The organism is Parablautia sp. Marseille-Q6255 (assembly GCF_951230155.1).
GTDB lineage: Bacteria > Bacillota > Clostridia > Lachnospirales > Lachnospiraceae > Choladousia.
Genome location: NZ_CATNVD010000019.1, coordinates 57,672 through 103,038, shown reverse-complemented (window position 1 = coordinate 103,038; position 45,367 = coordinate 57,672). Strand labels below are relative to the sequence as shown.

Here is a 45,367-nt window from a genome sequence, read left to right as displayed (position 1 = left end):
TGAACTCATCATACAGACTCCTTATGTTTTTTCTCAGCAATTAAACAATAAGATAAATCTGTATGATTGGGAAGAGGTTTCGATCTCTTCCCTTTATTTTTGCCAATGATAATTATACTCTAAGATTTGCAGTGTTTCATAAATAAAATCAGATTATATATAAAATTATCTGCTGACATTGAAAATCTTCCATAAAACGTTTAAAATCTCTACATTTTATGGAAGATTCATTTTTTGCTTATCCATTGAGTGCGAAATCTTTATAAATTTGTCCAAGCAGCTCCATTCTGACTACTTTTAACGACTGCCTCAATAAAACGTACACCCATTACGCCATCATGAACCCCTGGAAAATCAAGATCCACTGCCGACACCTCTTCTCCATTGGCACGTTTTAAGATAGCATTCATAAAAGCATGATAAATGTTTGCAAATGCATATGTCAATCCCTCTGGATGCCCGGATGGAATATGATTTAGCTGTGCAGCTCTTCCAGAAATATACCCTGTTCCACGATGATATATCTGAACAGGCTCGCCTTTCTTAGTCACTCTCAAATAGTCAGGTTCTTCCTGTACCCATTCAATTGCTCCCTCCGATCCAAAAATTCGGATAACAAGACCATTTGAGTGTCCTGCACACACCTGTGAGCAGCTATATACTCCATGTACCCCATTCTCATATTCTACTAGAATATTGGCATTCAGATCCAAATCCATACCATAATTATCCAGAACTGCTGCAACCTGCTTTGGATGCATACCGGTAATATAACCTACGGTATCTTCAATATGTGTTCCGATATCTCCCACACAGTTGGATATTCCTGACTTTTCAGGATCCGTACGCCACACAGACATTTTTGTTGTCGTCTGATTGCCTGCTCCTATTTCATCAATCAACCAATCCTGAAGATACTCTGCATTTATATTTACGACTGATCCGATTTCTCCCTTCTCGATTAGTTCTTTTGCGAGCTTTACCATATTGTACCCTGTGTACGTGTATGTCACGGCAAAAAACAGATCTTTTTCTTTTGTCAGCCGCTCCAGCTCTTCTGCCTGTTCTGTTGTAAAACACAACGGTTTCTCACATGCTACATGAATCCCTGCCTCCAAAAAAGCTTTTGCAATTTCATAATGTGTCGCGTTTGGCGTTGTGATACATACAAAATCTATCTTGTCCTCCCGCAGAGCTTCTTTTCTGGCCATCTCTTTATAATCCGCATAAACTCTTTCTTCATCCAGCTCATAAAAATCGGCAGTTTTTCTATTTTTATTCATATCGCTGCTGAAACACCCTGCAACCAGCTCTCCCGCTTCTTCTAATGCAATTGCATGGCGGTGAACAGCTCCGATAAATGCGCCAAGACTGCCTCCAACCATTCCATAGCGCAGTTTCCTTCTTTCTCTCATCTCTGTCTCTCCTTTTACCTTTTGACAATACTGCAACTTTTTATAAATCACCCACTAATTAGCAATTGCACTGTCAAATTTAACGTCTGATGCTCTAAAATCAATCTTTCGCACAAACTCTGCAGCTTCCTTCGCACCGTATTCCCTGTCCATACCGCTATCCTCCCATTCTACAGACAGCGGCCCTTCATATCCAATTGCATTTAATACACGAACAATTTCTTCAAACTTAACATCACCATGACCTAAAGAGCGGAAATTCCAGCCTCTGCGAAGATCACCAAAATCTATATGCGAACCTAAAAGACCACTTCTTCCATCCAGAGTAACAGCAGCATCTTTCATATGCACATGATAAATCTTCTCGGCAAAATCCTGTAGGAACAGATGTGGCTGGATTCCCTGCCAGATTAAATGACTTGGATCAAAATTAAGTCCAAACTCTGGGCGGTCTTCAAATTTCTTTAACAACCTTTTTGTAGAATAATAATCAAATGCGATTTCTCCAGGATGAACCTCTAATGCAAACTGCACTCCATTTTCTGCAAAAATATCTAAAATCGGTGTCCACAAATCGTAAATCTCCTGATATCCATGCTCTATCATTTCTTCCGTTGTCTGTGGAAATGAATACAGGTATTTCCAGATTGGGGATCCTGTAAAACCTGTTACGACATAGCATCCCAATTTTCTAGCCGCAATTGCAGAGTATTTCATTGTCTCTATAGCCCATGCACGGATTTCATCCTTCTTGTCTGCCAACTCTGCCGGAGCAAAATTATTCAGTCTCGGATCATCATAATCCCCAACACACTGTCCGATAATATGTGTTGCCAATGCTTCGCACTTTAGATTATATTTTTCTAAAAGAGCTTTTATTTCTGCTATATAAGAATCATCCTCTGCCGCACGCTTTGGATCCAGGTGCTTTCCCCAGCACGCCAACTCAAGTCCATCATAGCCCATCTCTTTTGCCTTTCGGCACATGGTTTCCATATCGAGGTCTGCCCACTGGCAGGTCATAAGTGTAAGTAATCTCGCCATTTTTATCCCCCTGCTCTATTTACTTTCTTGTGTCGGATTTCAATTCCAGATAAAGAACTTCCTGCGGTGTCAGTTTTACATCTAATGCTCCAAGTGAGGACTCTATCTCTGCCCTGTTGGCTGCACCGATAATTGGAAATGCATTCAGTGGACTGTCTAATACATATGCCATGGCTACCTGTGGCACAGAACATCCCTTCTCATCTGCAATTTCCTTACACCGGTCAAGGCGGACAAAGTTTTCTTCGTAACAATATCCAATACGACAGAACATATCAATCTGCTCCGGGTCATTTTTCAGCAATTCTCTTGTAATTCTTCCAGAAAACAACCCTCGGGCGAGGGATGAATAGGCAAGAACAGGCATTTGATTCTTTGTATACCATTCCTGTGCTTCTGTATTTTTATTTCCCGCTATCGTTACACAGCCCGGTGCAAATGGATTTTTTACCTGCTCTGCCAGACTGAAATTCGGTGATGACACTGTCATCGGCATCAAATTATGAGCATATGCATATTCATTTGCCTCTTCCAGTCGCGTATGTGTCCAGTTTGATCCTCCGAAAATTTTTATTCTTCCTGCAGCCTGATGCTCATTGAGCTTTTCCACAATTGGTCCCACCGGAAGCTCTGTATTATCCCTGTGTAAAAGATAAATATCCAGATAATCTGTCTGAAGCTCTGCCAGCGTTTCTGCCAGGTCAGAATCAATATCATACGGCGTAACTCGTTCCCGATAATCACTGGGGTGCGCCCCCTTCGACAAAAGCACAATCTTATCACGGACGCCTCTTGTCTCAATCCATTCACCTACCGTCGGTTCTGAATCGTATGCGCGCGCAGTATCAATTGCTGTGATTCCAAGATCGTATGCTGCATCCAATGTCTGAAAATGTTTTTCCTTATTATCAGGAAACATTCCGAATGTTCCCATAAAAAATTTGCTAATTTTCTTTTCAATCCCCTGAAACTTTACGTATTCCATACTATTTTGCATCCTTTCCCATTTTACTGTTGTGTGCAGTCATAATCCGGCTTTTATTCTTCCGCTAATTTAAAGTTGGCATCTAACCCACCCTTTTTATCTTCATTATACACTTCCAGAAACATGCCTAGCTCTTTATGTAAATCCAGATAAGCAAATTCCATTCCGATCACCGGATCCTTGCACCAAAGCCACGGGGCCCGACCAGTCTTTTCTTTATGCTCCTCCAGAACTTTTCCGAACTCATCTCTCGTTATCAGAGCGATATGGTGCATACCTGGTCCATGCTCCTTAAGCCACGTTTTGTACGGGCTGTCACTGATCGGCTGAATCAGTTCCAATTCAAATCCCCAGCAATCACAAAATGCCATAATCGACTGAAGGCGTTCTTTTTTTCCATTCATTGTAAAATCCGGAAATACACTGGAATCCATTTCATTGACTCTCCACGGACCGATTCCATACTCCTCATAATGTTTAATCGTCTCCTCTACATTCTCCACAATAATTCCAATCTGTAAAAATTTTGCAAACTGTGTGTTCATCATATCATTTCCATCCTTTCATTTTATTTATAAATTGGGTCTAATACAGTATCAATATAATTTTTTGTAAGCAAAATCGTAGACAATGGATCCGGGGTTCCGTCTGACTCAATACCGATCCACCCCTTATGCTCATGCTTCTTCAGAAGCTTCCACAGTTTCTTAAAGTCCAGTAGTCCTCCGCCTGGTTCCCAGAACCATCTTGCGCCTTTCTCATCAAATTCAGCACCTGCACCAAATCGTTTTTCATCCGGCGCATTAATATAAGTGGTGTCTTTAATGTGAAAGTATTTTACACGGTCATGATACGTATCATAGAAGTTCAAAATATCTTTTCCCATAATTGCCACCTGTGCGGTATCGAGACAGTAATAGACATAGTCTGGGTCTGTCATCTCCAGAAACTTCTCATGATCATACTTATTTACAGCACACCAGAATTCATTGTGAATTGAAACTTCCAGCCCCTTTTCCGCACACATACGCCCTACTGTATTCATGCATTCTGCCACATTTTTTAACCCTTCTTCATCCAAAGGACCTGTACCATAATACTGTCCTGCCGGTTGAACAATTAAATTGATTCCTCCACATTCTGCCAGAGCATCAATCGCTTGTTGCTCATAGGCAAAAATCGCCGGATGATTTCTCTTATCCTGTGAACCCACATGATGAGAAAACATTCCTGTAATCCGCTCAATACCCCTTTTCTCAGCGAACTCCTTAAAATTTTTCATTGAACCGAATGCATTTACTATGCTCGGAACGGAAAATACCATCAGCTCAATCCCCTTAAAACCGGCTCCTGCAAAATATCTGAGAATCTTGTCCCAATCCTGATAGTAATAAGCCGAACCAAAATCTCCCATATACCATTCATCAAAATTATTCAACTGCTTATAATTAATATTTCCCCAAAGGTTAGTCATATAGGTGTATTGAATATTTCTGTCCACCATTACTTCACCTCCCTATTTTTTAAATACTGCTTTTCTAACCTGTTCCAGAACGTCCTTAATCGAAGAATTCCTTTCGGAATATCTAAGGAATATTTCGATTCCAAAACAACAGGTCCGTCAAAATCTGCTTCTTTTAAAATGCTGTAGAGCAATGCAAAATCTACATTTCCATATCCGAGATCATAGTATACTCTCTGCTGTCTTCCATCCTGAGGAAACTCCGGTGAAATCGTTTGATAGGCATCTGTCTCATCTTCAAATTTCGTATCGGTAAAACATACTACTTTTGCTTTTCCTGCATATTTTCTAAATAAATGCTCATAGTCGGCATGGGCAATTTTCAGATGAGCCGGATCGGGTGCATAGGATACAAGTTCTGGATCTACCAGTTCCATAAATGCTTCTATATGCTCACCTCGCATTTGCGTCCAATACTCATTGCGTATCGCCAAATTGATCTGACTGGCTTTACATTTCTGTCCAATTTTGTTCATACTCACTGCAGCCTCTTCAAAAAAGCGCCGCATTCTGACTTCATCATTCTGAAACACCTGTTTTAAAAAGCCAATCCCAGGAGTCGGAGAAACCAACAGCGTGCTGCCTTGGAACTGAAGCAGCGCCTCAATATTATCTGCCGCATAATCATAGAAAACATCATAAAATTTTTCGATAGATATCCCTGTCTCAAAAAGACTGTTGAATAGACTTTGTGCAGAAACGCCTATCACCTCTACATTTTTAATTCCTTTTTCATTTAAATACTCCAGATATCCTTCCGGTGAACCGAAACGTGTACAAATCGAAGCCGTACAGATTGGAGCCCCATTTCTGGACACATTTTCTGTATTAGGAACCATAGGGATCATGACAGAATTAAATCCTGCTGCTGCAAACATATCCGTAAGCTCGTCCCAATACCACTTTGCAGCTCTCAAAAAAGCGCCTGGACCACTTGTATCTGCATTTACAATGCCAAAACTTGCTACAGCCTTCATCTTTATCATCTTCCTTTCATTTTTAAGAATAACATCCATTGTTTAAATTTCAGGATATCTCCCAAAGTGCCAAACCTTCTTCTAAAGGATCTGGCCTTTCGCAACCTGTTGTCATTTCATATACTTCTCCACTTCTTGCTGATATTTCAAATGCGTTAAGTATCTCCACCACATGCAAAGATAATTCAGAAGACAAACGAGCCTTTCGCTGCGTTAGCAAAGCCTGTGCCATTTCCGAAACACCTAACCCTCGCATATTGCACTGCAAATCGTTATCAGCAGGATACTCAAGAGGGTACTCTTTTCTACATACTGTTTGTTTTTCAATCATTGTCATCAATTTTGCCGAATGATCCCCCTCTGTTTCTTCAACTATACTTTTCAACTCATTTCCATTAAATACATGTATAACTCCGCTAAAGTTATTGGGATCCGGAACCTCTACCGTTCCTTCTGTCCCATAGATCTCTAAGCATGGTAAATTTGCGTTCCAAATATCAAAACTCATTGTTACTGTTCCAACCGCCCCACATGCCATTTCCATAATTCCTGTGTACGTTGTCGGAACCTCACTTCTCACTAAAGTTCCCTGTATCTCCCGAATTGGACGGCCTGACGAAGTATACGCAGAAACTTTTTTTACTGGTCCTAAAAGTGAAACCAACATGGTCATGTAATACGGTCCCATATCAAACATTGGTCCCGCACCTTCTTTATAATAAAATCCCGGAGCCGGATGCCATAACTCATGTCCTGGGCAGCACATGTTAGCAGTAAAGCCTATGGGCATTCCAATCACCCCATTATCTAGTAATTTTCTCACTGTCTGACCACCACTTCCCAGGAACGTATCCGGTGCTGAAACACAAAGTAATTTTTTCTGTTTTGCAAGATTAACTAATTGTTTTCCATTCTCTAATGATAGGGTAAGTGGTTTCTCACAATACACATGTTTTCCAGCATTTAAAATTTTCTTATTAATGAGATAGTGCACACCCGGTGTTGTCAGATTTAACACAATCTCTACTTCATCCATTGCCAGCAGTTCCTCTGTTGAACACGCTTTAGGCACGCCGTATTTTTGAGCCATCTCCTGTGCCTTTTCTATATAAATATCTGACACAGCTAACAGTTCTAGATTATTGTAATGTTGCATGATATTTTTTAAATAAACAGAAGCAATTGTCCCACATCCTATAACTCCGATCCCAACCTTCTCTTTATTCATTTTCATCTTCCTTGTCACTCTCCATTCTTTTTTATTTTATCTGAATAAATATCCTGTATCGCCTCCCAGTGTATTTTCATACTGTCTTCCAGATTATGATACATCTCCGTGTAAACTGGGAATAACCGATCATAGATCTGTGCCCATTCTTCTATTGGCCAAATCGTCTCTTTTACTCGTATAATTCTTTCAGATGCCTGAACCAGGTCAGGAAACACTCCTGTTTTATGTCCTACAAGCAACGCATCTCCTAATGGAACGTCGCCAGATCTCTCATCAAGCAGCAAAACCGGTATTCTTAACATAGAAGACTTAATCTGACACCAGGTCCTGCTCCTTGCCCCGCCTCCGCATATACGCAGTGAGTCAATTTCTGCACCAGATGCCTTTATCGTTTCTATTACGCTACGCAGGGCATATGCTGTTCCTTCATATATGCTTCGTATCAGATCATTGCGTGTCGTATCCATCCCCAATCCCAAAAACATGCCTCTTGCATATTCATTCCAAATCGGTGCCCTCTCCCCCATAAGATACGGATAGAAGAATACCCCCGCTGCTCCTGGAGCTGCTTTTAGTGCCTGACCATTTAGATAGGAATGAATATCTACACCATGCTGTTTCGCTACCATCTGTTCTTCTCCCGCCATATGATCAATAAACCATTGTATCGAAGAACCCGATGATTGAATTGGAGCATCAAATATCCAAGGCATCCCTTCTATTCTGCATGGTCTAGTTACAACCGGAATATCCGATGGACTTTTTGATGCACTTCCAGCAAAGACAAGAGATGTTGTACCACAGGACTCTCCTGCATCACCGAGCCGGTTCATTCCCATAGCATACATGGACGCAAGCGCATCGCTGCTTCCTGCTGTCACAGCAATTTCCACAGGAAGGCCTGTTATTTTTGCTGCTTCTCCAGTCACTGTTCCGATGATATCATCCACTTCTTTTACCGGGGGCATAGCTTCATGAAAATCCACTCCGATTATATTTCCGATTTCATGTGACCAGTCCATAGTATTGATATCCCAGCACTGTGTTCTGGTTGCCTGGTCTATATCTGTAACCATCACGCCCGTTAATTTCATATTAATATACGAGCTCGCCTGTATGTAATACCGCGTTCTAGCGAACAGCTCCGGCTCATGTCGCCGAAACCATTCGATTTTATTTGGAAGAAATGCAACCGCTGGCTGCCCTCCCACTGTTGATACAAAATGTTCCAGTCCCATTGTACGGACAATCCGGTGCATTTCCTTTGCAGATCGACCATCTTGGCAGGTCAGTGCATTTCTGAGAGGTCTCCGGTTTCCGTCCAATGGAAGCATTGTCACGGTATGAGAGCTGATGGCAATCCCACGAATTTTCCTACATCGTTCTTCTCCGGCTTTTTCTGTCAGTCCCCGAAAAATACTGACTGCATTTGCCCACCATTCTTCGGAATCCTGTTCCAAAGCTCCACCGCCCCTATTGATCGTTTTGTTTCGGCGACTTTCTTCTGCAACTACAGTCCCGTCATCAGACAGAAGGATTGCTTTTATATTTGTTGTACCGCAATCCATTCCTATAACATAATTCTCTGCAATCCCGTACAAGTCCTTCTCCTTTCAGACTGCTTGATCCGCCTCTATCAGAGCCTTCATCGCTTTTATTGCCTCCTCAGGCATTGGCTCATACGTTCCCAGCATCCTAGCAATGACTGTCGTCTGCGCCATCTCCTCCGTATAAATTGTCGCATGCATCGCTGCCTTCATGTTCTTACCGCATGAAAACATTCCGTGATTTTTAATCAAACATACCCTGCCTTTTTTATTTAAGGCTTTTACGACCTTTTCTGCCACCTGATCTGATCCCGGCATCGTAAAATCCACAATTCCAACCGGAGTAAATTCACACTGCGGAGGAGTAATCGGAAGAAGCTCCGGTGTTTCTCCCATCGCACAGATCGTAGCATACATGCTGTGCGTATGTACTGTAGCGTTGACGTCTGTTCTCTGGCGCATCACTGCGGCATGCATCGGCAGCTCTGAAGAGTATTTATAATTTCCTTCAATCCAAAGATTCGTTCCGTCCTCCTGCATTTTTACAACAGCAATGTCTTCCGGTGTCATCCCTGCATAAGAAATACCGCTTGGAGTGATTGCTATAACCCGCGGATCCTCTTCATCACGCATCGCAATATTGCCTGATGTTCCGTTAATTAATCCTTTTTCTACTGCCTCCTGAATTGCCTGCAGTACTGTTGTTCGAATTTTTTCATATTTCATAATCTGCTCCTATATTAGTTATTAGTATTTTCTTTTACGACCGGATTTTCCAAATATACTTTCTCGGCTCGTTTTTCAGGTACGCAAGGATTTCTTCTCCCATCATTACTCCAGACCAAGAATCTACATCTGTAGTCAGTCCAGCCATATGAGGCGTACAAATTACATTTCTCATTTTCAAAACAGGATGATTTGCTGGCACAGGTTCTTTCCAGTAAACATCAAGCGCAGCCCCGGCAATCCGTTTGTCCAGAAGTGCTTCCACAAAGTCTTTTTGGTCAATCACAGCTGCCCTGGCAGTATTGATTAAATATGCGGTCGGCTTCATTTTCTGGAACCACTCTCTATTGACCATCCCTTTAGTAGAGGGAAGCACAGGCAGATGGATACTCACAATATCTGATTCCCGCAGCATATCATCCAGGGATGCCGGTTTTACTCCATCTATCCTTATCCGGTCTTCTGAAATATAAGGATCATACGCCGATACATCCATGCCCAGTGCCAGAGCTCTTGTTGCAACCTCTCTTCCTATGGCCCCGTATCCGGCAATTCCAAGTTTTTTACCGTACAGCTCAAAGCCTATTCCATAATCCATAAATGGATGCTTTGCGTCCAATGGACCAAACGTAACATTTTTTATATCTGGGACATCATATATATCGTCCATAGGTGCCCCGACATGCTCACCCCTCGAAAGCCCGGTACAACTTAATGTAATATTTCTTGCCACAGCAATCATCAATCCTATTGTATATTCTGCTACTGCGACCCGGTTACGTCCCGGTGTATAAGACAACTGAATCCCTGCTTCAGCAATTGCATTGCAGTCTACTGTTGACGGTGTTCCCTTTGCCACGCCAATGAATTTCATTCCTGTATCTGCCCACAGCTGAATCGTTTCCGTACCCGCATACTCATCTCCAAGAACTACTAATTCATGATTTTTACACTCATTTCTTGTCATGTATTCTGAAACATTTCCTTTTCCATGCTTCAACTCTCCACATATGGATATATCACAGTATTCTTTTATCTGTTCCACCATTTCTTTCGGGAGCGGTGTGCATAATGCAAGCTTTTTTTTCATAACTATTCTCCTTTCCATGATCCTTTTTCTTCCACCATACTGATAAAACTGCTGAAGCAGTCATACCAGCCGCAGCTAATTTATATACATTTCCTGTTGTTACATCTCCGAATATCTTGTTCGACAGCATGTTCAACACGATAGGGGAAAAGAACTGCCCCATGCTCATCGCACTGGTAAATACAGCGGATGCCATCGTGACTGCCGCAGGCGCTACTGCATTAGAAACTGTAACCATTCCCGTAGGAATAAATATTCCTTGAGAAAAACCGCAAAACAAAGCGCTGATAACGAGCAGCGGCAAATTTCCCGGAAACACAATCAGTAAAACTGCTCCAATACTAAAGCTCATCATTGCCGCAGGCATCGTATACTTTCCGAAATATCTTGTAACCCGTCCAAGCAGCAGACCAGCCACAATCTGTATCCCTGAGAAAATACCAATGAGATTTCCGGCAATTGTACTGTCCCCTGTCAACGTTCCGCCTAGGTGCAACGCAATATTTGTAGAAAATGTAATCAGAAAAAAGAATTCCAAAAACGCAAATCCAGAAGCAATAGAAACATCTTTACACAAACGAATTTCTTCTTTTTTTTCTGTATTCACAGGTCTTTTTTCCGGAAGACAGCACAAAATCAATGCAAATGCTACAAACCCGAGTATATTTATCCAATACGAATTTTCAAAATTATTTTTCCCGATCCATCCGGACAATGTCGTAATACATACCATACCGGTTCCAATACTGGCAGCCTGTATTCCCATCATGGAAGTTCTTGCATCTCCATCAAAAAAATCTGCCACAATTGCGGTATTTAATGTGGTCGCCAGTCCCAGAGAAATACCGTATACCATTCGTGAGAAAAACAACATCCAGAAGCTATCAGCCACTGTCGGCATAAGTCCTGCTGTTCCCGCAAGAAATGCAGCGAATAAAAGTAATTTCTTTTTGCTGATTTTTAGCGCCAGCCATCCAGAAAGCAGGGCTACAAAGACGGAAACAATCGCAGGAACAGTAATCACCATTTGTATCAGACTCATATCAATATCAGAAAAATGCTCTGCAATCTGCCCAAGCACCGGTGACAGCACAAACTGCAATCCCTGCAAAAACGACGCGCAGATGATGACGACAACGATCTTGTGTTTTTTTCTCTTTGTCACTGATGTTCCTCCTGTTAAAATGCCTTTTCAAGGATTGCAAGAATATCTTCCTTCGTAATGTTCTGTCGGATATTAAAACTCAGGACTGGCTCCCTCAATACATCGTCTGCAAGCATTTCAAAATCCTCTCTTGAAATCTTCTGTTCAGACAACGTACGGATTCCAAGACGTTTGATCAATGTTTTCATTTCTCCTGCAAGAACATACTGATCCTCTTCTATATTTCCACAAAGTGTTAACCCCAGCATTCTCGCCATCTCTGCCATCTTCTGTGAACACTCAGGTGCATTATACTCCAGTACATAGGGCAGGACTGCGGCATTAGCCATCCCATGCGCCAGACCGAAATGCGCGCTGAGTGTGTGGGCAATTCCATGCACCAGACCAAGGTTTGCATTTGAGAATCCAAAACCTGTCACAATACATCCCAGCATCATCTGTTCCCGCGCTTCCAGATCCGCCCCATCTTCTACTGCCTTTACAATATTCTGATACAGAATCTGAAGACCTTTGAGTGAATGATATTCTGTCAGAGGATTCGACTGATTCGAAATAAAGCTTTCGACTGCATGTGTGATCGCATCCATTCCTGTCGCTGCAGTTACGCTAGCCGGAACAGTTATGGTCAATTTGGGATCTGCAATCACATCAGAAGCCACAATCTTATTATCAATAATGACATATTTGATAATTTTTTCTGTATCAATCAACGCACTGACATTCGTGATCTCGCTTGATGTCCCAGCGGTAGTAGGAATCGCAATCAGTGGTAAACACTCCTTTTTTACTTTTCCGATTCCTGCATAATCACGGATTGTACCCGGATTTGTCATCAAAATATTGACTGCCTTTGCTGTATCAATACTGCTTCCTCCTCCAACTGCAATAAAACCTCCTATTTCTTCTTTCCTGGCAATACGATACGCTGTCTCTATGATCTCATTTGTAGGGTTTGGAATCACCTCGTCAAAGACAACCGTGTACACCTCTGCTTTTTTTGTCTGCTGCAGCACCTGCTCTAAGATTCCGGCAGCCTTTACACCACTGTCACAGACCACCATAACCCGCCTGAGCTCATGACGCTTAATTAAATCAGAAAGATCGTTCAACGATCCATTTCCGAATGTAATATTGCTCTTTACAAAAAAATTAAAACTCATCTTTCTTTCTCCTTCTTATCGCGGTCTTTGTACTTTCATAATAACTCCCTTGTTTTTCCTTCTCAAATCAGCTTTTTCCTCTTTAAAGCGGAAACAAAATTTGCTATACTCCTGTTATACAAAATGGTGAAAGGAGATTCTGATTTAATATGGACACCTTACAGCTTTCTCTCCGACAGCGCAAACTGCTTCATACACTGCAAAAACAGGATTCCTATATGACTGGAAAGGAGCTGGCTGATTTACTGCACGTTTCAGCCAGAACGATCCGCAGCGATATTACTGAAATAAATTACATACTTGCACAGCACAATGCAGCTATCCTTTCTACCCACAGCAAGGGGTATCTCTTCCAGGCGAAAGATCCTGAAAAAATTAAAGAGCTTAATCGGATTGACACCGCCTTTTTTACAAAGGAAGACCGCATTCACTATCTGACACAACAGCTGTGCCTATCTGATGAACCTTTGAATCTATTTGACCTTGAAGATGAGATCTTTATCAGTCACACGACCCTAATGTATGATCTCCAGATAATTAAAAAACGATTTTCGATGAACACTCCATATATTCAGATCATGCTGTCGAAAAATGAGATCTCTTTTGAGAAAAATGAAAAGAAAATCCGCCAGATTCTTTTAAGTCTGGCGCACGAAAACTGGGATTACACAAACAGAGGAAACGCTCTTTATAAGTTTCGTTTTCTTAACTGGGACTTCATAGCCTTTGTCGCAGCAAAACTCCCTGATCTTCTCTGTAAGTATAATATTTACATGGAAGACCCTACGCTTGTTGCTTTAGAGCTGTCACTTGCCATTATGTATCATCGGATCCAGTCTGGTCATACACTCCCTGAAACTGATGCCTTTCCTATGACAGATACAGCTGCCTATCTGATATGTAAAGCACTATTCAGCCTTCTGGAGACACAGTACCACTGCACCTTTCCAAAGTCAGAACGGGACACTGTTTATCTGTTTATTTCGAGTATGAGCATACAAAATCATGCGCCCGCAAAGAAAGAAAACATTCCTTTCTTTTTTGGTCCCATTACGATTGATACCGCGAATTCCTATTTAAACAAGATCAACGCTCTGTTTCAGATCGATTTTTCACAGGACGAAGATTTTTACTGGACCCTATTGCTTTATTTGCGAGATCTTCAGACAGGACATTCTATTTTTACCTGCCAGCAGAATCTGCATGATTTTAAAACATCTCTATTGGGCGAATGTGAATTTGCATATATTTTTCAAGAATTTGCTCCAGAATATATGGGAAGACGCCTTACAGAGACTGAACTTGTAAATCTCGCATTTCTGTTTTCCGGCGCCTTATCTTATCATTTGACACTACACCCGGAAAAAAAGCTAAAAGCTGTACTATGCTGTCACGAAAAACTAACCACCACCTGGGCATTGAAACGTAAGCTGTTGTCCCGCTTTCAAAATTATATTGATATTACAGCCTTGCTTCCTGTCCACAGTAAAACCACTTATGACTTTTCAAATACCGACTTGATTTTAACTACCATACAGAAAAAATTTGCAAATGCGCCAATGCAGAAAATCATATTGGTGGATGATCGTCCTTCTGCAAATTTTTATGATTTAGATCTTCCGATCCAGCTTATCGTTATGCACTCTATCTGTCCTATGCCCTCCTGCTCCATCAAGCAGCTCTTCGAGCATGCATACTGGCATGAGCAAGAAACCTTTACAGAGCGCTTTCCTGTTATTGAAACTCTTGTTTCTGATTTAATAAAAGAAGGCATCACCTCCGATGTACATCTGCTAGATATTCTTAGCAGAGAAGCAACTTTTACCTTCAGTATTGAACCGGGAATCACCTTTCTTTACACACTGATCCCCGCCTTAGAAACAAAGTTATCCATCATGACGCTCAAGCACCGGATCCTGTGGAATGAGCACAAAATAAGAACCATTGTTTTAGCTGTTTTCCGTAAAGAAGATATAAATCTTCTGTTTCACCTGAAAATCTTTTTATACAAGACATTGTATAACACCGAAATCCTGAAAAATTTGAAAACAAGAGAAGAACTGTTAGACTATTTTTTTCCGATTGAATCACCACAGACAGATTGATCTGTTTAAAAAAGCTTCTTTTTGAAACAGGCAAAAGCAGCTGTTGAAAAACATACCGAAAATCCACCGGAATGCACACTTTTCAATAGCCGCCTTCTGCCTTTTTATATTCTTTTTGCTGCATAATAGCCAGAATTAATCGCCTGATAAATCTGCCCCACCTTCTGGCAGTCACCGATGATACGATACTCTTCTGCTTCTGAGCAAAGAGCATCCACTTCCTTCCACGGAGATCTGAATCCCAACGCACATACTATTGTATCTGCCGAAATCAAAAATTCTCCCTTTGAATTTTCAACGATTACTCCTTCTGAAACAATTTCTTTTACCTTCGTTTTCACGTATAATTCTGCACTCTTTTTGACCTGCGGCATTAGACCACCCCGATAAAAAGAGTTGACTTCCATTGCTACATCATCCTTCATTTCTACAATGACTACCTCATGTCCTTCTTTCGCGAAAGAACACGCTGCCTCTGCGCCAACGAGTCCACCTCCCATGATCACTACTTTATTCCCCAGCTTCTCCGGATGCAGCTCCGCATCTATCGCCATGATCACATTATCTCTGTCAATACCTTTAATTGGAGGTTTTAGTTCGTCTGACCCTATTGCCACAATTAAAACATCCGGCGCACATTCTCGAACGTATTCTGGCGTTACCCGCTTGTTCAAAACAACATTTACTCCATTTTTTTCTACTCGCTGTACCATCACCTGACAGAGTCTGCGGATATCCTCTTTAAAATATGCAGCTCCTGCCGGATGTAAGTTTCCACCCAACTCACTGTTTTGTTCAACAAGTGTGACCGTATGTCCACAGGCAGCTGCCGTAGCTGCTGCTTGCATACCTGCAGGTCCCCCGCCAACAACCAAAACTGTCCTTTTTTCTTCTGACATTGGAAAAAATTCTTTATTCTGCAGCTGCTCTCCCTGTGTTGGATTTACTGCACACTTGATCATTTCCAGTTGTCCCGTTGCCCCAAAGCATTCATAGCAGCGCAGGCATGGGGAAATATCCTCCGCATGTCCTGCAAGTGCTTTATTAGGAAGATATGGATCAGCCACCAGTGCCCGACCAAGCTCGACCAGATCAGCCTGCCCTGAAGCAATAATTTCCTCCATTTGTTTCGGATCATTTAAGGAGCCAACACAAGCCACCGGCTTCGTCACATGTTTTCGGATTTCTGCTGACAGATATACATTAACTCCTCTCTTGAAAAAGGAGCTTGGATGTGTTCTGCAAAACATTTCCGGATCTTCATGATTTCCACAGGAGATATTAAACATATCCACCTTGTCATTAATCATTTTTGCGACTTCTATATAGTCTGTCAGTGACATACCACCTTCCTGAAAATCATCACCGTTCATTCTTATCTCAATCGGGAACAAAGGTCCAACTGCTTTGCGTACTGCATCCAGTGTCAACACCAGAAAACGAGCTCTATTTTCCAGTGAACCTCCAAACTCATCCGTCCTGTGATTAAACAGTGGTGAGAGGAACTGATTAAAGAGCCATCCATGCGCTGCATGAATCTGGATCATATCGTATCCTACTTCTTTACACAATTTTGCTGATGCTGCATATGCGTCTATGATCTCATAAATCAGTTTCTGCGGCATCTCTTTCACCTGCCCTGCCGGCATGCTCATATTGCTTGGTCCATATGCCGCCTCACATGTTTTTATATCACCGCCTACAGAGTCTAAACCTCCATACATCCCTCCATGTGAAAGCTGAATATTGGCCAGCCCCCCTGCATTATGTATCCTTCTGACACATTCAGTTAATCCTTGGCGTACGCCAAAGGAATCTAGCTGAAGCTGCTTATTGTGCGACTTACCTGTACCAGAGTGAACAATGGCTTCTCCATATGTAACGAGCGCGCTGCCACCCTTGGCCTTCTCTTCCATATATGCAATCATCTCAGGTGTAAAGTGCCCTTCCGTTGTGATCATGCTAGGACTCGTCGGAGCTGCTACAATCCTGTTTTTCAGTTTCAAATTTCCAATCCTGATCGGTGTAAACAAATGTGGATATAGCTCCTTCCCCGGATATTTTGATTTCATCCAATCCATCCTCCTCTCAATTCTGATTCTCTGCCCTCAGTAAAAGAGCAACTTTTTCATCATATAAAACAGCTTTTTTCTTTACTGTGCCTGTGATTACACAAACAGCTACAAGCATGATTCCTTCAATCAGCTGGTACAGACCTCCGGAAATACCGGATACAGAAAGTCCATTTTCAAGAGCCAGTACGGTCAGAGCGCCAATGACCACTTTAAACATCTTAGAATCCATTCCACCGACTACCGGAACGCTTCCTAAAAGCAATGCCATGATCACACGCATTTCAAAGCCTTTTCCAAGCATATTATTGGCGCCGCCTGTACGGAACATCATAAAAACTCCGGTAATTCCGGCCAATGCACCGCTGATCATAAAGTCAATACATTTAATTTTAACAACATTGATACCGGAAATTTTACTGCACAGCTCATTCTCACCGATTGCCTTTGAATACTTCCCTATCTTTGTATATTCAAATAAGAACGTCATAACTGCAAGGAGTACCAGCATAAATGAAATTTTTACACGCAGTGTATTCAGCTTCATAAATTCCGGCGTCATCACCACAATTCCCGATGTTGCCGAAAAGAAATTTGCGATCCCGCGAAGCCCGGTCTGCATCGCCACTGTTACCATAAAAGAAGGAACCTTAAATTTCGCAGTAAAAATCCCGATGACCAGACCGGTTAACGTACCAAAGAGCATGGATATAAGCAATACCGGAATCGGTCCATACGGCATGGCAATCTTAGCTGCAAAATAAACGGCTACGCAGGCAGTAGAGCCAACTGCAAGATCAATCCCACCATGGCTGAGAACAAAGATCATTCCCATGCCCCCGATCATAACGGTCAGAGACTGATCCAAAACAGTCTTAATATTTCCCAAGGCAAGGATCTGTCCCCCGCTGATAATAGAAAATACTACTAAGACAATAAGTAGCGTACAAACTGGAAGTACATTACTCCAGGAAAACCTTTTATTCTTCATCAAATCATTTCCTCCACTACTTTTTGTTGTGTAAAATGTTCATCGCGTCTCTGGAATGACACAAGCTTTCCTTCTTTCATGATCGCAATGCGGTCTGACATACCCAGAACCTCTGTCAGCTCATCGGAAATCAGGATCATCGACATTCCTTTTTGTTTCATTTCTTTCATTAAATGATAAATATACGCTTTCACGCCGACATCAACGCCTCTGGTAGGACAGTCCAGAATCAGGACATCGATATCCTTTACCAGCCATCTGCCCAGATTTACCTTCTGTTTATTGCCGCCGCTCAGCGATGAGACAGTCTGGTTCACACTGGTACACTTAATACTTAATTTTTCTCTGGCTTCTTCCGCCAGCCTGGTACATTTTGCCGGGCTGATAAAGCCTGCAGGTCCCTGCAGCTCCTGAACAGAGGGCATATATACATTATCCCTGATCGGAGCCTCCAGCATAAGCGCTTCACTGTCCCTGTCCTTTGGAACATACGCCATTTTGTTCTTTGTCGCATCGAGCGGCTTATGGATCTTTGCACCAGTCTTTACCATTGTGATACTGCCGCGTTTTGGCGGCTCCAGTGCAAAAACCGCTTTTCCGATCTCATGGATCCCTGCATCACTCAATCCGCAGAAGCCTAAAATTTCCCCCTTATGAAGCTCAAAAGAAACATCCTCATACGATGCCCCACAGATACTCTCTGCCCGTAATACTACATCCGACTCCTCGTACATGCAGGTCTCATCTGTCCGATAATAATCTGCCTCTACCACACGTCCAACCATCAGATTCCGGACACGTTCCTCTGTAAGCTCTTCTTTTTCAAGCGTCCCGATTGATTTCCCGTCGCGAAGGACCGTCACACGATCCGATATTCTGCACATCTCCTCCAGGTCATGGGTAATCATTAAAATTGCACAGCCCTGCTTCTTCTTTTCCTCAATAATCTCATATAACCTCTGCTTTGTATCATGAGAAAGAGACTGGGTTGTCTCATCTAAGATAAAAAGTCTGGGATTCACGGCCAGGGCTTTTGTGATCTCGATTATTTTTCGTTTTTCAATCGACAAATTGGAAGCCTTCTTATTGAGAGGAACATCTCTGAAGTTCCATTTTTTCAATTCTTCTTTTGCCGCCCTTCGCATTTTTCTCGTATTAATAATCCCAAATTTCATGAACTGCTCAAAATTCCCCAAAAACATATTCATGCTTCCGTCAAAATCGTCAATCAGTCCCAATTCCTGTACAACAAAACCAATCCCGGATGCCCGTGCATCCAATGGTGAGGAGGGATGATACGTTTCTCCTCCAAGCCGCATCGTACCAGAGTCCGGCTGCTGTATCCCCACGATCTGCGCAATCAACGTTGATTTTCCCGAACCGTTTTCCCCGGCCAGTGAATGCACTTCTCCTGCGCGAACTGTCAGTCGGATATCCTGATTCGCTTTTGTAACCCCAAATGATTTGCACAGCCCCTCGATTTCCAATATATTTTCCGTACGAACATCCATCATTTTACAACCTCCTTTGTTCCGGCAAAGGAAAGTGCGCCGAACACCAGAATGAAGCCTGCATTCGCTACATCCTGCCAGGTTCCTGACGGAACATTCAGGCGCGTCATGACATTAAATAAAAATGCTGTAAAAAACGCTCCCAGTAAAATACAGACCGGCTTACTGAGACGTTTCTCCATCGCCCCTGCCAAAAGCCACGTTGCCAGTGCCTTTCCGATCACACTTATACTCCCCAGTCCTGTAAAAGCATTCAATTTTGAATTTGTACTGATCGTGAGAGCCGCTGCAATCCCCACACTCACCGCACCGATAACAGCTGCTAAAAATTGTGCTTTTTTGCTGTTAATTCCCATATATCCTGCAACTGTTGCATTTACAGAGGCTGCCCGGTAATTAAGTCCGATCTTTGTATGCGAAAAAATAAAATGCATGATGACCGTGCCCGCGATCAGAAATATTGCCGGCCACGCGCCCCGCCCCAATGCTCTGCACTGGTCGGCGCCCAGTGTAATAGTCGTAAGTCCTCTTGCAGACCTTGAAGAGGTATACACCGCGCCGATCGCCTCATAAATCATCAGCATGGCAAGTCCGCTCACCCAGGTAGGAAGCTTAAAATGAATACGGACAGCTGTTGAAATCAGCTGCAATACGACGGTCACGCTGATGCAGAAAAAGAACAGCCCGAAATAGCCCAGGTTCCAGTCTGTAACCGCTACTGCTCCTACATTTGCAGCCAGCACCATCGCACCCGCAATCGAAAAATCCGGTCCTCCTGAAAAGATAAAAATCAGTCCCCATGCGATATATGCCTGCATTACTGTGTGTGAAATCAGCGTTAAAAATGCATTTTTCTGGACAAGCACGCCCCCGCCAAGCAGCAGATCAAAAAATATGTAAATAATGCAAAGTCCCAAAGGAAATACCAGTTTTTCAAAAGCATGTCCGAATCCCTTATCTGCGGAAAGGAATCCTGCTTTCTCTTTCTTTTCTTTTTTCATAGTAGTACGCTCTCTCCTCCAATATCAGATGAATTTGAATGAAAAATCAAAAATACACTTTACAGAAGAAGCAATCTCCATACTGTAAAGTGTATTCGTAATCTGCATTACTCTACATTAATCCCCACTTCTGCCAGTTCCTCTGCTGTAACCTTACCTGCCTGATACTTAGCTATCATCCTGTCTTCAAAACTGTATTTGTCAATCATATCTGTCACATCTTTTAACGTTACATCCGGATTATACTTATAAAGCAGACTCTTGATCTCCTCCTCTTCATACGGATTTTCATCAATGAAAAATCTCTGGTACAGATCGGCATACTCAGCCGGTACACTCAGAAGCTTTACATTCTCAATAAATGGCGCCTGCCCGTTTTCGTCCACCAGCTTGTGCCCATCCATCGCATTTTCAAGAAGTATTGCCGAAAACAGTCCATTTACCCATGAGGCGCCGGCACATGCGGCCAGGGATTCATCTTTCAGATTTTCAAGCAGAGTTGGATTAAGGTCTGTTCCAAATACCTGAATCTCATGATCTGAAGGAGTTTTTGCTACGACATTGATCGCCTGCAGCGTATATTCTTCACCGGTGCAGTAAAAGCAGTCTGCTTCCGGGAAAGCCGCCAGCATATTATCACATGCCTGCTGCTCGCCGTTCGCCTCTCCGGTCGCTACTCTTGTCACAGAAAGGATTTTTCCTCCGCCTGCTTCAAATGCTTCTGTAAAGCCTTCCACACGCGCATCCGTATTCGGATCTCCAACCTCGGCTCCTGCGATCAGCGCTTTGGTGCAGCCTTTATCCAGAGCAACCTTCGCCATCTCTTCTCCTGCCATCCGGTTATCGCTCGTGACAGCTCCTGCAAAATAATTCATCTGCCGGATCATATCCCGCACGCTTTCATCGGTCGGAACCTTATCGTACAATGCAAACGGGATCGATGCGCTTTCAAGGAGAGACGGTCCGACTGTAAACATGTTTTCAAACATTCCCATCCACAAAGCTCCATCGACATTTGCAGAGATCATATTTTCCACATTAGATGTTAATTTTTCCACGTTTCCTTCGTCATTAAAGACCAGTGTTTCGTCACCGCTCATCTCTACTACATATTTCGCATTATTTGCCAGAATATCAAGAGCGTACACTCCGGCTACCCAACTGTTAATACCGATCTGCCTTCCGCTCTCTTCTGCACAGACGCCGACTGGCTGAATCATCATAGCTGCACCAAGAAGAGCTGCCATACCTTTCATTACCTGTTTTTTCATTGTAAAACCTCCCTTTTGTTTTTGAGCACATTCAGACATTTACGCGTATTTGTCTTTTTGTTATCCGATCTATCTGTATGTATTTTGATAATGTCATCATAAATGACTGTCTTTCTTTTCGCAAATATCCTTTTTCCTCTTTAAAGTGGAAATTTTCTCATACGTCAGCTCCTCTCTTCTCTTTTATCTGCCATTTTCTTCTGCCTTTTCGAATATTCCTTCTCCTTTTCTATTTGACAATCCTCCTTCCCTGTGCTATTCTTTATCATAATTCTGGGAAACCTCTTGAATCCTGTACCACGCAGGAGACTGGAGGCGGAGAATACTCTGGAAAAACTCGCAGGCGAGTACCGAAGGTGTAAGGTCCTCACGGACTGAATCTCTCAGGTAAAGGAGACAGAGCAGACAGCTTCCTGATATTTCAGGATTTTTCATTTCGTCTTTTTCGTCTCATACGTTTTTTCAGAGCAGCCGGATACAGGCTGCTTTTTTTATTATTATTCCCCAGTATCACCACACATAGAAGGAGAGAGAAACATGTCAGACACACTTTTAACAATCGTCCAAACCATCAACAGCTATTTATCCGACTACATTCTGTTCTTTCTGCTCATTGCAGTCGGACTGTGGTATTCCTTCCAGACGCACTTTGTCCAGGTGCGCTGCTTTGGCGAGGGAATGCGCCGTGTATTTGGTAACCTTACTTTGCGCGGGAAGAAGCATGACAGCGGCATGAGTTCCTTCCAGGCGCTTGCCACTGCGATCGCCGCACAGGTCGGGACCGGAAATATCGTGGGTGCTTCCGGTGCGATTCTCACGGGAGGACCAGGCGCGATCTTCTGGATGTGGGTTATCGCCTTCTTTGGCATGGCTACCATCTACGCTGAGGCAACACTTGCTCAGGAAACGCGCATTGTGGAAAGCGACGGTTCGATCAAAGGAGGTCCTGTCTACTACATCACTACGGCATTTAAGGGAACCTTCGGAAAATTTCTCGCAGGCTTCTTTGCTGTTGCGATCACTCTGGCGCTTGGATTTTTCGGATGTATGGTGCAGTCCAACTCCATCGGCTCTACGTGCCAGACGGCGTTCGGTATTCCTTCCTGGGTGACTGGTATCATCCTTGTCATAATCTGCGGTTTTATTTTTCTTGGCGGAATCAGACGGCTTGCCTCTGTCACAGAAAAGCTCGTCCCCATTATGGCCAGCCTCTTCCTTCTCGGCGGTCTTGCTCTTTTGATCCTGAGAATAGAGTACGTACCGGCTACCTTCGGCATGATCTTCCGATATGCCTTCCAGCCGCAGGCGATCATCGGCGGTGCATTCGGAGCCGCACTCAAAACAGCACTGACGCAGGGAGCAAAGCGCGGCCTGTTTTCCAACGAGGCCGGTATGGGTTCTACGCCTCATGCTCATGCCCTTGCCAACGTAAAAACACCGCACGAGCAGGGCTGTGTCGCCATGATCGGTGTCTTTATTGATACTTTTGTCGTTCTGACATTGAATGCGCTCATTGTGATTTCTACCTTATATACCAGCGATGGGATCCTCGCAAACGGATATACGGGAGATGCGCTCACCCTTGTCGATAAGACAAACCTCACGCAGACTGCCTTCGGCACTGTATTCGGAGAACAGCCCGGCGCAATCTTTATTGCGATCACTCTGTTTTTCTTTGCCTTTTCCACGATCCTTGGATGGAACCTGTTCGGAAAAATTAACGTGGCATACCTCTTCGGTGAAAAATCTACAAAGGTCTACACCGTGATCGCCCTGCTCTTTATTTTTCTTGGTACGCTCGCATCCAATGATCTGGTCTGGGAGCTCTCGGATATGTTCAATAACCTGATGGTCATCCCGAACGCGCTCGCACTCTTTGCACTCACCAAAGTGGTCACCAGTGCCATGCGAAGGGCTAAGAAGCTGTAAAAATCTAAGCTTTATGGATTGTCCTCTCCGGAAATATGATGTACAATAAGCACCACACAGCTGTAAATTTTTATACATATGCTTATTCTGAATTCGCAGCAGCCATCAGCTGACATCAGCTGCTGCCTAAATGTTACGGAGAATATTATGGCAAAAAAAGATCTGACACAGGGAAATGTAACCAGGACCATGCTGCTGTTTGCAGGCCCGATGATCCTCGGGAACCTGCTCCAGCAGTGTTACAATATCGCAGACACACTGATCGTCGGTCAGTTTATCGGCGCCAACGCACTCGCAGCCGTTGGCTCTGCCTATACACTGATGACCTTCCTGACCTCCATCCTCATCGGACTGTGCATGGGAAGCAGTTCTGTTTTTTCGTATTATTTTGGGCAAAAAGACGAGGAAAAAATGAAAAACAGCATTTTGCTGTCTTTCCTTCTGATCGGAGCCACAGCACTCGTAATGACCGCGCTTGTCTTTGCCGGGCTCGATCTGATCCTGAAGCTTTTACAGACGCCGGATGAGCTGTTTGACATGATGCACGGCTATGTGTTTGTCATCTTTATCGGAATCTTCTTCGTGTTCCTTTATAATTATTTTGCATTTTTGCTGCGCGCGATCGGCAACTCCGTCACACCGCTTTGGTTCCTCGGTCTGGCTGCACTTCTGAACATTGTACTTGACCTTATTTTTGTCATCGTATTTCGGTGGGGCGTAGAAGGAGCCGCAGCAGCGACCGTCATCGCACAGGCATTTTCGGGGATCGGGATCGCTGTGTATACCTGGAGAAAAGAGATCTCGCTGCGCCCGAACATAAAAAAAGCAGACTTTGGAAAGCCGGCAGTAAAAGAGATCGTAAACTTCTCACTTGCTGCAAGTATCCAGCAGTCTGTCATGAATTTTGGTATCCTGATGATCCAGGGGCTCGTCAACAGCTTCGGTCCTGCCGTTATGGCAGCCTTTGCCGCCGCTGTCAAGATCGATTCCTTTGCCTATATGCCTGCACAGGAATTTGGCAACGCATTTTCTTTGTTTATTTCACAGAACTACGGCGGCAGCCGCAGGGATCGTATCCGCGAAGGTACCAAGAGTGCATTTCGCGTATCCGCGCTTTTCTGTCTCTGTGTTTCGATCCTAGTTTTTCTCACTGCCCCATGGCTGATGAGGATCTTCGTCAACGGTTCTGAGGCAGAGATCATCGCGATCGGCGCCGGCTATCTGCGGATCGAGGGTGCCTTTTACTGCGGTATCGGGATCCTCTTTCTCCTCTACGGCTATTACCGCGGCATCCGCCGTCCGGAAATGTCACTTGTGCTCACCATCCTGTCGCTGGGCACGCGTGTCCTGCTGGCTTATCTGCTTGCTCCGGTTCCGGCGATCGGTGTGTACGGCATCTGGTGGGCGATCCCGATCGGCTGGATCCTGGCCGATGCGGCGGGACTGCTCTATATGCGCTTTCTAAGTGTCCGATCACCAGAAAGCAAAGCCTCCGGCAGCCTTCCCAGGTAACACACCTGCAGCAGGCAAAACCCGTCCGGTTTCCAGAATATACCATACTTTTCTGGAAACCGGACGGGTTTTTCTTTTCTCTTATATAAAGCTGTACGCCACAATCCCTACAAACAGTATGACCGTTACCAGCGTATGCACAGACAGGGCTGTCGCCACATACTCTCCGTCCTCTCCCACATCAGAAAAGATCGGAATGATAAAAGGCGCCGGAAGACAGTACAGGATCATCAGGGCGATCTCCAGCTCTTTGTCAAACGCAAACAGGTTGAAAATGATCAGATTACTGAGCACCAGCAGTCCTCCCATAATGAGCAGGCGAAACAGGATCGTCTTTGCCACCGGAACAAAAAGCTCCAGCTTCAGATTCAGCTCGTAGCCTACGATCAGCAGCACGATCGCGCTGACCGGCGCAGTGAGCATCTCGATCACAGCACTTACTGTACTGCCTGCCGGACACGAAAACAGCAGCTTTCCTACGCCTGCCACACCCAGTACAATCCCAAGCGCCATGCCCAGAAAACATTTGTTGGAGAACATATTTTTCAAAAGACCCCGCGCACTTACCCTGCCTCCATCCACAGAGGTCAGCAGGCCCAGCCACACGGTATAAGCAAACACCGTCTGTCCCAGATCTACAGCTGCAAAGCCGGACTGGCTGCCTGCGATCAGTCCATACAGCGTATAGCCCAGCATGCCGCCCTCTGCACTTGCCAGCAGAAAAGGAAGAAATTTTCCATACGGCTTTACAAACCGGCGCAGCGCAAATCCCACCGCGATCGCTGCCCCAAATCCTGCAAATACGACCAGAAACACAACCAGTACCCTGAGGTTATACTCTGCTTTTAGGAAGGCGTTAAAAAGCACGACCGGAAGCATCACATTTCCGATCACTGCTTTTAGTCCCTGAAGCCCTTCCATATTAAAAATCTGTTTTTTATTACACAGGCAGCCGATCGCGATCATTACCAGCACCGGCAGCACCATATTTATCACCTGTAAAGCCATATCTCTCCTCCCGAAAAATCACTTCTTTTGGAATCTGCACATCACGCCGGATGATTCCCTCTTTGTACAGCGGAAAAACGGGATGCCGCAAATTGTTCATTTGCAGCATCCCGCGTTTCTGTCCTTATCAGTGGATCATATCCTGATAGAATTCATATGCCTGTACGTCTGTAAAGCCTTCATGTACTACCTTTGCCACTGCCTGTGCCATCTCAACCGGATGCTCGCTCTGGAAGATATTGCGTCCCATATCAACGCCTCTTGCTCCCTTGGAGATTACTGTGTATGCCAGGGTCAGAGCATCCTTCTCTGCCAGCTTCTTTCCGCCTGCTACAACGATCGGTACCGGGCAGGCTGCCACTACTTCTTCAAAATTGTCACAGTTGTATGTCTTGACAAGCTGTACGCCCATCTCTGCAACAATACGTGTCGCCAGTTTGAAGAAACGGTCTGTACGCTCCATATCCTTTCCTACTGCGACAACGCCGAGCGTAGGGATGCTGTAACGCATACCTGCATTGATCGTTCTGGAAAGATTATCGATACTGGAGAGCTGTCCGTCTGCTCCGATAAAGGTCTGTACTGCCATGCAGTCTGCATTCATACGGATCGCATCCTCGATATCTACAGCTACTACCTCATGTGACAGATCGTCATTGAGCATGGAAGAGCCGGAGCTTACGCGAAGTGCGATACCCTTCGTGATCTGAGGCGGAACACAGGTGCGGATCGCTCCTCTTGTTCCCATAAATACGTCTACATACGGAGCCAGCTTCGGAAGCAGGAGATCAAGTCTCTCCAGTCCGGCTGTAGATCCCATAAAGTATCCGTGGTCAAATGCAAACATTACAGAATTTCCACTCTTTGGATTAAAAATATTGGAAAGGTGCTTCTGCATACCCCAATCCAGATTATTGGCTCCTTTTACATAAAATCCATCTGTATTTCCAAAAGGAACCTCTACATGATAATCTTTTGCTACCTTCAGTCCATCTTTGTCTGCCATGTTTTTACCTCTCTTTGCTTTATATATTATCCATAAAGAAACTGCCGCAACAGTATTCAAATGAAACTATTGCGGCATTCTCTTATGCCTCCAATACTTCCATCATATTCCGTCTGCGGGAATACAACAGGAATCTTTTTTAGAAGTTGTAGTCATCCATATTTGTCTCGTCAAATACTGCGCGCTCCGGAAGCAGAACAACACCGTTGTTTACATCGCCTGTAGCTGCGCCTTCTGCGATACTTTCGTTCGGCTCTACTGTTACATCACCGATCTCCGGGATAGAGATGGTATCGCCAACCTTAACTTCGTTGCCTGCAGCCAGGTATGCAGCTACGTAGCAGCCCATAGCACCCTGGATCTTGCAGTCCCACAGTCCCCACTCATAAAGAACGCCTGCTTTGCAGAATTCTTTGATAGAGTTCGGAGATGCAAATCCTGTGATTGTAATGTCATCTTTTGTCAGCCCTGCGTTCTGAGCAGCCTGGAGCTGTCCCGGAAGAGCTGTGGAGTCGTTGCAGAGGATCAGGTCAATGTCAGAATGATTATCCAGAACAGCTGCGCCTACGTTTACAGCCTTCTCAGAATCCTGCTCACTGTAGTAGTTGTCCGGAGCAACGTTTTCCCAGTTCGGGTAATTCTCTTTGATATAAGCCTCGCCTGCTACCTGCCAGGAGTTCTGGTCTGTAACAGTTGCCTGTGAATAATGCCAGCAGTATTTGATCGGATCTGCTGCCGGGTCTTTGCCGCGCTTTGTCAGTCCGTCAACACCCATGTCAACCAGCATCTTTCCAAGAACTTCCGGTGTACCCTGAGATACCATCAGCGCACGGTCTTCTACATTTGCGTCAGAGTCCCATGTACAAACTGTGATACCCATATCTGCTGCTTCCTTCAGTGCATCAGATACACCTGCTGCATCTACTGTAGAAATACAGATCGCATCTACACCTGTGTTGATCGCCTGGTGGATGACCTCAACCTGCTCAGCAGCACCTGCTACAGAGCTTCCCATGTACTCAACTGTGATGCCCCATTTTTCAGCAAATTCCTGAGCGCCATCGTTTGCAGACTCAAAGAATGCATTTCCTGTTACCTTCGGAATAAACGCAACGGTCATTCCCTCTACACTTTTCTCCTCTGCACCTGCTACCATACCGGCCGTTCCCAACAGCATAGTTGCTGCCAGAGTTGTAGCTAAAGCTTTTTTCATCATAGTTTCTTTTCCTCCTTTAATAATTATATAGTTTTATTATGCCAGAGGTACGTCCGCACGTCCTCCAAACATCATCTTTAAGCAGCCTTTGACTTTTTAAATTTTGCCATCAGCCTGATCACAGAAGAATTTCCTGCTATAGAGCGTCCCAGTACAACGACCAGCAGAAGGATTCCAACCGGAATATCGAGATACTGTGTACCCACCTTAAAGCACAGCGGCAATCCAAAACGCAGCATGCCAATGATCATAGATGCCAGGGCTGTACCGACTACGCTTCCCTTACCGCCCGTACTCAGTGTTCCGCCGAGCACGACAGCTGTGATAATATTCAATGTAAAGTTTGAACCCAGATCGCTCTTCGCACTGCCAAGATAAGAGGTCAGCACGATACCTGCGATCGCTGCGCTGACTGCCGAAAGCACATAAGTGCTCATGATCACACGCTTCGTATTGATTCCTGAGTAGGAAGCTGCCTGCGGATTCACACCTACCAGAAAGACTCTTCTTCCGTACTTCGTTCTGTGCAGCAGGATGTATGCGAGCACAGCCAGGATCAGAAAGATCACGAGCTGACTTGGCACGATTCCAAAAAACTTATACTTTGCAAGTATACGGAAGGAATCCGGAAATCCGCTGATACCCTGATAGCTGGCTGTAGAAGCCAGATTGGAGATCAGCAGCGCGATACCTGCATAGAGGAAGCTGCCGCCCAGCGTCACCACCATGGCCTGCACACCGCAGTAAGCGATAAAGAATCCCGAAAGAGCGCCGCAGATCGCCGCTACTACGATCGCGATCAGAACAGCCACCCAGATATTGCAGCCGAAATCCTGCCATGACACGCCAATGATGATTGAGGTCAGTCCGACAATGGCACCGGCCTGGATGTCGATACCTCCCGTGATCATAACGAAGGTCACAAATAAGGAAATGATACAGATAGACATAAAGTCATTCATACTGTTGAGCAGCAGAGCCGGTCTTAAAAACTTTGCATTCGCAGCTCCGAAAATAATGAACTCTGCCGCCATGATGCAGATCAGCACCATTTCCCAGCTTTTCAAAAAGTGTTTCATCTTATCGGAAAAGGATTTATTCATGATTATTTATTTCCTCCTTCCCCCGCAGCAGCTGTTCTTGCTGCCAGTCTCTGTCTTCTGTTCTTTTCTGCATTTCTTCTCTGCATCAGGGCGTCTGCGACTACGATCGTGATCAGCATTACGCCGGTGATCGTGTTATCGTATGTCGAGCCGAGCTCCATAAATACCAGAAGACGGCTGATACTTGCCATGATCACTGCGCCGATCGAAGCGCCGATCACGCTGCCCACACCACCGGAAAGACTGATGCCTCCCAGCACGCAGGCTGCCACTGCCTTCATCTCATAACCGTTTCCGGACATCGCTGTGACGAATCCGATACGCGATGCAAATACAATTCCTGAAATCGCTGCAAAGATACCACAGATCACATATGCAGCCACTCTTGTCCCCGTAGCCGGGATACCTACCAGCGCCGCGCCTGCCGGATTATCACCGACCGCGATAAAATAGCGTCCCCGCTTCGTGTGTTTCAATAATATATGTACTGCGATCACCATGATCACTGTCACGACAAAGATCACACTGATATGACCGAAAAGCTCTGCGCTGTAGAGCTGCTTAAAGTCTGCCGGAAGGTTTTCCACCCATGCGCCCTGCGTATAAACATACATCATGCCTCGCATCACGCCGTTCGTTCCCAGCGTAAAGATCAGGGACGGAACACCCATCACAGAAACACCCCAGCCGTTAAACAGACCGATCAGCGCGCCGATCAGGATACCTGTCGCAAAAGCAAGCGCCCAGTTCTGTCCGTCTCTTAACATACTGGCTACTACTGTAGCTGTAAAACCAAGGTTCGCACCCACGGATACATCGATCTCTCCGATAAAAATAGCAAACGCCATACCTACGGAAATGATAATGTATACCACACTGTCATTAAAACAGGAAATGATATTTTCTGAGGTCAGGAAGCTGGGGTTGATCAGCCCGACTACTGCAAACAGGGCGATCAGAAACAGAAAGCTGCTGACTTCTCTTGTCTTTACGATCTTTTTCATGCTCCCACCTCCGCATTTTTCGTGATACCAAAGGAAGCGGACATCAGAGTATCCTGATTGATCTCATCACCTGTGAACTCTCCATTGATCCGTCCCTGGCAGACTGTCATGACACGGTCTGATAATTCTATGATCTCTTCCATATCAGAGGAGATCAGCAAAACGGCAACGCCCTGCTCACGCAGCTCATGGATGATCGAATACACATCTCCTCTGGCTGCGGCGTCGATTCCTCTGGTCGGCTCATCGAGGATGACCAGCTTTGGTGAGGTGGAAAGGCATCTTCCGATGACTACCTTCTGCTGATTTCCTCCGGAAAGGCTGCCTACCAGCTGCTCCTGCCCGGTCACCTTGGTGCGGAAATCATCAATGTATTTCTGCGTCATCTGGTACTCTTCCTTCCTATTTAAGAAGAACTTGCCCATAGCAGGATTTGCGAGCATTGCGCTTGAAGTATTTACTGCAATATCACTGATCTTAAACAATCCGTGATAATGACGATCCTCCGGCACATAATTCAGTCCCGCCTCGATCACCTTTCTGGTGGAAAGTCCTGTGATATCTTTTCCATCCAGAATCACCTTTCCAGAAAGTACTTTGTCCTTTCCAAAAATCGTAGTGGCAAGCTCTGTTCTTCCGGCTCCCACCACGCCTGCCAGTCCGAGGATCTCACCCGGATATACCTTCAGAGAAATATCCGTAAATCCATAGCCGCTTAAGCTCTGTACCTCAAATACCGGCTTCTGATGTGTATAATCAACCTTTTTCAGATGCTCCTTGATCGTATCTTCCTTTTCCTGCGCATCCGGAGGAAGCAGTCCCTTTACCAGCATCTCTCTGGTAAACTCGCTCACCTTTCCGCATACCGGCACCTTTCCGTCGCGCATGATAGCTACATCTGTAGCGATCTCAAACACCTCTGCCAGACGGTGGGTGATGTAGATGATACCGATCCCCTTTGCCTTCAAATCCTCTACACATTTAAAGAGGCTCTCTACCTCATCAAATGTCAGAGCACTCGTCGGCTCATCCAGGATCAGGATCTGTGCCCGGCGCAGCAGACCGCGCAGGATCTCTACCATCTGCTGTTCTGCGATGGACAGGCTGCCTGCTTTTCTGTTCAGATCAAGCTTCCAGCCCACACTGTCGATCAGCTCCACCAGCTCCTTATGCAGATCCGCCTTCTTTTTGTCAAAGCCGATCTCTATATTTTCCTCTACTGTCATATTCGGAAACAGCAGCGGCTCCTGCGGAACCATATAAATGCCGCTTGCGAGAGCTGCACTGGTCTTGTTTGAAGTAACTTTCTCGCCTTTTACGTAGATCTCTCCGCTGTCGTGCTGGTAGATACCCATGATGATCTTCATCAGTGTACTCTTTCCTGCTCCATTTCCTCCGATCAGCGCCAGGACCTCACCCTCGTTTAAATCAAGGCTGATGCCTTTTAGGACCTCATTCAGGCCAAAAGACTTGTATATATTCTTGATATTTAAAAGCGCTTTTGCTGGCAAAACCTTCCCTCCTTTAACAAATGTTGCAATCAAAAAATAATGTTAAATGTACTATACGATAATTTGCGGCTTTTGTCAACCATAATCTTTGTCGTATTTTTCTATATGTAAACCGTTTTGAATATTTTTTTTGTATAAAAATTATTATGCTTTTTCCATAAATAATAGGTCATTGGGCATTGACAGGCTTTGTTTTTCATGATACACTTTTGCTATAAAAATGAACTTCTGATTTTTTCCAGAACTTTTGTTAAATGAAAGGAGTGACAGTATGACCGGAGGATACGATTACGAGGAGATTTTGCTGGTCAAGACTGCCTGGTTTTACTATATCGGAGGGTTTACCCAGCAGGAGATCGGAGAATATCTGGGCATCCCGCGGCTTCGTGTAAACCGTCTGCTGGATAAAGCCCGCAAAAACGGTATCATCCGTTTTTCTATCCGTGAAAATGACAGCAATCGTATGGAGATCGAGCAGGAGCTGATCAAGCGCTTCCATCTGAAGGACGCTTTCGTTGTCCCCTCCCCGATCAACGGCAGAGATGTCAATGAGGGCGTAGCGCAGGCCGCCGCCATGTATCTGTGCGAACATCTCGATCAGAACAGCTACATTAATATGGGATACGGCGATACGACAAGCAGGATCTTAAATTACCTGTCAAATTCCTCGCAGTTTCCTGTAAATGTTGTTTCGCTTACCGGCGGAGTCAACTACTATCTTCCAAATACCCGATCCAGCATCTTTAATGCCAGACTTTACCTGACTCCGGCGCCTCTTCTTATGAAAAGCGCAGAAATGGTCAGTGCGATCGAACAGGAGCCAAGCGTAGAGCAGATCCTTAATATGACGACTCTGGCGCAGCTGTCTGTCGTGGGGATCGGCGGTATGGATGAAAATGCTACGATTGTCACCAATGGAATGCTTTCCAGCAACGATTTCCTGCTGCTGTCCATGAAAGGCGCGGTAGGAGATATCCTGTGCCACTTTATTGATAAGGACGGAAATCTTGTCCCGTCTGACATCGAAGGCCGTCTGATCAGTACTCCTCTGGAAAAGCTGAAGGCGCTTGGAAATACCATCGGTGTAGCTGCCGGAGAGACAAAGGTCGCCGCTATCTCGGCTGCGCTCAAAGGCGGATACCTCAATACACTGATCACAGACGAAAATACCGCATCACAGGTGCTTGCTCTGGCATAGACACCGCGGTATCTCTTCTTTTCTTTTGCAGACGTAATATTTTTAGCATAAGGTGTTATCACCAGTTCATTCTATTATCATTTATAAGGAGGGTTTTATGGCTGAACAATTTTTATTGGCAATTGATGCCGGTACCGGAAGCGTCAGAGCCGTCCTCTTCGATCCGGAGGGGAACCAGACAGGCTGCGTACAGCGGGAATGGGAGCACAAAGAAGATCCGCGTTACCCGGGCAGCATGGATTTCGACTGGGTACATAACTGGGAACTGGCAAGTGAATGTGTGCGCGGCGTGATCGAGCAGACCGGGATCCGCCCGGAGCAGATCCTGGCCATCTCCACGACATGTATGCGTGAGGGCATCGTTCTCTACGACAAGGATGGGAACGAGATCTGGGCCTGCGCCAATGTAGACGCCCGCAGCGACGACGAGGTGGGCCGGCTGATCCAGATGGATCCGCAGATGGAAAAAGACATTTACTTAAAGAGCGGACAGACCTATGCGCTCGGCGCGCTTCCGCGTCTGCTCTGGGTAAAAGAAAAGATGCCGGAGGTATACGAAAAGGTAGCAACCATCGGCATGTTCAATGACTGGCTGATCAAAAAGCTCACAGGGGTAGAAGCAATCGAGCCGAGCAATGGCTCCACCACTGGTATCTTTGATCTCAAAAGCCGCAGCTGGGACGCTTCCATTACACGCAAATGTGGTCTGAAGGACGATATTTTCCCACCTGTCATGGAATGCGGCAGCATCATTGCAAAGGTAAACGAAAAAGGAGCCGCTGATACAGGACTGGCAGTCGGTACTCCTGTCGTAGTCGGCGGCGGAGACTGCCAGCTCGGCACGATCGGTGTAGGCGCCACCAGCCCGAATCAGGCAGCTGTCTTCGGAGGCAGCTTCTGGCAGTACGAGTTCAACACAGACAACGGGGCGACTGATCCGCAGTGCCGGGTGCGTGTAAACTGTCACGCCGTTCCGGGTGTATGGCAGTACGAAGCGCTTGCCTTCAAGCCGGGACTCGTGATGCGCTGGTATCGCGACGCATTCTGCCAGGCTGAAAAGGAACTGGCAAAGGCAACCGGTGAGGATCCCTACAACCTGATGAACAAAGAGGCAGAAAAAATCCCTGCCGGCTGCTACGGAATGATGTGTACCTTCAGCGATGTGATGAACTTTATCAACTGGAAGCACGCAGCTCCTACATTTACCAACTTCGAGCTGATCCCGGAAAAGTTTAACCGCTATACCTTCTACCGGGCGATTCTGGAGAACACCGCCCTTCTCGTGAAGGGACATATGGAGCTGGTAAAAGAAGCGACCGGGAACATGCCTTCCGAGGTGATCTTCGCAGGCGGCGCCTCCAAGAGCCCGCTCTGGTCCCAGATTCTGGCAGACGTACTCGGCATGCCGGTCAGAGTTCCTGTCGTAAAAGAAGCGACAGCTCTGGGCGCAGCCATTCTGGCAGGATACGGCGTAGGCCTCTACTCCAGTATTGAAGAAGGCGCAAAGCGCACCGTAAAATGGGATCGCTGCTTTATGCCGGATATGGAAAATCATAAGGTCTACACAGAAATGTACCAGACCTGGCGCAAGGTCTATGCAGCCCAGCTTGCCCTTGTAAACGAGGGGCTCACAAAACCAATGTGGGTTGCTCCCGGTCTGTAAACTACAGACAGGCATGCATATCAATAAAATCTGAGAGGAGAACACGATTATGTATATTGTTGATGAAAAAGACAGAGAGTATCGCTTCAAAGACAGCGGTCCCAAATATCTCATGAAAGGGCCACGCATGAATTTTGCAGTCGTACAGTTCATGCCGGGACAGGATTTCAAAGCACATTACCACAATGTGATGGAAGAGAATTTCTATATTCTGGAAGGTGAGATCGACATCGTTGTAGACGGCGTAGTAAATCATCTCTATCCGGGACAGTTCATCCACATTGAGCCGGGTGAGATCCACTACTGCATCAATAACTACGACAAACCGATCAAAATGATCTCTACACTGGCTCCGTTCCAGGAAGTAGATAAAGTAGACGTAGAAAACTATACGTATTAAAAAACATCCCCCTCTGCAAGAAGCGGCGCACGCGTCTCTTCCCACAGAGGGGATTTTCAATTATTAAATAGTGCTGCAAAATCTGCCAGAGGTCTATTTTGCAGCACCATAACAATTCCTACAGTCCGCGATAGCGGCACAGACATGCAAGGATCTCCTGTCTGCGCACCGCAGCGGCTGCGCCTGCGCCATAATTCTTCGGCGTCACACTCAGGATCCCTTCTTTTTCTATCTTATGCGATACGTCACGTGCAAGCTGTGACGCACTCTTTTTCCCATCTGCCATACGTTCCAGCACATACTGCATGATATAAGCAAGCGCCGCGCTCTGGCTCTCATCTACAATCTGCTCCATATAGCGCAAATCAATCTCCATTCGGTCCAGGCTGATCGAGTCCCAGCCATGTACGCGCACCTTCTCGACCCTCTTTTTCGCCACACGCTTTCTGACCCATATCTTTTTTCCGGCATGCTCCTGCGTCAGAGCTACCGCAAGCTCCTTTGCCCGGGCTGTCACATCACGTGCCACATAGCAGTCCATCTGAAGCACCGTATCCGCAACCGTCAGAAAATCACCGGAGCTGCCCGCCACAAGTACCGTCGATACGCCAAGATCTTCATAGAGACTGCGCACCTTTCGGATAAACGGTGTGATCGGCTCTTTCTCATCGGATACAAGCTGCGCCATCCGGTCATCACGGATCATGAAATTCGTCGCTGACGTATCCTCATCGATCAAAAGTACGCTGCTTCCGCTCTCGAGCGCTTCCACCGTATTTGCCGACTGCGAGGTACTGCCGCTTGCATTTTCCGTAGAGAAGCACGTCGTATCTGCCTTTGTCGGAAGATTGCTGATAAACATGGAAATATCTGTCTCGTGAACACAGCGTCCTTCTTCTGCGCGCAGCTTATATGCGCTCTCCTGCGTGATCACAAACTCGCGTCCATCTCCCTTTATGTGATTATACACACCGCGCTCCAGCGCTTTTAACAGTGTGGATTTTCCATGAAAACCGCCCCCTGCGATCACCGTGATCCCGCGTCGTATCCCCATACCGCGCAGCGGCCCCTGATGCGGGAGCTGCAGCGTCACTGCCAGAGTGTCCGGGCTTTTGAAGGCGACTGCCTGTTTCATCGGGCGCTGCGACACACCGCTCTCTCTTGGCAGTACAGCTCCATCTGCCACAAAAGCGACAAGTCCTCTTCGTTCAAGCTCCTCCCGTATAAACTGCTGATCATCTGCCAGCTCCACCGCCGCCGCGAGCTCCTGTACACCTGAAAAGGTCCGCTTTGCGACTGTCGGCAGCAGATCAAACAGGATCTCCTCAAGCGCTCCCGCTGCGATCGTCCGACCAAAAGCCGGAAATCCCACCTCTATCCTTGCCACGATCTCTGTGGCAGTGACATGCATCGCGGTCCGCTCCAGCACCTCCTGCCCCGCACGGCACGCCGTCACAAGTCCGCTCTTTCCAGAACCTTTTCTTCCTCCGTCCATGCAGGCGCGCAGATTCCTGTGAAGCCTGCGCAAAAGCGCATCCTCTACGGCAATCCTCCTGTGTCTGCTTTCCAGATATTCTGCCGGAATGCTGCCTTTGTTGTCATAAACGATCCGCACGCGCGATGGTGTTGCAAACGGATCGCCCTGCACATGATCAATGCACAGCCGATATGTACGGAAATCATATTCTCCCTCCAGCACTTTATACGCCTTATAGCTCTTATGATCGATCTGGCGAAGCTGCATTCTAAGCTCCTGCTGCGTCTTCATGAAACTGCTCCCTCCTGTATCCTTTTTCTTTCTTACAAAACGTGAAATGCCCCGTCGGGCGCTCCTATTATATCATGGGGAAAGCGAAAAGTCACTTCCCCCAGCGCATATAAAAATGCAGCAGACCACCCAGCGTCTTGCCGGCTGCCATAGCAAGGATCACCCAGCTTACTCCCTTTGTAATCCCAAGTCTCCTGAAATAGACCGGAAATACGTTGATGACCTCCGCAAGCGCCATGATCCAGCCGCCGACAAACATCCCCATAAACAGACCGCCCAGCCCGAGTATCCACGCGCCCGCTGCGAGCCTTACATCAAATACGGTAAGGATTGTTCCCGCCAACGCGCCGAGCAGGATCGCATCCTCATAATATCGGATATGCTTTGCTGTATGTGTCACACCGATAAACCGCGTGATGATCCCGAGTCCGATCATCAGCGCCACCTCTCCGCCCGCTACAATAAAGCCGGAGGCAAATCCAGTCACTGCCAGTAAGATATGCTCCATATCCATCCGTTCCTTTGCGAAATATTATTTTGTAGTTTTCTTTGCGTTGCGCCCGCTCGATTCGATCATTGTGGTATCGACCTCATCCTCATAGGTCCGCATTTCTACCTCAAGCGGAGTAGGATCTGATACACATCTTCTGCGTGCGAAGTGATGGAAGAAAATCAGGATCCCCATGCCGACCCCAATGCAATAGCTGACCTCGAGCAGCGTAAAGCCTCCTGAGGTTTCACCCGTCACTGTTTCATAGAGCTGTCCAAACAAAGCTGTGACACTGACATCATTATTAAATGCCATGATAGAAAATGCTGCTCCGAAAAAAGCAAGCAGGCAGACGAACCCTGTTTTCATCCAGCTTACTGCCATCCCCCACGGTTTTTCCTCTTCCACTGTTAAAATAAAATCCGCTTCTCCCAGACTCGTGACTTCAAGCTCCGGATAAACTTCATGAATGACCGCTATCACATCAAGAACAGAAAATACATAGCGGCCCGGGCCTTTGATCTGCCCGGTCGGCAGGCGCAGTGTTTTGACTCTGTTCTCGATCGTCTTTGTACTGCAGCTGATCCCCGCAATATCGCCCAGCATGACGTGGTCTGTTTTTATCTGCATGTTTTTATCCAGCTTCAGATACAATGTCTCTCCTGCCATCGTCATCCCTCCTCATGCGGCAAAGCCCGTACTGCGCATTGCACCCGCCCTGCATCATACTCCTCTTTGCTTACCAGCACCGCATCCTCATACGGCTCTCCCATGTACTCCGTCACATACCAGGCTGCTCCTGCAAAAAGCAAAAGGAGCAGGATCAACGTCACATATCTCATCAGAAATTTCCGACTCATCGCATTTCCCTCCATTTACTGATCAGACCATAGTATGACCAGTCGAAGGAAATTTTATACATTACAGATACCGGATCAGTTCCTGCGCCTCCCGAAGCGTCCTGCACTGTCCGCAGGCTGTCATGGCATACAGCGCCGCTCCGTAAGATGCTTCTTCCTTATGCGCCGGTATCTGCATCCTCATCCCAAAGGCATCCTCAAAAATCTTCTGTAAATGGCGGTTTTTGCGCAGTCCGTTCCCGCTCCCTATCAGATACTGCGGCCTTGCAGCGCCCTGACCTCGCATCTGCTCATAAAATCCAGTCAGCTCCTGCGCCATCCCTGCAAGTACTCCATAAATAAATTCTTCCGGTGTAAAATTCAACAGCGTCAGCCCGCTGATACAGCCGGTAAGCTCCGGCTCTTCCCTCGTCCCGCAAAAGCTTGTGCGAAACTGCAGACTGGAATCTCCACCTGCAGCTCCGCTGCCAGCAGCGTCCCCGAATGCCTTTGCAGCCGCCTCCCTTTGGGCCAGGATCTCATCCATCTTCTGGTACAGGCTCCCCGGATCCTCCCCGGTCATCAGCATCACCGTCCGGCGCAGAAACTGCTCCATAGCCGCATACGCTCTGCCGCCGCACAGACTGGAGCCGACAAGCAGATAAGCATCTCCCGTCACCGGCCGCAGCTCCACATGCTTCGCATCGATCCAGTGATCTGCCCCCACAGAAACCTGTGCCCCTGTACCCACATTGATCAGAACACTCTTTTGCACATCCTTTACCGAACCGATCACACTCGCCTGATTATCGCCGACTCCTGCACTGACTGCTATGCCTTGTGGTGTGTATCCCAGCAGGATACAGCCATCCTGGCACTGCGGAAGATAGGATTCCTCCATTCCTGCACGTTTTATCGCATCTGTATCAAAACGGCTGTTCTTTATATCAAAGCACCCAAAGCTCGCAGCCGTAGAGGATGTGACAAGCGGTTCCCGGCGGCCTGCCAGACGCATCCCGATATAATCGTGGATCGCACAAAAATGTACCGCCTGCTCCGGTATCTGATGGTGTATCGTCTGATAATAGTGCGTGGTCAGACCAAATCCGGACGCCATCGCAAAGCCGGTCCGGTCAGAGAGCTGCTGCACATACGTCTGCCCGGTTGCCTGATCCGTCTCATTTCCCCTCTCATCCTGCCACGTATACAGCGGACTTACTGCACAGCCCTGCGCATCTGTATACACAATCCCGTGCATCTGTCCCGTCAGACCGATGCAGCAGATGTCCGAAAAATGCTGTAAAAACTGGTGGTACATCCCCTGTACCAGCTCCCAGATCCGCTGCGCGTCCTGAAGCCGCTCGTACGGCTTCCCCGATATCCCGGAGTCATTATCCAGCGTACATACCTCTGCCACTTCCCCTGTCTGCATATCCAGCACAATGCCGCAGACCGTAGTCGTCCCAATATCAATTCCTATCGCCTTCATATTCTTTTCCTCCTAAATTAAATAGTCCGAAGCAGCCAGCTGCCCCGGACCATCTGTATATTGTAGTGTTTGAAGATTTCCTACATAAAAATATATTTCAAAATAAACAGCACCGCCAGAACGATCATCACAGGTCCTGTCTTTTTGCGTTTTCCTGTCACAAGATTCAGCGCTACATAGGAGATCACTCCCATTGCGATGCCCTCTGAAATGCTGTAGAAAAACGGCATTGCTATGATACAGATAAATGCCGGGATTCCCTCTGTCGCATCCTTAAAATCAATCTCGGTCACTGCACCCAGCATGTAAAATCCGACAATGATCAGCGCCGGAGCTGTCGCAAATGACGGGATCGCCAAAAAGATCGGTGAGAGGAACAGGGACAGCAGGAACAGAATACCCGTTGTCAGAGAGGTAAGCCCTGTGCGTCCGCCCTCTGATACACCGGAGGCACTCTCTACAAATGTGGTGACAGTGGAAGTGCCAAGCACTGCGCCTGCTGTCGTACCGATCGCATCCGCCATCAGCGCGCCCTTGATGCGCGGGAGCTTTCCGTCCTTATCCAACATGTCTGCTTTTGAAGCTACGCCGATCAGCGTACCGATCGTATCAAAAATATCTACAAACAGAAAAGCAAATACAATAACGACAAATTCCAGAATATGCACCCCGGCAAATGAAAACTTTGCAAAGATCGGAGCCAGGCTCGGTATGGAGATCCCGCCGGAAAAATCCGGGAGCAGACTGTAAAAGCCAAGCTCTGCATTCGGCACATACACGCCGGCAAGCTGGCAGATAATGCCAAGCCCCCATGTGATGAGAATACCCCAGAGGATATTTCCCTTCACATTCTTTGCAACCAGGATCCCGGTGATGATCACGCCGATGATCGCCAGAAGCACTGTGATGCCTGCATCGTTAAAGGTTGCTTTTACCTCTCCCAGGGTCTGATTATAGCCCTCAAGTGAAAAGAGGCTCAGAAGCGTGGAGCCTCCGATCACGATCTTTGCGTTCTGCAGTCCGATAAATGCAATAAACAGGCCGATGCCGACGCTGACCGCTTTTTTCAGATTGAACGGGATCGCATTAAAAATCGCCTCACGCACATTAAATACAGACAGAAGGATAAAGATCAGGCCTTCTACAAGGACTGCCGCAAGCGCTACCTGCCACGAATACCCCATGCCAAGCACAACAGTATAAGCAAAATATGCGTTCAGTCCCATACCCGGAGCGAGCGCAAAGGGATAGTTGGCAAAGAGCGCCATACACAGCGTACCGATAAATGCTGCTACGGCAGTTGCTGTAAATACAGCTCCGTGGTCCATACCCGCCGCTGAGAGTATGTTCGGATTGACTGCCAGGATATACGCCATGGTCATAAATGACGTAATCCCGGCCATGATCTCAGTCTTTACATCCGTGTGATTTTCTTTCAGGTGAAATATCTTATCCAGGTTCATAACATCCTCCGTTTCTCAAACATCTTTTCTCTTATTCCGGTATTTCTGTAAGTATTTCTAATTTAAAGCCTTCCCACATATCGGCCGATACATTCCAGTCGCGCAGCTCTGTGACGATCTTGTGATAAAACGCCTGACCGCCCCGGACAATGTCGTAAGTCAGCATATCGACTCTCGCCTCCATATGACGCCCAAAGCTGCAATTTCTGACGTCCTCCGGTCCGTAGCTGTCGTGCGTGCCGTCCGGCCAGAAAATGTACAGCTTCGGCACCGCCTCCTGCGCATCGCCGTCCACTCCCGCCAGAGAAAGGAACCTTCTGCCTTCCTCCTCATAGCCTGTGTATACGTGCGCATAGCGCCATACAGTCCTTGTAAAATCAGAGACACGAAACGGCGCGAGCCATTCCTCATCCATCATCCCGTCCGGCGTCTCCTTTGAGAGGATCACAATGATCGGGAACTGACGCTCCTTATCGCGAAGCGCAGTGATCAGCTCATCGAAACGTTCCTCCCGCAGCATACGGCGTTTGTTCAGGCAGTTGACGCCGTTGAAGATGCCGACGCTGTCTACGATCATCTTATAGTAGCCCGGATAGCTGAAAAAGATCCCGGCTCCCTCCTGCACATAATGATCATCGTACTCCGGCTCCGCATAGCCATTGCATACCTTCAGCAGGATCCTCCCCTGCTGATCCGGCTCCAGCGCCGCCTCCGAATACCAGATCCTTCCTCCGACACTCAGATCCATATGGCGCACATGCATATTCATCCGGCAGCGCTTCCGGTCATAATTGATGGATACATGATAGGCCAGGATATCTGCATGGTAGGTCGTCACGCTCTGCGGCATGTTCTTAAACAGTACGCCGTATTTTCGGACGATCCATCTGTAGATGCAGTCCGCAGACCGCTCAAAGATCAGCTCCGGCGTGACTGGCGCATCGGTCTTCAGCCTGCTCCCGTCCACCTGCGTGCACATCTGAAATACCGTATGGCGCGTCAGCGGACGCAGCTCATAATACCTCGATTCTGCAAGGCTTTCCTCCCGTCCGTCATTGTAAACATCCCGCTGCTTAAAGATCGCAGACAGCCGCGCGTCATGGAACTGGCTGTCATTTAGCAGCGCCACGATCGTGTTTGCATTGATCGGGATCTTTCTGCTGCGCCGCATCAGCTGCTCTACAAGCAGAGGGCGCGGCGTTTTATAGATTCTTTTTGCCAGATTATCCACACGGTCCATGTCCTTATCAAGCAGCTCCTCGACCTCCGGATAAAGAGATGAGGTGCCAAGCTTGAGCCGGAAATGGCTCTTGATCATATCACTCCAGCGCCCTGCCTTGTACAGCTCATGCCCCAGATCCTCAAAGAGCGTGACCATCGACTTGTCACACAGCTCCAGCGTAGCCAGAATACTGTTCAAGTATCTGGAAAAGCCCGGAAAATGATTCCACAGCTCCTCTCCTTTATAGCGCATGTCGTGCTCGATCTCATGCCAGCCCTCAAAAAACATCGTCTTGATCTGTATCTCAAAGGTATCGTCAATGTACATCTCCCACGTCTCCGCAGAGATCTCATCCTTTAAATACCCGGGAAGACGAAATACACCATTTAGCTTTGTCTGCTTAAACTCTGCCTCGCTGCGCTTCGAGGTCGACCATCCGACCACCTCGAACGTATTTTCCATGATATGGCGGCAGATCTCTATATCATCATCAAAATAAAGATTGATGCGCACGCCGACCAGATCCTGCAGCTTGCGGTGCGCTCCGTATTCCTTTAGTTCAAACTTATTTGCCATGGAGGAAGCTGTCTTGATCCTCGAAAATACCCGAAAGTAAAGACCGCACTGCTCCAGCCGGTGCGTAATGATCCGCTTTAAGTCCTGCTCCACTACGGCGGGGACATTGACGGCTGCCGCCAGCTCCTCCTTTGTAAAAATTACCCGTTCCTGTTCCTTCAATAGCAACACCACCATCTTATCTTTCACATTCTGACCTGAACGAAATCGCCTCGCCAGGTGCTCTTAGTATTATACCATAATCCCTGAAAATGAAAAAGACCCGCTTCCTATTTTCTGTCACTTTTCTCCAAAGCGCTCCGAAGCCCTTCCCCTGCCGGATCCGTCCGGACCGCCTCTGCTTTTCCTGCCAGCCGATATCCGGCGCTACGCGCCGCGCTCTGCCTCTCTTAGCTTTTTTAAGATCCGCTTTTCTGCGCGCGACACCTGCACCTGTGTCATGCCCAGCCGCTTTGCCACCTGTACCTGCGTCTGCTCCTCAAAATAACGCAGACGGATCACCTCCTGCTCATCCTCAGACAGCAGCTCCAAAAGCTGTGCCAGAAGCATCCGGTTGAGCAGCGCCTCATTATGATCCTCGCGGTCTGCCAGCCGGTCGCCCAGGAGCACCGGCGTCCCGTCTCCGCTGTAAATGGTCTGACTAAGCGACTCTACCTCGGAAACTGCTTCCATCGCCATTGCCAGATCCTCCCTGCTGATCCCCGTCTCCTGTGCGATCTCCTCCATCGTAGGCTCCGTCCCTTTTTGTTTTTCCAGCGCTTCCCTTGCCCGAAATGCCTTTGCCGCCGCCTCCTTCAGGATACGGCTGACCTTGACGATCCCGTCATCGCGCAAAAAGCGTCTGATCTCTCCTGTGATCATTGGTACTGCATACGTAGAAAACCGCACATCGTAAGAAGTATCAAAGTGATCGATCGCCTTTAAAAGACCGATGCTTCCGATCTGCACCAGATCCTCCTGTTCGCAGCCGCGCCCCAAAAAGCGTCGTACTACTGTATATACCAGCCCCATATTTTCTTCTACTAACTGTTCTCTGGCGCTTTTATCCCCTTCGTGTACCCGTTTCAGCAGCTCCAGGGTTTGCTCCATCTGCCAGACCTTTCCTTTCTATTCTTCTCTGTCATGTGAGATCCGCTTTGTCATCCTCACCTGCGTCCCCTCTCCGGGAACAGACGTCACCTCAACGTGATCCATGAATGCCTCCATAAAAGCAAAGCCCATCCCGGCGCGGTCGCATTCTGCCTTTGTCGTATAGAGCGGCTGCATCGCCAGAGCCACATCCGGGATCCCGCGCCCGAAATCCTGCACCTCCACATAAAGCTCCTCTCCCTCGATCCGGCAGGAGATCACAATCGTTCTCACCTTTCCTTCATACGCATGGATGATCGCATTCGTCACCGCTTCTGACACAGCGGTCTTGACGTCCGCCACCTCCTCCAGCGTCGGATTGAGCTGTGTCATAAACGCCGCCACTGCCACGCGGGCAAAGCCTTCATTGCAGGAACGGCTGTCAAACTCCAGTTTCATCTGATTTTGCTGCATTCTCCTCTCCCCCCTGTCTTAGCACAGATGCATCTGCTGCGGAATTCCCTCATATATATCAATCACCTTGTAGATCCCCGACAGCGTCAATATCCTGCGCATCTGCTCGCTGACACAGACAGCCGCCACCATTCCGCCCATAAAACGCATCGTCTTATATCTGCCGATGATCATCCCGATCCCTGAGCTGTCCATAAAGACCGTGCGTGAAAAATCAAACAGCACGCGCCGTATGTTTTTCGTGCGTATCAGCTGATCTGCCTCCTTTCGGATCTGCTCCGAATTGTGGTGATCCAGCTCAGCCGGCAGATGCACCGTCATTGTTGTACCTGAAATTGTAAATACCTGTTCCATTTCAAACGTATCCTCCCGCTATAAAATCTGATCTGCAGCGCCTCCCGAAAGCATCTGGCAGCCGCATTTTCTTATTCCGACTGTTCCGTACTGCAAGAAAAAGGGACGCCGCAGACGCCCCGGAATACAGCCCTCCATCCCTTTGGATATTTCTGTATTCTGAAGCCCCCTGCAACATCCCCTGCTCCGAGGTTTCTCCCCTGGATCACATCAGTCACATCTGACTGTAACGCTCCTGCGGCATCCCGGTCCCTGTCATCC

General features: G+C 46.7%; 39 protein-coding genes and 1 riboswitch. Of the genes, 6 read left to right on the top strand and 33 right to left on the bottom strand.

Translation table 11 applies throughout. The features are described from left to right. Positions 1-260 precede the first annotated feature (260 nt). The 12 genes from QOX44_RS15105 to QOX44_RS15050 are packed head-to-tail and all read right to left on the bottom strand — an operon-like array spanning position 261 to position 12,862. Complete coding sequence (locus tag QOX44_RS15105) at positions 261-1,415, bottom strand: Gfo/Idh/MocA family protein (RefSeq protein WP_283684313.1); 1,155 nt, start codon at positions 1,413-1,415, stop codon at positions 261-263. Between the two features lie 54 nt (positions 1,416-1,469). After that, positions 1,470-2,459 carry a sugar phosphate isomerase/epimerase family protein gene (locus QOX44_RS15100; RefSeq protein ID WP_283684311.1) on the bottom strand — a complete coding sequence of 330 codons (990 nt, stop codon included), beginning with the start codon at positions 2,457-2,459 and terminating at the stop codon, positions 1,470-1,472. Positions 2,460-2,478: 19 nt separating this feature from the next. Continuing rightward, positions 2,479-3,444, bottom strand: coding sequence for an aldo/keto reductase (locus QOX44_RS15095; protein WP_283684309.1), 966 nt, complete (start codon positions 3,442-3,444; stop codon positions 2,479-2,481). Between the two features lie 53 nt (positions 3,445-3,497). Next, positions 3,498-3,992: a VOC family protein gene (locus tag QOX44_RS15090; RefSeq protein WP_283684308.1), complete on the bottom strand. Its 495-nt coding sequence runs from the start codon at positions 3,990-3,992 to the stop codon at positions 3,498-3,500. Between the two features lie 20 nt (positions 3,993-4,012). After that, the gene (locus tag QOX44_RS15085) at positions 4,013-4,948 is read right to left on the bottom strand and encodes a sugar phosphate isomerase/epimerase family protein (RefSeq protein WP_283684306.1); all 936 of its coding nucleotides are present in this window, start codon (positions 4,946-4,948) and stop codon (positions 4,013-4,015) included. Then, the gene (locus tag QOX44_RS15080) at positions 4,948-5,943 is read right to left on the bottom strand and encodes a sugar phosphate isomerase/epimerase family protein (RefSeq protein WP_283684304.1); all 996 of its coding nucleotides are present in this window, start codon (positions 5,941-5,943) and stop codon (positions 4,948-4,950) included. Before QOX44_RS15080 ends, QOX44_RS15085 begins: the two co-directional genes overlap by 1 nt. A 49-nt stretch (positions 5,944-5,992) precedes the next feature. After that, on the bottom strand, positions 5,993-7,171 hold the full coding sequence (locus QOX44_RS15075; RefSeq protein WP_283684302.1) for a Gfo/Idh/MocA family protein: 1,179 nt from the start codon (positions 7,169-7,171) through the stop codon (positions 5,993-5,995). Between the two features lie 14 nt (positions 7,172-7,185). Beyond that, the gene (locus QOX44_RS15070; protein ID WP_283684300.1) at positions 7,186-8,775 is read right to left on the bottom strand and encodes a xylulokinase; all 1,590 of its coding nucleotides are present in this window, start codon (positions 8,773-8,775) and stop codon (positions 7,186-7,188) included. A gap of 12 nt (positions 8,776-8,787) precedes the next feature. Next, on the bottom strand, positions 8,788-9,447 hold the full coding sequence (locus QOX44_RS15065; RefSeq protein ID WP_283684298.1) for a class II aldolase/adducin family protein: 660 nt from the start codon (positions 9,445-9,447) through the stop codon (positions 8,788-8,790). Positions 9,448-9,481: 34 nt separating this feature from the next. Next, positions 9,482-10,537: an NAD(P)-dependent oxidoreductase gene (locus tag QOX44_RS15060; protein WP_283684297.1), complete on the bottom strand. Its 1,056-nt coding sequence runs from the start codon at positions 10,535-10,537 to the stop codon at positions 9,482-9,484. After that, on the bottom strand, positions 10,467-11,702 hold the full coding sequence (locus QOX44_RS15055; protein WP_283684296.1) for an MFS transporter: 1,236 nt from the start codon (positions 11,700-11,702) through the stop codon (positions 10,467-10,469). Before QOX44_RS15055 ends, QOX44_RS15060 begins: the two co-directional genes overlap by 71 nt. 14 nt (positions 11,703-11,716) lie before the next feature. After that, positions 11,717-12,862 carry an iron-containing alcohol dehydrogenase family protein gene (locus QOX44_RS15050; RefSeq protein WP_283684295.1) on the bottom strand — a complete coding sequence of 382 codons (1,146 nt, stop codon included), beginning with the start codon at positions 12,860-12,862 and terminating at the stop codon, positions 11,717-11,719. A gap of 149 nt (positions 12,863-13,011) precedes the next feature. On the opposite strand from QOX44_RS15050, the gene QOX44_RS15045 reads away from it, so the two are divergent. Then, the gene (locus QOX44_RS15045) at positions 13,012-14,967 is read left to right on the top strand and encodes a BglG family transcription antiterminator (protein WP_283684294.1); all 1,956 of its coding nucleotides are present in this window, start codon (positions 13,012-13,014) and stop codon (positions 14,965-14,967) included. A 104-nt stretch (positions 14,968-15,071) separates the two neighbouring features. Here QOX44_RS15045 and QOX44_RS15040 read toward each other — a convergent pair whose 3' ends face one another. From QOX44_RS15040 to QOX44_RS15020, 5 genes are all read right to left on the bottom strand, one after another. Then, positions 15,072-17,039, bottom strand: a complete 1,968-nt coding sequence (locus QOX44_RS15040) for an oxidoreductase (protein WP_283684292.1) — start codon at positions 17,037-17,039, stop codon at positions 15,072-15,074. A 16-nt stretch (positions 17,040-17,055) separates the two neighbouring features. Next, positions 17,056-18,030: an ABC transporter permease gene (locus tag QOX44_RS15035; protein ID WP_283684290.1), complete on the bottom strand. Its 975-nt coding sequence runs from the start codon at positions 18,028-18,030 to the stop codon at positions 17,056-17,058. Next, positions 18,030-19,544 carry a sugar ABC transporter ATP-binding protein gene (locus tag QOX44_RS15030; protein WP_283684288.1) on the bottom strand — a complete coding sequence of 505 codons (1,515 nt, stop codon included), beginning with the start codon at positions 19,542-19,544 and terminating at the stop codon, positions 18,030-18,032. Before QOX44_RS15030 ends, QOX44_RS15035 begins: the two co-directional genes overlap by 1 nt. Then, entirely contained in the window at positions 19,541-20,542 is a 1,002-nt protein-coding gene (locus tag QOX44_RS15025; protein ID WP_283684286.1) for an ABC transporter permease, read from the bottom strand. Before QOX44_RS15025 ends, QOX44_RS15030 begins: the two co-directional genes overlap by 4 nt. Positions 20,543-20,649: 107 nt before the next feature. Continuing rightward, positions 20,650-21,813, bottom strand: coding sequence for a sugar ABC transporter substrate-binding protein (locus QOX44_RS15020; protein ID WP_283684285.1), 1,164 nt, complete (start codon positions 21,811-21,813; stop codon positions 20,650-20,652). Positions 21,814-22,130: 317 nt separating this feature from the next. After that, positions 22,131-22,223, top strand: a riboswitch (glycine riboswitch). A gap of 127 nt (positions 22,224-22,350) precedes the next feature. Here QOX44_RS15020 and QOX44_RS15015 point away from each other — a divergent pair. Further along, positions 22,351-23,742, top strand: a complete 1,392-nt coding sequence (locus QOX44_RS15015) for an alanine/glycine:cation symporter family protein (RefSeq protein WP_283684284.1) — start codon at positions 22,351-22,353, stop codon at positions 23,740-23,742. Between the two features lie 147 nt (positions 23,743-23,889). Further along, on the top strand, positions 23,890-25,254 hold the full coding sequence (locus tag QOX44_RS15010) for an MATE family efflux transporter (protein ID WP_283684282.1): 1,365 nt from the start codon (positions 23,890-23,892) through the stop codon (positions 25,252-25,254). A gap of 81 nt (positions 25,255-25,335) precedes the next feature. Here QOX44_RS15010 and QOX44_RS15005 read toward each other — a convergent pair whose 3' ends face one another. The 6 genes from QOX44_RS15005 to QOX44_RS14980 form a co-directional block, all read right to left on the bottom strand. Further along, positions 25,336-26,262, bottom strand: coding sequence for an AEC family transporter (locus QOX44_RS15005; RefSeq protein ID WP_283684281.1), 927 nt, complete (start codon positions 26,260-26,262; stop codon positions 25,336-25,338). Positions 26,263-26,389: 127 nt separating this feature from the next. After that, positions 26,390-27,268 (bottom strand): 3-hydroxy-5-phosphonooxypentane-2,4-dione thiolase, encoded by an 879-nt coding sequence (lsrF, locus tag QOX44_RS15000; protein WP_283684280.1) that lies wholly within the window; start codon positions 27,266-27,268, stop codon positions 26,390-26,392. 139 nt (positions 27,269-27,407) lie between these two features. Next, entirely contained in the window at positions 27,408-28,484 is a 1,077-nt protein-coding gene (locus QOX44_RS14995; RefSeq protein ID WP_283684278.1) for a substrate-binding domain-containing protein, read from the bottom strand. Between the two features lie 77 nt (positions 28,485-28,561). Continuing rightward, the gene (locus QOX44_RS14990; protein WP_283684277.1) at positions 28,562-29,587 is read right to left on the bottom strand and encodes an ABC transporter permease; all 1,026 of its coding nucleotides are present in this window, start codon (positions 29,585-29,587) and stop codon (positions 28,562-28,564) included. 2 nt (positions 29,588-29,589) lie between these two features. Next, entirely contained in the window at positions 29,590-30,591 is a 1,002-nt protein-coding gene (locus tag QOX44_RS14985; RefSeq protein WP_283684275.1) for an ABC transporter permease, read from the bottom strand. Further along, positions 30,588-32,102, bottom strand: a complete 1,515-nt coding sequence (locus QOX44_RS14980; protein ID WP_283684273.1) for a sugar ABC transporter ATP-binding protein — start codon at positions 32,100-32,102, stop codon at positions 30,588-30,590. Before QOX44_RS14980 ends, QOX44_RS14985 begins: the two co-directional genes overlap by 4 nt. Before the next feature lie 271 nt (positions 32,103-32,373). Between QOX44_RS14980 and QOX44_RS14975 the strand changes: the two genes are divergently transcribed. From QOX44_RS14975 to QOX44_RS14965, 3 genes are all read left to right on the top strand, one after another. Beyond that, the gene (locus QOX44_RS14975; protein ID WP_283684271.1) at positions 32,374-33,300 is read left to right on the top strand and encodes a sugar-binding transcriptional regulator; all 927 of its coding nucleotides are present in this window, start codon (positions 32,374-32,376) and stop codon (positions 33,298-33,300) included. A 97-nt stretch (positions 33,301-33,397) separates the two neighbouring features. After that, positions 33,398-34,963: an autoinducer-2 kinase gene (gene lsrK / locus QOX44_RS14970; RefSeq protein WP_283684270.1), complete on the top strand. Its 1,566-nt coding sequence runs from the start codon at positions 33,398-33,400 to the stop codon at positions 34,961-34,963. A 49-nt stretch (positions 34,964-35,012) separates the two neighbouring features. Next, positions 35,013-35,363 carry a cupin domain-containing protein gene (locus tag QOX44_RS14965; RefSeq protein WP_283684269.1) on the top strand — a complete coding sequence of 117 codons (351 nt, stop codon included), beginning with the start codon at positions 35,013-35,015 and terminating at the stop codon, positions 35,361-35,363. 118 nt (positions 35,364-35,481) lie between these two features. On the opposite strand, the gene QOX44_RS14960 is transcribed toward QOX44_RS14965, so the two are convergent. From QOX44_RS14960 to QOX44_RS14915, 10 genes are all read right to left on the bottom strand, one after another. Next, positions 35,482-37,131: an ABC-ATPase domain-containing protein gene (locus QOX44_RS14960; RefSeq protein ID WP_283684268.1), complete on the bottom strand. Its 1,650-nt coding sequence runs from the start codon at positions 37,129-37,131 to the stop codon at positions 35,482-35,484. Positions 37,132-37,222: 91 nt separating this feature from the next. Next, on the bottom strand, positions 37,223-37,639 hold the full coding sequence (locus QOX44_RS14955) for a stage V sporulation protein AB (protein ID WP_283684266.1): 417 nt from the start codon (positions 37,637-37,639) through the stop codon (positions 37,223-37,225). Positions 37,640-37,663: 24 nt separating this feature from the next. Continuing rightward, positions 37,664-38,290, bottom strand: a complete 627-nt coding sequence (locus QOX44_RS14950) for a stage V sporulation protein AA (RefSeq protein WP_283684265.1) — start codon at positions 38,288-38,290, stop codon at positions 37,664-37,666. A gap of 2 nt (positions 38,291-38,292) precedes the next feature. After that, positions 38,293-38,481, bottom strand: a complete 189-nt coding sequence (locus QOX44_RS14945; protein WP_283684264.1) for a hypothetical protein — start codon at positions 38,479-38,481, stop codon at positions 38,293-38,295. Positions 38,482-38,542: 61 nt separating this feature from the next. Further along, complete coding sequence (locus tag QOX44_RS14940) at positions 38,543-39,949, bottom strand: sedoheptulokinase (RefSeq protein ID WP_283684262.1); 1,407 nt, start codon at positions 39,947-39,949, stop codon at positions 38,543-38,545. A gap of 80 nt (positions 39,950-40,029) precedes the next feature. Next, a complete protein-coding gene (locus QOX44_RS14935) occupies positions 40,030-41,412 on the bottom strand; it encodes an NCS2 family permease (protein ID WP_283684261.1) in 1,383 nt (460 codons plus the stop codon). Between the two features lie 31 nt (positions 41,413-41,443). Continuing rightward, positions 41,444-43,372 (bottom strand): hypothetical protein, encoded by a 1,929-nt coding sequence (locus QOX44_RS14930; protein ID WP_283684259.1) that lies wholly within the window; start codon positions 43,370-43,372, stop codon positions 41,444-41,446. A 204-nt stretch (positions 43,373-43,576) separates the two neighbouring features. Then, positions 43,577-44,299, bottom strand: coding sequence for a SigB/SigF/SigG family RNA polymerase sigma factor (locus tag QOX44_RS14925; RefSeq protein WP_283684258.1), 723 nt, complete (start codon positions 44,297-44,299; stop codon positions 43,577-43,579). 18 nt (positions 44,300-44,317) lie between these two features. Further along, on the bottom strand, positions 44,318-44,752 hold the full coding sequence (gene spoIIAB / locus QOX44_RS14920) for an anti-sigma F factor (protein ID WP_283684256.1): 435 nt from the start codon (positions 44,750-44,752) through the stop codon (positions 44,318-44,320). Positions 44,753-44,770: 18 nt separating this feature from the next. Continuing rightward, positions 44,771-45,106, bottom strand: coding sequence for an STAS domain-containing protein (locus tag QOX44_RS14915; RefSeq protein ID WP_283684254.1), 336 nt, complete (start codon positions 45,104-45,106; stop codon positions 44,771-44,773). Positions 45,107-45,367: the final 261 nt, after the last annotated feature.

Excerpts from the sequence above, each read along its gene's own strand:
- QOX44_RS14995 (WP_283684278.1), bottom strand. The coding sequence starts at position 28,484 with ATGATGAAAAAAGCTTTAGCTACAACTCTGGCAGCAACTATGCTGTTG.
- QOX44_RS15025 (WP_283684286.1), bottom strand. The coding sequence starts at position 20,542 with ATGAAAAAAGAAAAGAAAGAGAAAGCAGGATTCCTTTCCGCAGATAAG.
- QOX44_RS14940 (WP_283684262.1), bottom strand. The coding sequence starts at position 39,949 with ATGAAGGCGATAGGAATTGATATTGGGACGACTACGGTCTGCGGCATT.
- spoIIAB (WP_283684256.1), bottom strand. The coding sequence starts at position 44,752 with ATGCAGCAAAATCAGATGAAACTGGAGTTTGACAGCCGTTCCTGCAAT.
- QOX44_RS14960 (WP_283684268.1), bottom strand. The coding sequence starts at position 37,131 with ATGAAGACGCAGCAGGAGCTTAGAATGCAGCTTCGCCAGATCGATCAT.
- QOX44_RS15065 (WP_283684298.1), bottom strand. The coding sequence starts at position 9,447 with ATGAAATATGAAAAAATTCGAACAACAGTACTGCAGGCAATTCAGGAG.
- QOX44_RS15050 (WP_283684295.1), bottom strand. The coding sequence starts at position 12,862 with ATGAGTTTTAATTTTTTTGTAAAGAGCAATATTACATTCGGAAATGGA.
- QOX44_RS15015 (WP_283684284.1), top strand. The coding sequence starts at position 22,351 with ATGTCAGACACACTTTTAACAATCGTCCAAACCATCAACAGCTATTTA.
- QOX44_RS14925 (WP_283684258.1), bottom strand. The coding sequence starts at position 44,299 with ATGGAGCAAACCCTGGAGCTGCTGAAACGGGTACACGAAGGGGATAAA.
- QOX44_RS14955 (WP_283684266.1), bottom strand. The coding sequence starts at position 37,639 with ATGGAGCATATCTTACTGGCAGTGACTGGATTTGCCTCCGGCTTTATT.
- QOX44_RS14990 (WP_283684277.1), bottom strand. The coding sequence starts at position 29,587 with ATGAATAAATCCTTTTCCGATAAGATGAAACACTTTTTGAAAAGCTGG.
- QOX44_RS15080 (WP_283684304.1), bottom strand. The coding sequence starts at position 5,943 with ATGAAGGCTGTAGCAAGTTTTGGCATTGTAAATGCAGATACAAGTGGT.
- QOX44_RS15035 (WP_283684290.1), bottom strand. The coding sequence starts at position 18,030 with ATGAAGAATAAAAGGTTTTCCTGGAGTAATGTACTTCCAGTTTGTACG.
- lsrK (WP_283684270.1), top strand. The coding sequence starts at position 33,398 with ATGGCTGAACAATTTTTATTGGCAATTGATGCCGGTACCGGAAGCGTC.
- QOX44_RS15010 (WP_283684282.1), top strand. The coding sequence starts at position 23,890 with ATGGCAAAAAAAGATCTGACACAGGGAAATGTAACCAGGACCATGCTG.
- QOX44_RS15105 (WP_283684313.1), bottom strand. The coding sequence starts at position 1,415 with ATGAGAGAAAGAAGGAAACTGCGCTATGGAATGGTTGGAGGCAGTCTT.
- QOX44_RS14915 (WP_283684254.1), bottom strand. The coding sequence starts at position 45,106 with ATGGAACAGGTATTTACAATTTCAGGTACAACAATGACGGTGCATCTG.
- QOX44_RS15060 (WP_283684297.1), bottom strand. The coding sequence starts at position 10,537 with ATGAAAAAAAAGCTTGCATTATGCACACCGCTCCCGAAAGAAATGGTG.
- QOX44_RS15040 (WP_283684292.1), bottom strand. The coding sequence starts at position 17,039 with ATGAAATCAAAATATCCGGGGAAGGAGCTATATCCACATTTGTTTACA.
- QOX44_RS14945 (WP_283684264.1), bottom strand. The coding sequence starts at position 38,481 with ATGAGTCGGAAATTTCTGATGAGATATGTGACGTTGATCCTGCTCCTT.
- QOX44_RS15075 (WP_283684302.1), bottom strand. The coding sequence starts at position 7,171 with ATGAATAAAGAGAAGGTTGGGATCGGAGTTATAGGATGTGGGACAATT.
- QOX44_RS15005 (WP_283684281.1), bottom strand. The coding sequence starts at position 26,262 with ATGGCTTTACAGGTGATAAATATGGTGCTGCCGGTGCTGGTAATGATC.
- QOX44_RS14985 (WP_283684275.1), bottom strand. The coding sequence starts at position 30,591 with ATGAAAAAGATCGTAAAGACAAGAGAAGTCAGCAGCTTTCTGTTTCTG.
- QOX44_RS15085 (WP_283684306.1), bottom strand. The coding sequence starts at position 4,948 with ATGGTGGACAGAAATATTCAATACACCTATATGACTAACCTTTGGGGA.
- QOX44_RS15090 (WP_283684308.1), bottom strand. The coding sequence starts at position 3,992 with ATGATGAACACACAGTTTGCAAAATTTTTACAGATTGGAATTATTGTG.
- QOX44_RS15045 (WP_283684294.1), top strand. The coding sequence starts at position 13,012 with ATGGACACCTTACAGCTTTCTCTCCGACAGCGCAAACTGCTTCATACA.
- QOX44_RS14965 (WP_283684269.1), top strand. The coding sequence starts at position 35,013 with ATGTATATTGTTGATGAAAAAGACAGAGAGTATCGCTTCAAAGACAGC.
- QOX44_RS14950 (WP_283684265.1), bottom strand. The coding sequence starts at position 38,290 with ATGGCAGGAGAGACATTGTATCTGAAGCTGGATAAAAACATGCAGATA.
- QOX44_RS14935 (WP_283684261.1), bottom strand. The coding sequence starts at position 41,412 with ATGAACCTGGATAAGATATTTCACCTGAAAGAAAATCACACGGATGTA.
- QOX44_RS15100 (WP_283684311.1), bottom strand. The coding sequence starts at position 2,459 with ATGGCGAGATTACTTACACTTATGACCTGCCAGTGGGCAGACCTCGAT.
- QOX44_RS15030 (WP_283684288.1), bottom strand. The coding sequence starts at position 19,544 with ATGATGGATGTTCGTACGGAAAATATATTGGAAATCGAGGGGCTGTGC.
- lsrF (WP_283684280.1), bottom strand. The coding sequence starts at position 27,268 with ATGGCAGACAAAGATGGACTGAAGGTAGCAAAAGATTATCATGTAGAG.
- QOX44_RS15020 (WP_283684285.1), bottom strand. The coding sequence starts at position 21,813 with ATGAAAAAACAGGTAATGAAAGGTATGGCAGCTCTTCTTGGTGCAGCT.
- QOX44_RS14975 (WP_283684271.1), top strand. The coding sequence starts at position 32,374 with ATGACCGGAGGATACGATTACGAGGAGATTTTGCTGGTCAAGACTGCC.
- QOX44_RS15095 (WP_283684309.1), bottom strand. The coding sequence starts at position 3,444 with ATGGAATACGTAAAGTTTCAGGGGATTGAAAAGAAAATTAGCAAATTT.